Annotated in this window: 48 protein-coding genes (1 of these 48 running past the window's edge); 26 read left to right on the top strand and 22 right to left on the bottom strand. The window is 68.6% G+C overall.

Annotated features, from left to right (window positions below):
* The 3 genes from M1M07_RS13440 to M1M07_RS13450 all read right to left on the bottom strand — a co-directional run.
* On the bottom strand, nt 1-889 hold an 889-nt coding region (locus tag M1M07_RS13440; RefSeq protein WP_248674517.1), incomplete at its 3' end, for a DUF6777 domain-containing protein.
* A 48-nt stretch (nt 890-937) separates the two neighbouring features.
* Complete coding sequence (locus M1M07_RS13445) at nt 938-1939, bottom strand: alpha/beta fold hydrolase (RefSeq protein WP_248674518.1); 1002 nt, start codon at nt 1937-1939, stop codon at nt 938-940.
* Entirely contained in the window at nt 1939-2322 is a 384-nt protein-coding gene (locus tag M1M07_RS13450; protein ID WP_197251828.1) for a nuclear transport factor 2 family protein, read from the bottom strand. The genes M1M07_RS13445 and M1M07_RS13450 overlap by 1 nt, the downstream gene beginning before the upstream one ends.
* A gap of 156 nt (nt 2323-2478) precedes the next feature.
* On the opposite strand from M1M07_RS13450, the gene M1M07_RS13455 reads away from it, so the two are divergent.
* Nucleotides 2479-3294 carry an alpha/beta hydrolase gene (locus M1M07_RS13455; RefSeq protein WP_197251829.1) on the top strand — a complete coding sequence of 272 codons (816 nt, stop codon included), beginning with the start codon at nt 2479-2481 and terminating at the stop codon, nt 3292-3294.
* A gap of 33 nt (nt 3295-3327) precedes the next feature.
* Here M1M07_RS13455 and leuS read toward each other — a convergent pair whose 3' ends face one another.
* Nucleotides 3328-6177: a leucine--tRNA ligase gene (gene leuS, locus M1M07_RS13460; protein ID WP_248674520.1), complete on the bottom strand. Its 2850-nt coding sequence runs from the start codon at nt 6175-6177 to the stop codon at nt 3328-3330.
* A 104-nt stretch (nt 6178-6281) separates the two neighbouring features.
* On the opposite strand from leuS, the gene M1M07_RS13465 reads away from it, so the two are divergent.
* From M1M07_RS13465 to M1M07_RS13475, 3 genes are all read left to right on the top strand, one after another.
* Nucleotides 6282-6686 (top strand): SdpI family protein, encoded by a 405-nt coding sequence (locus M1M07_RS13465; RefSeq protein WP_248674522.1) that lies wholly within the window; start codon nt 6282-6284, stop codon nt 6684-6686.
* Nucleotides 6687-6758: 72 nt separating this feature from the next.
* Nucleotides 6759-7721, top strand: coding sequence for a DUF1648 domain-containing protein (locus M1M07_RS13470; protein ID WP_248674524.1), 963 nt, complete (start codon nt 6759-6761; stop codon nt 7719-7721).
* Nucleotides 7722-7843: 122 nt separating this feature from the next.
* Entirely contained in the window at nt 7844-9232 is a 1389-nt protein-coding gene (locus M1M07_RS13475) for a glutamate decarboxylase (protein ID WP_197251833.1), read from the top strand.
* Nucleotides 9233-9292: 60 nt separating this feature from the next.
* Here M1M07_RS13475 and M1M07_RS13480 read toward each other — a convergent pair whose 3' ends face one another.
* Complete coding sequence (locus M1M07_RS13480; RefSeq protein WP_248674526.1) at nt 9293-9901, bottom strand: YqgE/AlgH family protein; 609 nt, start codon at nt 9899-9901, stop codon at nt 9293-9295.
* A gap of 46 nt (nt 9902-9947) precedes the next feature.
* On the bottom strand, nt 9948-10664 hold the full coding sequence (locus M1M07_RS13485; protein ID WP_197251834.1) for a TetR/AcrR family transcriptional regulator: 717 nt from the start codon (nt 10662-10664) through the stop codon (nt 9948-9950).
* A 131-nt stretch (nt 10665-10795) separates the two neighbouring features.
* Here M1M07_RS13485 and M1M07_RS13490 point away from each other — a divergent pair, with 131 nt between their 5' ends.
* From M1M07_RS13490 to M1M07_RS13500, 3 genes are all read left to right on the top strand, one after another.
* Nucleotides 10796-11740, top strand: a complete 945-nt coding sequence (locus M1M07_RS13490) for an NAD-dependent epimerase/dehydratase family protein (RefSeq protein ID WP_248674528.1) — start codon at nt 10796-10798, stop codon at nt 11738-11740.
* 39 nt (nt 11741-11779) lie between these two features.
* Nucleotides 11780-13057: an MFS transporter gene (locus M1M07_RS13495; RefSeq protein ID WP_248674530.1), complete on the top strand. Its 1278-nt coding sequence runs from the start codon at nt 11780-11782 to the stop codon at nt 13055-13057.
* A 64-nt stretch (nt 13058-13121) separates the two neighbouring features.
* On the top strand, nt 13122-14627 hold the full coding sequence (locus tag M1M07_RS13500) for a DUF4185 domain-containing protein (RefSeq protein ID WP_248674531.1): 1506 nt from the start codon (nt 13122-13124) through the stop codon (nt 14625-14627).
* Between the two features lie 12 nt (nt 14628-14639).
* Here M1M07_RS13500 and M1M07_RS13505 read toward each other — a convergent pair whose 3' ends face one another.
* From M1M07_RS13505 to M1M07_RS13530, 6 genes are all read right to left on the bottom strand, one after another.
* Nucleotides 14640-15698 (bottom strand): ABC transporter ATP-binding protein, encoded by a 1059-nt coding sequence (locus M1M07_RS13505; RefSeq protein ID WP_248674532.1) that lies wholly within the window; start codon nt 15696-15698, stop codon nt 14640-14642.
* On the bottom strand, nt 15695-16495 hold the full coding sequence (locus M1M07_RS13510) for an ABC transporter permease (protein ID WP_197256260.1): 801 nt from the start codon (nt 16493-16495) through the stop codon (nt 15695-15697). The genes M1M07_RS13505 and M1M07_RS13510 overlap by 4 nt, the downstream gene beginning before the upstream one ends.
* On the bottom strand, nt 16492-17229 hold the full coding sequence (gene modA / locus M1M07_RS13515; RefSeq protein WP_248674578.1) for a molybdate ABC transporter substrate-binding protein: 738 nt from the start codon (nt 17227-17229) through the stop codon (nt 16492-16494). The genes M1M07_RS13510 and modA overlap by 4 nt, the downstream gene beginning before the upstream one ends.
* A 44-nt stretch (nt 17230-17273) precedes the next feature.
* Entirely contained in the window at nt 17274-17678 is a 405-nt protein-coding gene (locus M1M07_RS13520; RefSeq protein WP_248674534.1) for a TOBE domain-containing protein, read from the bottom strand.
* 103 nt (nt 17679-17781) lie between these two features.
* Nucleotides 17782-21870: a bifunctional nitrate reductase/sulfite reductase flavoprotein subunit alpha gene (locus M1M07_RS13525; RefSeq protein ID WP_248674535.1), complete on the bottom strand. Its 4089-nt coding sequence runs from the start codon at nt 21868-21870 to the stop codon at nt 17782-17784.
* A gap of 246 nt (nt 21871-22116) precedes the next feature.
* Complete coding sequence (locus M1M07_RS13530; RefSeq protein ID WP_197256266.1) at nt 22117-23571, bottom strand: CCA tRNA nucleotidyltransferase; 1455 nt, start codon at nt 23569-23571, stop codon at nt 22117-22119.
* A gap of 75 nt (nt 23572-23646) precedes the next feature.
* Here M1M07_RS13530 and M1M07_RS13535 point away from each other — a divergent pair, with 75 nt between their 5' ends.
* From M1M07_RS13535 to M1M07_RS13555, 5 genes are read left to right on the top strand one after another with little or no spacing between them, the layout of a single operon-like run.
* Nucleotides 23647-24261: an NUDIX hydrolase gene (locus M1M07_RS13535; protein ID WP_197256268.1), complete on the top strand. Its 615-nt coding sequence runs from the start codon at nt 23647-23649 to the stop codon at nt 24259-24261.
* Nucleotides 24258-26609, top strand: coding sequence for a DUF6049 family protein (locus tag M1M07_RS13540; RefSeq protein WP_197256270.1), 2352 nt, complete (start codon nt 24258-24260; stop codon nt 26607-26609). Before M1M07_RS13535 ends, M1M07_RS13540 begins: the two co-directional genes overlap by 4 nt.
* Complete coding sequence (gene murJ, locus M1M07_RS13545) at nt 26606-30574, top strand: murein biosynthesis integral membrane protein MurJ (protein WP_248674537.1); 3969 nt, start codon at nt 26606-26608, stop codon at nt 30572-30574. Before M1M07_RS13540 ends, murJ begins: the two co-directional genes overlap by 4 nt.
* A 49-nt stretch (nt 30575-30623) precedes the next feature.
* The gene (gene sigM, locus M1M07_RS13550) at nt 30624-31205 is read left to right on the top strand and encodes an RNA polymerase sigma factor SigM (protein ID WP_197256373.1); all 582 of its coding nucleotides are present in this window, start codon (nt 30624-30626) and stop codon (nt 31203-31205) included.
* 55 nt (nt 31206-31260) lie between these two features.
* Nucleotides 31261-31956, top strand: coding sequence for a hypothetical protein (locus M1M07_RS13555; RefSeq protein WP_248674538.1), 696 nt, complete (start codon nt 31261-31263; stop codon nt 31954-31956).
* A gap of 9 nt (nt 31957-31965) precedes the next feature.
* On the opposite strand, the gene M1M07_RS13560 is transcribed toward M1M07_RS13555, so the two are convergent.
* Nucleotides 31966-32520, bottom strand: a complete 555-nt coding sequence (locus M1M07_RS13560) for a TetR family transcriptional regulator (protein WP_197256371.1) — start codon at nt 32518-32520, stop codon at nt 31966-31968.
* A 97-nt stretch (nt 32521-32617) separates the two neighbouring features.
* Between M1M07_RS13560 and M1M07_RS13565 the strand changes: the two genes are divergently transcribed.
* The 4 genes from M1M07_RS13565 to M1M07_RS13580 all read left to right on the top strand — a co-directional run bounded on the left by M1M07_RS13565 (nt 32618) and on the right by M1M07_RS13580 (nt 36808).
* Nucleotides 32618-33817, top strand: a complete 1200-nt coding sequence (locus tag M1M07_RS13565) for an NADH:flavin oxidoreductase (RefSeq protein ID WP_197256369.1) — start codon at nt 32618-32620, stop codon at nt 33815-33817.
* A gap of 262 nt (nt 33818-34079) precedes the next feature.
* Nucleotides 34080-35048 (top strand): thioredoxin-disulfide reductase, encoded by a 969-nt coding sequence (gene trxB / locus M1M07_RS13570; RefSeq protein ID WP_197256367.1) that lies wholly within the window; start codon nt 34080-34082, stop codon nt 35046-35048.
* Nucleotides 35049-35158: 110 nt separating this feature from the next.
* Nucleotides 35159-35482 carry a thioredoxin gene (trxA, locus tag M1M07_RS13575; RefSeq protein ID WP_197256365.1) on the top strand — a complete coding sequence of 108 codons (324 nt, stop codon included), beginning with the start codon at nt 35159-35161 and terminating at the stop codon, nt 35480-35482.
* A 150-nt stretch (nt 35483-35632) separates the two neighbouring features.
* Entirely contained in the window at nt 35633-36808 is a 1176-nt protein-coding gene (locus M1M07_RS13580) for an N-acetylmuramoyl-L-alanine amidase (RefSeq protein ID WP_197256363.1), read from the top strand.
* A gap of 82 nt (nt 36809-36890) precedes the next feature.
* On the opposite strand, the gene M1M07_RS13585 is transcribed toward M1M07_RS13580, so the two are convergent.
* From M1M07_RS13585 to rpmH, 9 genes are all read right to left on the bottom strand, one after another.
* Nucleotides 36891-37586: a GNAT family N-acetyltransferase gene (locus M1M07_RS13585; protein ID WP_248674539.1), complete on the bottom strand. Its 696-nt coding sequence runs from the start codon at nt 37584-37586 to the stop codon at nt 36891-36893.
* A gap of 57 nt (nt 37587-37643) precedes the next feature.
* Entirely contained in the window at nt 37644-38801 is a 1158-nt protein-coding gene (locus M1M07_RS13590; protein WP_248674541.1) for a ParB/RepB/Spo0J family partition protein, read from the bottom strand.
* Nucleotides 38798-39769, bottom strand: coding sequence for a ParA family protein (locus M1M07_RS13595; protein WP_248674542.1), 972 nt, complete (start codon nt 39767-39769; stop codon nt 38798-38800). Before M1M07_RS13595 ends, M1M07_RS13590 begins: the two co-directional genes overlap by 4 nt.
* 678 nt (nt 39770-40447) lie before the next feature.
* The gene (gene rsmG / locus M1M07_RS13600; protein WP_248674544.1) at nt 40448-41128 is read right to left on the bottom strand and encodes a 16S rRNA (guanine(527)-N(7))-methyltransferase RsmG; all 681 of its coding nucleotides are present in this window, start codon (nt 41126-41128) and stop codon (nt 40448-40450) included.
* A gap of 112 nt (nt 41129-41240) precedes the next feature.
* Complete coding sequence (locus M1M07_RS13605) at nt 41241-41789, bottom strand: R3H domain-containing nucleic acid-binding protein (RefSeq protein ID WP_248674546.1); 549 nt, start codon at nt 41787-41789, stop codon at nt 41241-41243.
* A gap of 22 nt (nt 41790-41811) precedes the next feature.
* The gene (gene yidC, locus M1M07_RS13610; protein ID WP_248674548.1) at nt 41812-42897 is read right to left on the bottom strand and encodes a membrane protein insertase YidC; all 1086 of its coding nucleotides are present in this window, start codon (nt 42895-42897) and stop codon (nt 41812-41814) included.
* Nucleotides 42898-42954: 57 nt separating this feature from the next.
* Nucleotides 42955-43242 (bottom strand): membrane protein insertion efficiency factor YidD, encoded by a 288-nt coding sequence (gene yidD / locus M1M07_RS13615; protein WP_248674550.1) that lies wholly within the window; start codon nt 43240-43242, stop codon nt 42955-42957.
* A complete protein-coding gene (gene rnpA, locus M1M07_RS13620) occupies nt 43239-43616 on the bottom strand; it encodes a ribonuclease P protein component (RefSeq protein WP_197257101.1) in 378 nt (125 codons plus the stop codon). Before rnpA ends, yidD begins: the two co-directional genes overlap by 4 nt.
* 21 nt (nt 43617-43637) lie before the next feature.
* Nucleotides 43638-43781 (bottom strand): 50S ribosomal protein L34, encoded by a 144-nt coding sequence (rpmH, locus tag M1M07_RS13625; RefSeq protein ID WP_006550910.1) that lies wholly within the window; start codon nt 43779-43781, stop codon nt 43638-43640.
* 646 nt (nt 43782-44427) lie between these two features.
* On the opposite strand from rpmH, the gene dnaA reads away from it, so the two are divergent.
* From dnaA to M1M07_RS13675, 10 genes are all read left to right on the top strand, one after another.
* On the top strand, nt 44428-46032 hold the full coding sequence (gene dnaA / locus M1M07_RS13630; RefSeq protein ID WP_248674551.1) for a chromosomal replication initiator protein DnaA: 1605 nt from the start codon (nt 44428-44430) through the stop codon (nt 46030-46032).
* Between the two features lie 569 nt (nt 46033-46601).
* Entirely contained in the window at nt 46602-47786 is a 1185-nt protein-coding gene (gene dnaN / locus M1M07_RS13635) for a DNA polymerase III subunit beta (protein ID WP_197257103.1), read from the top strand.
* 25 nt (nt 47787-47811) lie between these two features.
* A complete protein-coding gene (gene recF / locus M1M07_RS13640) occupies nt 47812-49029 on the top strand; it encodes a DNA replication/repair protein RecF (RefSeq protein WP_248674553.1) in 1218 nt (405 codons plus the stop codon).
* The gene (locus tag M1M07_RS13645) at nt 49026-49592 is read left to right on the top strand and encodes a DUF721 family protein (RefSeq protein ID WP_197257105.1); all 567 of its coding nucleotides are present in this window, start codon (nt 49026-49028) and stop codon (nt 49590-49592) included. Before recF ends, M1M07_RS13645 begins: the two co-directional genes overlap by 4 nt.
* Before the next feature lie 143 nt (nt 49593-49735).
* Nucleotides 49736-50626 carry an alpha/beta fold hydrolase gene (locus M1M07_RS13650; protein ID WP_197257106.1) on the top strand — a complete coding sequence of 297 codons (891 nt, stop codon included), beginning with the start codon at nt 49736-49738 and terminating at the stop codon, nt 50624-50626.
* Between the two features lie 158 nt (nt 50627-50784).
* Nucleotides 50785-52821: a DNA topoisomerase (ATP-hydrolyzing) subunit B gene (gene gyrB, locus M1M07_RS13655; protein ID WP_197257168.1), complete on the top strand. Its 2037-nt coding sequence runs from the start codon at nt 50785-50787 to the stop codon at nt 52819-52821.
* A gap of 330 nt (nt 52822-53151) precedes the next feature.
* Nucleotides 53152-56811, top strand: coding sequence for an ATP-binding protein (locus tag M1M07_RS13660; RefSeq protein WP_248674555.1), 3660 nt, complete (start codon nt 53152-53154; stop codon nt 56809-56811).
* On the top strand, nt 56808-57224 hold the full coding sequence (locus M1M07_RS13665) for a roadblock/LC7 domain-containing protein (RefSeq protein ID WP_068159208.1): 417 nt from the start codon (nt 56808-56810) through the stop codon (nt 57222-57224). Before M1M07_RS13660 ends, M1M07_RS13665 begins: the two co-directional genes overlap by 4 nt.
* Before the next feature lie 13 nt (nt 57225-57237).
* Nucleotides 57238-57612: a DUF742 domain-containing protein gene (locus M1M07_RS13670; protein WP_072808921.1), complete on the top strand. Its 375-nt coding sequence runs from the start codon at nt 57238-57240 to the stop codon at nt 57610-57612.
* Between the two features lie 13 nt (nt 57613-57625).
* Nucleotides 57626-57671: the 5' portion of an ATP/GTP-binding protein gene (locus M1M07_RS13675; protein ID WP_068159210.1), read on the top strand. The gene runs 509 nt beyond the window's last position; only the first 46 of its 555 coding nucleotides appear in the window; it begins with the start codon at nt 57626-57628; its stop codon lies off the right edge, out of view.

Here is a 57671-nt window from a genome sequence, read left to right on the forward strand (position 1 = left end):
GTATAAGAGACAGAGGCGGTGGCGGCGCCGGTGCCTGGGACTGCGGGCGCGGCACCGGAGCGGCGGCCCCGGGTGTCCGGGTTTCGGCTTCCGTGCGCGGCGTGGGGCTCGCGACCGCGGACTCCGCCGGCGGCGCGGGTGCCGGCTGCCGCGGTCCCGCTCCGATCGGCACCGGCAGCAGGTCGCCGGTCGAGATGTCGACGACCGTCAGCTGCGGCACCGAGGTCGCGGCGGGCTGCACGACGAACAATCGCTTCGGATCCAGTCCCTCCCAGCCGTCGCCCGTCAGTTCCGGGGCCGGTGTCAGCACGGGGGCCGTCAACGGTGTGCCGCGTGCACACCGCACTTTCGGGGTGCCGCGATCGTCGACGAGCACGACCGTGCCCGCCTCGAGTACCGACTGCACGGGGACGACGGTGCCGCTGCGGTACTCGTGCACGGTGACGCGGGTGTCGGCCCGCAGCAGCACCGGTGTCAGCTTGCGGACGTATTCGCGGGCGTCGGTGACCTTCAGGACGCCGAGCCACGCCTCGATCTTCGCGGGATCCTGCTCGAGGCTGTCGACGAGTTCCTGCCGGTCGCACAGTTCGCGCTCGAGGCTGCCGCCGTAGAGCGCGGGGCGGTCCCCGGCGACCGCGGCGGTGCGGTCGTCGGTCACGGCCACCGGATCGCCGGTGCCCTCGACATCCTCGTCGTCGGGTTCCGGCACCACGACCGGGACCTGGGCCGGCAGCAGCAGTCCGGTCCAGGGGTACTGGTCCTGTGCGGTCGCGATCTCGAGTCGCACCGGTTCGGTTCGCTCGGAACCACCCGACGAACATCCACTCACCACGAGCGCGATCAGAACGAGCACCAATCCGAATCCGCGCGCAGCGGCATCGGTGGCCACCCGCACATCCTAGGACGGGTTACAAATGCGATCGGTGGATTTGCGGATTCACCGGAACGGGGTGTCGGGCGATATGTCCTGTGTGGAGAACACCTCCGCCACGAAGTCCACGAGCAGTTCGTCGACCCGGCGCGCGCGTTCCATCTGCACGAAGTGACCGGCGCCGTCGAGCAGGTGAACGCCCCTGAGGTCCGGCACCGTCTGCCGCATCCGCTCCAGCGCGTGCGGTCCGGACATGGTGATGACGGGGTCGTTCGCGCCGGCGACGAACAACGTCGGCACCTCGAGCAGAGCCGGTTCACTTCCCGCCACCGCCTCCCAGTTGGCGTCGTAGGCGCGATACCAGGACAGGCCGCCTCCGAATCCGGTTCTCGCGAACACCCTCGCGTAGTGGTCGAGTTCGTCCTCGCTCAGCCAGTCCCAGGGCAGGTCCGGCGCCTCGGGCAGCACGTCGAGGTAGCCGTTTCCGTCCGACGGGTGCTGCCAGATGTCCAGGTACCGGTATCGGCCGGACAGCGCGTGGAACAGCCGCTGCAGGAACTCGCGGGGCCGCGCGTCGAGTTCGTGTTCCGCGACCCCCGGGTCCTGGAAGTAGTGCAGGTGCAGGAAGTGCCGGCGGGCCATCGCCGCGTACAGCTCGGTGGGCCGCGCGGGCAGCGGGTCCGGCGCGTACGGCACGGCGAGCAGGACCAGCCCGGCGACGCGGCTGCGGTGGCGGAGCGCGGCGGTCCACGTCGCGGGTGCCCCGAAGTCGTGCCCGACCAGAACGGCCCGTTCGATGCCGAGTGCGTCGAGTAGGCCGACGAGACGATCCGCGACCACGGCGTTGGTGAACTCGTCGATCGAGGTCGGCCGGTCGGTTCCGCCGTAGCCGGGCATGTCCGGCGCGATGGCCCGGTAACCGGCGGCGGCGAGTGCGCTCACCTGGTGCCGATAGCTGTATCCGAGACCGGGGAATCCGTGGCACAGCACGACGGCGGGCCGACCGGCGTCACCGGCTTCGGCAATGTTCCACGTGAAACCATCGACCTCGACGACGACGTTGCGCATCAGGACGCGGGCACCGTGACCATGTCGTCCTGGTTCCAGTACGCCTTCATCGAGGTGATCTTCGCGTCGTCGTCGAAGGTCATGACGTCCACGACCTCCATCACGAGGTCCTGCTCGCCGAGGTGCGTGGTGAGGCGGAACAGGAACGCGGCGTTGTTCGCGGCGATCTTGAGGGTGAGCAGTTCACCGGTCTGCGCGAGCGGCTCGATGACGCCGTAGAACTCGCGCAGCGCCTCCTCGGTGGTGCGCGGTTCGGTGCCGACCGGGTCCTCGACGGTCGCGCCCGGCGCGTACAGGGCCAGGACATCGTCGGTCGTGCCCTTCGCGACCGAGCGGATGTAGTTCTCGACGGTCTCGCGGATCGCGTCGGTGGTCGGTGCCATGAAAGCCTCCTCGAATAGAACATGTTCTAGATCAGGAGACTAGTGTCACCGGAGCCCGCAGACCAGGTCCCGCAGCGAATCGGCTCCGCCCCGGCGCGCGGGATGCTTGGCTGACACGAACTGGATGACGCTGCAGGTGCGCCGAGAGGAGTCTTCATGAGCGAGACGGCCGCGTTCACCCTCGACGGTCACGGCGGAACCCTGGCCGGACGCCGCTGGCCGGCCGAGAACCCGCGCTATGTCGTGTTGCTGTGCCACGGCTACGGCGAGCACTCCGGACGGTACGAGTACGTCGCGACCCGGTTCGCCGCCGACGGCGCCACGGTCTACGCGATCGACCACGTCGGGCACGGACTCAGCGACGGCGAGCGGGTCCTCGTCGAGGACTTCGAGAAGGTCGTCGACGACTTCCACCTGCTCGATCTGACCGCGCGGCGCGAGAATCCCGGCCTGCCCGTCGTGCTCGTCGGGCATTCGATGGGCGGGATGATCGCCGCGCGCTACGCCCAGCGATACGGCGACAGCCTCGCCGCGGTCGTCCTGTCCGCGCCGGTGCTCGGCACCTGGGCCGCGGTCGACGCCCTGCTCGCCGCCGACGAGATTCCCGACACGCCCATCGACCCGGACACGCTCTCCCGCGACCCGGCGGTGGGCCGCGCCTACGTCGCCGACCCCCTCGTGTGGCACGGCCCGTTCAAACGGCCCACGGTGCAGGCACTGAAGAACTGCCTCGACACCATCTCCGCGGCCGGTCCCGTTGATTCGGTTCCGGTGCTGTGGCTGCACGGCTCCGACGACGGCCTGGTTCCGATCGAGGGCACCGTGCAGGGCTGGGGGACGTACTCCGGTGCGCAGGCACGGTCCGGCACGTACACCGGTGCGCGCCACGAGATCTTCAACGAGACCAACCGCGACGAGGTCCTCGGGGACGTGCTCGACTTCGTGAACAGCGTTCTGCCGGAACGGAACTGATCCGGCAGAACGCTGTCACCCGGAATCGGTGGGTCAGCGCACCACGTTGATCATCTTGCCGGGCACCACGATCACCTTGCGGGGCGCGGCACCGGCGAGCAGCTCGACGATCTTCTCGTCCGCCAGCGCCGCCGCCTCGATCGCGTCGGGCTTCGCATCGGCGGGCACCGTGATGCGGCTGCGCACCTTGCCGTTGACCTGGATCGGGTACTCGACGCTGTCCTCGACGAGCCACTTCTCGTCGGCGACGGGGAACGGACCGTGCGCGAGCGACTCGGTGTGCCCGAGCCGCGACCACAGTTCCTCCGCGAGGTGCGGCGCCACCGGCGCGAGCATCGACACGAGCGGCTCGACCGCGGTCCGCGGCGCGCCGTCCGGGTACGTCTTGGTGAGGTGGTTGGTGTACTCGATGAGCTTCGCGATCGCGGTGTTGTCCCGGAGGTTCGCGTAGTCGTCGGACACACCCGCGATGGTGCGGTTCAGCGCACGCAGCGTGTCCTCGGCCGGCTCGACGGCGGTGACGCGCACCGCGCCGGTCTCCTCGTCGATCGCGGCGCGCCACACGCGCTGCAGGAAGCGGTGGGCACCGACGACGTCCTTGGTCGCCCACGGGCGGGACTGGTCGAGCGGACCCATCGACATCTCGTACACGCGCAGCGTGTCGGCACCGTAGTCGTCGCAGATCTCGTCCGGCGCAACGGAATTCTTCAGGGACTTGCCCATCTTCCCGTACTCGCGGTTGACCCGCTCGCCGTTGTGGAAGTACTCGCCGTCGCGCTCGTCGACCTCGTCGGCGGGAACGTAGACGCCGCGCGAGTCGGTGTAGGCGTACGCCTGGATGTAGCCCTGGTTGAACAGGCGGCGATACGGCTCCGAGGACGTGACGTAGCCGAGGTCGAACAGCACCTTGTGCCAGAACCGCGCGTACAGCAGGTGCAGCACGGCGTGCTCGACACCGCCGACGTACAGATCCACACCGCCCGGGTCGTTCGGGCCGTGAATCTCCGGCCGCGGACCGGTCCAGTACGCCTCGTTCTCCTTGGCGCAGAACTCGTCCGGGTTCGTCGGGTCGATGTAGCGCAGCTGGTACCACGAGCTGCCCGCCCACTGCGGCATGACGTTCGTGTCGCGGGTGTAGCGCTGCAGGCCGTCGCCGAGATCGAGGTCCACCTCGACCCACTCGGTCGCCTTCGCGAGCGGCGGCGACGGCTCCGAGTCGGCGTCGTCCGGGTCGAACGACACCGGCGCGTAGTCCTTCACATCCGGAAGCTCAACGGGCAGCATCGATTCCGGCAGCGGGTGCGGGCGTCCGTCGGCGGAGTACACGATCGGGAAGGGCTCGCCCCAGTAGCGCTGACGCGCGAACAGCCAGTCGCGCAGCTTGTACTGGATGGTGCCGGTGCCGGCACCCGATTCCTCGAGCTTCGCGACGATCGTCTTCTTCGCGTCCGCGACGGCGAGACCGTCGAGGTAGTCGGAGTTCACCAGCACACCGTCGCCGGTGTACGCCTCGGCGGTGATGTCGCCGCCGGAGATGACCTCGCGGATCGGCAGGCCGAACGCGGTCGCGAACTCCCAGTCGCGCTGGTCGTGTCCGGGCACGGCCATGATCGCGCCGGTGCCGTAGCCGGTGAGCACATAGTCCGCGATGAACACCGGCAGCTTCTCGCCGTTGACCGGGTTCACGGCGTACGCGCCGAGGAAGACGCCCGTCTTCTCCTTGCTCTCCTGCCGCTCCAGATCGGACTTGGCGGCGATCGAGGCGCGGTAGCCGGCGACGGCCTCGGCCGGGGTGGCGGCGCCACCGGTCCAGCGCTCGTCGACGCCCTCGGGCCACGCGCCGCCGACGATCTCGTCGACCAGGGCATGCTCGGGCGCGAGCGTGACGTAGCTGGCGCCGAACAGGGTGTCGGGGCGGGTCGTGAAGACCTCGATCTCGGCGTCCTCGTGGCCGTCGACGGCGAACTTCACCTGGGCGCCGTGGCTGCGGCCGATCCAGTTGCGCTGCATCGTCTTGACCTTGTCCGGCCAGTCCAGGAACTCGAGATCGTCGATGAGACGGTCGGAGTACGCGGTGATGCGCATCATCCACTGCCGCAGGTTCTTCCGGAACACGGGGAAGTTGCCGCGCTCGGAGCGGCCCTCGGCGGTGACCTCCTCGTTCGCGAGTACGGTGCCCAGGCCGGGGCACCAGTTGACCAGCGAATCCGAGCGGTACACCAGGCGGTAGGCGTCGAGCGCGTCCTGCTTCTCGGCGTCCGACAGCGCGGCCCAGTCGCGGCCGTCGTCGAGGGTGCGGGCACCGGACTCGAGTTCGGACTCGAGTTCCGAGATGCGGCGGGCCTTTCCGGCCTCCGTGTCGTACCACGCGTTGTAGATGGTCAGGAAGATCCACTGCGTCCAGTGGTAGAAGTCCACGTCGGTGGTCGCGACGGCACGACGCTCGTCGTGGCCGAGGCCGAGACGGCGCAGCTGCCGCTTCATGTTCGCGATGTTCGCCTCGGTCGTGGTGCGCGGATGCGTGCCGGTCTGCACGGCGTACTGCTCGGCCGGCAGACCGAACGAGTCGTAACCGAGCGTGTGCAGGACGTTGTGGCCCAGCATGCGGTGGTAGCGCGCATAGACGTCGGTGGCGATGTAACCGAGCGGATGCCCGACGTGCAGGCCCGAACCGGACGGGTACGGGAACATGTCCTGCACGAACAGCTTGTCGGCGGGCACGTCGCCGGCCAGGGGGCCGACCGGGTTCGGCGCTTCGAACGTGCCGCGTTCGCGCCACAGCTCCTGCCAGCGCTGCTCGATCCGCCCGGCAAGCTCGGCGGTGTACCGATGCTGCGGGGTGGCGTCGGACGACGGAGTGGAAGTCTGATCAGGACGAGTCACGGCGGTCGCTATCTACTTGGCTGGCGTCTGTTACCTCCGACCAGGGTAGAACGTGGCCGAACCCGACCGGACCGGCGGCTGCGTCCGGCGGTATCCTGGTCGCCGTGTTGATCGTCGCCATCGTGCTGTTCGTACTCGCCCTCGCTGTCGGTGTCGTCGCCGTCGCCGGGCTCACCGGACGGCTCGGACGCAACCGTTGGGCAGGTGTCCGCACCGCGGACACGCTGCGCGACGACGAGACGTTCGCCCTGGCCAACAAGGTCGCGGCCCCCAGCATCCTCGGTTCCGCCGTGCTGCTCGTCGCCGGTGGTGTCGCCGCGCTGACGCTGCCGACCGTCGCCGGTGTCGTCGCCGTCGTCGTCACGATCGTGGCGGCGTTCGCCACGGCCGGGGCCGGCGGATCCATCGCGGCGCGGGTGGCCGCTGCCACCAAGCCCGAGGAGACCGAGGGCTGCGGCACCTCGTGCGGCGCGTGCAGCCTGCGCGGCGCGTGCGAGCCCACCGCCTGACGACGGTCGGCGCCTGACGACACACGTCTCGGGCACTCTCGCGGATCGTCCCGCAGTCCCTACTCTGGGCCGGTGACGACCCGCCGCATCATCGATCCCGCCGGTGCACTGTTCGGCATCGCCCTTCCGATCGCCGCCGCCGTGGCCGCGGTGCTGGTCACCGCTGCGTGGGAACCTCGCCTGCCCGCCGCGATCGCGACGCACTGGTCCGGTCCGGACCCGGACGGGTTCTCCTCGCCGATGTCGAACGCGTGGACGATCGCCCTGGTCATCGTGCTGGTCGGTGGCGGTTGCAGCGCGATCGCGGCGCTCGCGCAGGCCATGCTGATGATGCGGCGGTACATGCTCGTCGTCGGGCTGGGCGTCACCGGACTGCTGGTGACCATCCACGTGACCATGCTGGCGGCGCAGCTGGACCTTTCCGACGCGGCGCAGGCGCAGCTGCCGATGTGGTCGATCGGCCTCGGCGTTCTGCTCGGTGTCGCGGTCGGGCTCGTCGGTGCCGCGCTGCTCCGGGACTACCGGGAGCGGGTCCCGGCGACCGCTGCCCCTGACGCGAAGCTCCCTCGCGGTCGCGTCGAGTTGCCGATCGTCGACCAGGTCGGGACCGGCACCCGCACCACGGCCGTGCTGGCACTCGTGGTGCTGGGCCCGGCCGTGCTCGTGTGCTGGTCCGCCGGCTCCTGGTGGCCGCTCGCAATCTTCCTGCCGGTCGGGGTGCTGGTGCTGAGCCTGCTGCGGTTCCGGGTGACCGTCGACGAGGCCGGCGTGCGCGTGCGCAACCTCGGCATGACGGCGGTCGAATACGGCCTCGACGAGATGATCGGTGCGAAGGTCACCGAGACCCGGCCGTTCGAGGACTGGGGCGGCTGGGGGCTGCGCGCCAAGGGCCGCGGCCGGTACGGACTGGTCACCAACACGGGCCCGGCGCTGGTGTTCACCACCGCGGGCGGTCACGAGTTCACCGTGACCACGGAGCGGGCGCAGGAGATGGCCGGGGCGCTCAACAGCCTCGCCGACGCTCGCGTCCGCTGAACTCCGCGCCGGAATCCCGAACCGGCCGAGCTACGGGAAACGGGGACATCGTACGGACCGGTCCGGTTCAATGGAATGCGAATTTCCATGGAGCACAATCGACCGGATGCCCGGAGGTTCCAGTGAGTCATCGGAGACGATCACACCCCGACGGGATACTCGCTCCCGCCTACACGACCCGCCTCGACACCGACCCGGTGCCCGCGTCGAAACTGCCTCAGGGATCGATGGAACCGGACGCGGTGTACCGGTTCATCCACGACGAGCTGATGCTCGACGGCAGTTCCCGGCTCAATCTCGCGACCTTCGTCACCACATGGATGGAGCCGGAGGCGGGCCGTCTCATGGCGGAGACCTTCGACAAGAACCTCATCGACAAGGACGAGTATCCGTCGACCGCGGCGATCGAGGAACGCTGTGTCGCAATGGTCGCGGACCTGTTCAACGCGCCGGGACTCACGGAGTTCGATCCGGCGTCGGCGACGGGTGTGTCGACTATCGGCTCGAGTGAGGCGGTGATGCTCGCCGGGCTCGCCCTCAAGTGGCGGTGGCGGCAACGTCACGAAGCGGCCGGCGGCGATACCTCCCGTCCGAATCTTGTTCTGGGAAGCAATGTTCAGGTGGTGTGGGAGAAGTTCTGCCGCTACTTCGACGTGATACCCAAGTACCTTCCGATGGAACCCGGGCGCTACTCGATCACGCCGGATCAGGTGCGAGAAGCCGTGGACGAGAACACGATCGGCGTCGTCGCGATCCTCGGCACCACGTACACCGGTGAGCTGGAACCGGTATCGGAGATCTCCGCGGTTCTCGACGAGGTCGCCGCGTCGGGTGGGCCGGACGTGCCGCTGCACGTCGACGCCGCGAGCGGCGGATTCGTGGTGCCCTTCCTGCGTCCGGAACTCGAATGGGACTTCCGGGTACCGCGCGTGGCGTCGATCAACGTCAGCGGCCACAAGTACGGCCTGACCTATCCGGGAATCGGATTCGTGGTGTGGCGCGACCAGGACGCGCTGCCCGAGGACCTGGTGTTCCGGGTCAACTATCTCGGCGGCGACATGCCGACGTTCACCCTGAACTTCTCACGCCCCGGCAACCAGATCGTCGGCCAGTACTACAACTTCCTGCGCCTCGGCCGCTCCGGCTACCAGCGGATCATGGAAACGCTCCGCACGACGGCGGTCCGGTTGGCGCGGGGGATCTCCGAGATCGAGGGCATGAACGTCATCACGGACGGCAGCGCCATCCCGGTCATCTCCTTCGAACTGACCGACGATCCGGGCTTCACGGTCTTCGACATCTCACACGAACTGCGTGCCCGCGGATGGCAGGTGCCGGCATACACGATGCCCGCGGACGCCGAGGACGTCGCGGTGCTGCGGATCGTCGTCCGTGAGGGATTCAGCGCCGATCTGGCCCGGATGCTGCACACGGACCTCGTCGAGGTGTGCGACGAGCTGCGTAAGAGCGGAATCGGAAAGCATTCGACGGAAAAGCATTTCGCTCACTGAGCGGTGTGCCTTTGTGGCGGCTGGGACCGCCACAAAGGCACACCGGGGCCGAAGGCCCACCTAGTTGCGTTCGACCTCGATGGGGTGCGTCGCGAGCAGGGCGAGCGGCAGAGGCTGGCGGCGCAGGACGCGGGCCCACAGGTCCAGGCGGGCCGGGGCGAGAAGGTCCTGCGGCAGTGCCGACAGGACCATCCAGTCGCGGTTCCTCAATTCCCCCTCGAGCTGGCCGGCGCTCCAGCCGGCATAGCCCGCGAAGATCCGGACGCCTTCGACGACGGGTCCGACGACCTGCGGGTCGGTGTCGAGATCGATCATGACGACACGTCCGTCGACGCGGCGCACTCCGGGGATTCCGTCGGCGGAGGTGCCGATTCGGAGGGTGCCGAGGCACAGCGCGGAGTCGCGCCGGACCGGGCCGCCGACGAACAGGGCCTTCGGTTCGGCGGAGACCGGTACCCACTGGGGCAGGACCGCCCCGACGGCGGTGTCGCTCAGGCGGTTGAGTACGACACCGAAACTGCCCGATTCGTTGTGTTCGATGATGTAGACGACGGTGCGGCGGAAGGTGGGTTCGACGAGGTCGGTGGCCGACACCAGCAGGCTCCCGGCCCGCACGTTCGGCGTTGTTGCTGCCGTTCGGTCCTCGGGTTCGTCCTGGTGTTGCGCCACTCGGACATCATCCCACTGTCGCCACCCGGACGCCCGTAAGCCCCGCTCACGATTTTGGCGGTGCGGCCGTGAGACCGACCGTCTCGGCGAGGACCGTGAGATGGTGCTCGAAGAGGTCGTCGGGGGCGGCGAAGGTGTTCTCGCCGTATTGCCCGAACACCTCGAAACTCACCGCCCCGAACAGCGAGGACCACAGCAGAATGCCGCGGGCCAGGGCCGCGTCGGGGAGATCGGTGCCCGTTTCGCTGCGGATCCGGTCGAGGTCGGCGTGCAGGCTGCCGGGAATCCCGTCCGGCTCGGGCAGTCGCAGCGTGCCGTCCGCGTAGGCGCTGGTGAGAATCTCGACGAGCCGGGTCACGACGCGGGTGCCGGGTTCGGTGGTGCGCTCGGCCGGCGCGCGGTAACCGGGCACGGGACTGCCGAACAGCAGGGCGTAGCGGGCGGGCTCGCGCAGCGCCCACCGGCGGACCGCGCGGGCGAGGGCGCGGAAGCGTTCGGGCGCGTCGTGCGGGTCGACGACCACGACGGCGTTGTCGACGGCGTTGCCGAGTTCCTCGTAGGCGTCCACGACGAGCAGGGTGAGCAGTTCGTCGCGGTTGGCGACGTAGCGGTAGACGGCGGACGACACCACGCCGAGGTCGCGTGCGACGGCACGCAGCGACAGCGCGGCGGCGCCGTGCACGGCGAGGTGTTCGCGTCCGATGCGCAGGATGTCGGCCATCGTCTGCGCCCGGGCCCGGGCGCGGGGAGTCGTTGCTGCCATGCCGTCGAGCCTGCCCTCATCCGTGAGCACTGTCAACAAAAGTGAGCACTGCTCTTGACAGTGCCCGTTCGGAAGCGCATGCTCGATGCAAACGAGAGCAGTGCTCACATTTCGATGCAGAGGAGAACACCATGTCGAATCTCCAGGTCGTGTGCGGCGCCGGACCCATCGGCTGGACCGTGGCCCGGCAACTCGCCGACAGCGGCCGGCGCGTCCGCGTCCTCACCCGCTCCGGCAGCGGACCGGACCATCCGCTCGTCGAACGCGTCCGCACCGACGTCTCCGATCCGGACGCGCTCGCCGCCGCGTTCGGCGACGACACCGTCACCGCCGTCCACATGTGCATCCACGGCTCCGCCTACAGCGCCGAGGCGTGGGAACGCGAACTCCCGGCCGCCGAACGCACCGTCCTCGACGCGGCAGGGAAGGCCGGGGCCGTCGTGGTCTTCCCGGAGAGCCTCTACTCCTACAGCGAGCCCGGCCGGGTCATGCGCGAGGACTCCCCGCGCAACGCCACGACCGGCAAGCGCGGCGTTCGTACCCGTCTGCTCGCCGCACGCGCCGCGCACAGCACCCCCACGGTCAGCGTCGTCGCGTCCGACTACTTCGGCCCGCGCGCCCTGAACGCCCATGCCGGCGAACGCATGGTCCCCACAATCCTCGCGGGACGCACCCCTCGGGTGCTCGGCTCGGCCGACGTCCCGCACTCGTTCACCTACGTGCCGGACCTGGCCGCCGCGATGATCGCCGCCGCCGACACCCCCGCCGTGTGGAACACCGTGGTGCACGCACCCACCGCACCGGCCGTCACGCAGCGCGAAATGGTTGCCGCGTTCGCGACCGCCGCGGGCGTGCCGGTACCGAAGGTCGGCACCATCCCCGCGTGGGTGCTGCGCGGCGGCGCCCTGGTCAACCGCGACGCACGCGAGCTCGCGGAGATGCTCTACCAGTTCACCGATCCGTTCGTCATGGACTCGAACCGCAGCGAGGAGGCACTCGGCGTGACGGCCACACCGCTGCCGGTGGCCGCCGCCGAAACCGTGCGGTGGTGGCGCGAGCACCGGGCGGCGGCCTGACGTTCCCACCGCCTCTCCGGCGGGGGATAGTGTCGGGTCGTGCAGGAGTCGAAGCGGCAGGCATGGCGATCCACAGCGACGGCTCTCCGTCACTCACCGGACCTCGCCCGGCTCACCACCGTCCGCTTCGCGAGCCAGTTCGGTGACGGACTGTTCCAGGCCGCGCTCGGCGGGGCGATCCTGTTCAACCCCGAACGGCACGCCGATCCGGCCGCCATCGCCGCCGGGTTCGCGGTTCTGCTGCTGCCGTACTCGGTCGTCGGACCGTTCGCCGGTGCGCTGCTCGACCGCTGGGACCGGCGCCTCGTGCTGCTGTGGGCCAACATGCTGCGCGGCGCATTCATCCTCTCCGCGGCCGCGGTGCTGCTCACCGGCGGGGGAGAGACCGCTCTCCTCCTGCTGGCGCTCGCCGCCGTCGGCGTGAGCCGGTTCGTGCTCGCCGGGGTATCCGCGTCGCTACCGCACACCGTGGCCCAATCCTGGCTCGTACCGGTCAATTCCGTGCTCGCGACCGTCGGATCGGGGGTGTCGGCCGCGGGTGCCGCGGTCGCGGTGAGCACCATCGGGATCGTCGGCGCGGGCGACACGGGATCGGGAATCGCGGTCGCGCTGGGAGCGTCCGGATCGGTGATCGCGGCGGTCGCCGCCGGCGGCTTCCCGCGGCACGGTCTCGGTCCGGACGAGATCCTGCCGCGCAGCGCCGTGCGATCCGTCCTCGACGGACTGCACACCGGCGCCGTCGCAGTCTGGCAGGCACCCGGCGTCACCGTCGCGATGATCGGAATCGGCACCCACCGCATCGTTTTCGGCATCGACACCCTGATCATGGTTCTGGTGTTGCGCGAGGGCGGGAACGGCTCCGCGGCCGAAGGGCTCACCGGGTTCGGGGTCGCGGTCGCCGCGACCGCGACGGGCATGCTCGTGGCCGCGATCGTCACCCCGATCCTCCTGCCCCGGGCGGGACGGCCGCGCACGATCACCGGCGCACTGCTGACGGCCGCGATCGTGCAACTGCTGTTCGTCACGCTCCTCACCCAGACGGCGCTGCTCGTCGCCGCGTTCCTCCTCGGTCTCGCCGGGCAGGTCGTCAAGCTCTCGGGTGACGCCGCGATGCAGATCGAGATCGACGACGCCCGGCGCGGCCAGGTCTTCGCGCTCCAGGACACCGTGTTCAACATCGCCTTCCTCGCCGCGATCGCCGCGGCCGCCGTCTTCGTCGCACCCGACGGACGCTCGCCCGCCCTCGCCGTCGCGGGTGTCGGGATCTATCTGGCCGGACTCGCCGGGGTCCTCGCCGTGCGCCGCCTCCGGATGTGAACGGGTCCGATTTGTTAGGTTCTCCTGGTTCAGCACTCGAGTGCAGTTCCGTCAGGAGGCGCCCATGTCCCGTCGCGCGGTGCTCACGTCGCTGGCACTCGTCTCGCTGACGCTGCCGCTTCTCGCGGTGCCCGCGAGCGCCGAGGGCGCAGCTCCGGTGAACTCGTGCGGGGAGACCGGTTTCGATCCGGCCGCCGAGAAGCCCGGATCCGGCGCGCCGCCGATCGAGATTCCGCGCGTCCTGGAACTGCCGGTGCCGTACCCGGAGTTCGTGCAGGTCGAGGTGCCGGGGGCCGCCCCGGACACCACGCGGGTACCGCAGGCACCGCTGCCGGCGGATCCGTGCGCGGACCCGTGCCCGGAGACCCTGCCGGAACCGGACAGCCCGATCGGCGGCTCGAGCGGCTCCAGCGGCTCGAGCGGATCCAGCAGCGGGTCCTCCTTCCTCCCGCGCATCGAGATCGATCCGCAGCCCGAGACGATCCCCATCCCGGTTCCCGGTGGCGAGGCGCCGCCGCCGCAGCCGGCGCCGGATCCGGTCGCCCCGCCGGTCGAGCCCGGGGCGGCCGTCGCACGCCTGAACGCACCCGAAGTGGGCGAGGTTTCCCTGGTGTCGCAGTTGACCGGTCACGGCTCCGAGAACCGCACCGACTCGCGCTGGCAGGTCGACGGCACCGATCTCGGGATCTTCTGGGAATCGGCGCCCGGTGAGGTGGCCGTCGCGTTCGGCGACACCTTCGGCCACGAATGGGAGCCCCCGGGTGGTGCGGGCGGTGACTGGCGCAGCAACGTCCTCGCCTTCAGCACCGACACCGACCTGTCCGACGGCATGACCATCGATTCGATGGTCCAGGACAGCCCCTGCCACGCCGCCGAGATCCTCGATTCGCGGCACGTGCACAACTACGAGACCACCGTCATCCCCACGTCGGGATTCGCCATCGGTGACCGGCAGTACCTCAGCTACATGTCCGTGCGGCGGTGGAGCAAGATCCCCGGCATGTGGTACACGAACCTGGGCGGCATCGCCTGGTCCGACGACCACGGGCAGACGTGGACGAAGGACCAGCACGCCCGGTGGGACAACTTCTTCGGCGTCGGCCGGTTCCAGGTCGCGACGATGGTGCCGCAGGGCGATCACGTCTACATGTTCGGTACCCCCAACGGGCGCATCGGCACCGTCGGGCTCGCCCGGGTTCCCACCGCCGAGGTCCTGAACCCGACCGCGTACCAGTACTGGGTCGCCGGCGAATGGATGCCTGCTGCAGAACATGTCGCGACGCCGCTGTTCGCGGGCGTCGCGTCCGAACTGTCGGTGCGTTACGACGACGAGCACGACCGCTGGCAGATGAGCTACCTCGACCCGGTCGCGGGAAGCATCGTGCTGCGCCAGGCCACCGTCGCGCAGGGGGAGTGGTCCGACCCGTCCGTGTTGGTCCGCACCTCCGACTACCCGAAGGCCTACGGCGGATTCATCCACCCGTGGTCGAGCGGTGACGACCTGTACTTCACGATGTCGGAGTGGGACAGCTACAACGTCTACCTCATGCGCGCCCACGTCGGCGGGTGACGGGAAGCGTCGTCACGCGGAGCGGTGAATGCCGATCTCGGTGGCTTTGACGACGAACCACACCTGAGCACCGGGTTCGAGGGCCAGGTCCGCGACCGCGGCGGCGGTGATCTCGGCGGCGAGACCGGTGCCGGCGGCACGGACCAGCACCGTGGCTCCGCGCGCCTCGAGATCACCGACGGTGACCCGGAAACTGTTGCGGGGACTTCCGTGCGGTTCCTCGGCATACACCGCCACCGCGACGGGTGAGAACACCGCGACCGCGCGGTCGCCGGGCCGGCACCCCTCGTCGACGGTGCCGTGGACGGGACCGAACTCGGTGTCGAGACCGTCGGCTGCGACGGTGCCCGCGACCAGGTTGACACCGGCGATGCGCGCCGCGAACGCGCTCCGGGGTCGGGTGAGAACCTCACGCACCGAACCTGTTTCGACGACGCGGCCATCGTCGATCACTGCGACCCGGTCGGCCAGCGCCAGCACGTCGAGCGGGTCGTGGGTGACCACGAGTGCGGTGCGGTCCTGGTCGCGCAGGATGCGCCGCAACAACGAGCGGATCGCGGGAGCGGCGGTGACGTCGAGCGCCGACATCGGTTCGTCGAGCATCAGCAGGTGCGGCTGTGCAGCGAGTGCACGGGCGATCGCGACGCGCTGGGCCTGACCGCCCGACAACTCGCGCGGCCGGCGATCCGCGAACTCCGTGGCATCGACGGCCCCGAGCCAGCGCATCGCCTCGCGGTGGGCCCGCCGCCGGCGCGTGCCGGTGCTGCGCGGCGCGAAGGCCACGTTCGCGATCGCCGTGAGATGGGGGAACAGCAACGGTTCCTGCGCCAACATGGCCACGGACCTGCGGTGCGGCGGCACGTCGACGCCGGCTTCGGTGTCGGTGAGGACGCGGTCGCCGAGGGTGATGCGCCCGGTGTCAGGGCGCAACAACCCGGCAACCAGGTTCAGCAGCGTCGATTTCCCGGCACCGTTGGGTCCGAGAACCGCGAGTACACAACCGGATTCGACGTCGACGCTCAGGCCGACGTTGCGCGCCGCGATCCGGGCCTCGAGGTGCAGGGCGCTCACAGTGCACCTGCGATGCGTCGTCCCCGCGCGGCGACCACGATCGCGACCGCGACGAGCACGAGCAGCAGCGAGAGGGCCACCGCCGCATCGGGATCGGTCTCGCGCTGCAGGTAGATCTCCAGCGGCAGGGTGCGGGTGACACCCTGCAGGCTGCCCGCGAACGTGATGGTCGCACCGAACTCGCCGAGCGCGCGAGCGAACGCGAGGACCGCGCCGGACACGAGGCCCGGGAGCACGAGTGGCAGGGTGACGCGCCGGAACACGGTGGTGGGTCGCGCACCCAGGGTCGCGGCGACGGCCTCGTAGCGACGGCCCGCGGTACGCAGGGCACCTTCGAGGCTCATTACGAGGAACGGGAGAGCGACGAACGTCTGGGCGAGCACGACGGCGGTGGTGGAGAACGCGATCCGGAGACCGAACGCCTCGAAGTATTCGCCGAGCAGCCCACGACGGCCGAACGTGTAGAGCAGGGCGATACCGCCGACCACCGGCGGCAGCACGAGCGGCAGCAACACCAGCGACCGCAGGACCGGGATGATCCGAAACGTGCTGCGCGCCAGGACCGCTGCCATCGGAACCCCGAACAGCACACACAGAACGGTGCTGGCGGTCGCGGTGCGCAGACTGAGCGCCAGCGCCTGTAGCGACGCCTCGGAGGTGACGAGTTCGGGGAACCGCGACCAGTCGACGGTCAGCACCATCGACACCAGTGGCAGGATGACGAACACGCCCCCGACGGCCGCCGGCAGATAGATCCACCCCGGCAGGCCCGCCCGGCTTTCCGGCCTCGAGGTCACGGCGCTCCGAAACCGGCTTCCGCGAAGACCGTCCGCGCGTCGTCGCCGGTGACGAACTCGAGGAACTTCGACGCCAGCTGCGGATTCTGCGATTCCTCGAGCAGCGCGATCGGGTAGGTGTTCACGGCGTCGGCGGATTCCGGAAACGGCACCGCGGTGACCTTGTCGCCCGCGTTCGTGGCGTCGGTGACGTAGACGAGTCCGGCGTCGGCCTGACCGGAGGTCACCTTGCCGAGCACGTCGGTCACCGACGATTCCTCGCTGACCGGTTGGATGTCGACCCCTGTCTGGGTTTCGATCCTGCTCGTCGCAGTGCCGCACGGTACCTGCGGTGCACACACGACGACCTTCAGGCCCGGGCGGGTCAGATCCGCGAACGACGTGATGCCCTGGGGGTTTCCGGGTTCGGTGACGATGGTGAGGGTGTTGGTCGCGAAGTTCACCGGGTCCCCCGAGACCACACCGACTTCGGCCGCCTTGTCCATGTTCGCGGTGTCGGCGGAGGCGAACACGTCGGCGGGTGCGCCCTGGGTGATCTGCGCGACCAGGTCGGACGATCCCGCGAAGTTGAATTCGACGGTGCTGCCCGGGTGGGCGCTTTCGAACTGTGTGCCGAGTTGGGTGAATGTCGCCTTCAGCGAGGCCGCGGCGAACACCGTGATCGTCTCGGCGCTCTCCGGGGTGGATGCGGTCGTCTCCGACGCCGAGTCGTCACTCGTGCCGCACGCAGCCAGTGTCAGCACGGTACCGATCAGGGCGGCAACGATTCTCGCGCGCCTCACGACATCCCTCCGGGGGTTTCGACGATGACGGTGGTCGCCTTGACGACGGCCACCCCGATGCTGCCCGGTTCGAGGCCGAGTTCGTTCACCGCTTCGGTGCTCATGAGCGAGACGACGCGGTGCGGGCCGCACTGCATCTCGACCTGGGCCATGACCGTGTCCGCGACGACGCGGGTGACGATGCCGACGAACCGGTTGCGGGCCGAACTGCCGACGCCGAGCAGATCCGGGGCGGCGTCCGCCTGATGCCGCACGAATTCGGCCAGGACCTTGCCGTCGACGACCTTGCGCCCGGATTCGTCCCTGCTCGCCTCGAGCACACCCTGGTCGATCCAGCGGCGGACGGTGTCGTCGCTGACCCCGAGCAGCGCCGCGGCATCGCGGATCCGGAGGACCGTCACCGTCGACTCCGATCCGCACCTGCCCGAAACACGAGCTCATTGATCCGCATATACGTCACGGATCAGAGGATATACCCGTGGATGCGACCACGGTGGATTCCGCTCAGTACACGTCGCGGACGTAGCGCTTCTCGGAGGCCAGCTTGTCGACGAACGCGTCGGCGGCATCGGCGTCGAGACGGCCGTGGGTCTGCACGACCTCGCGCAGCGTCGCGTCCACGTCCTTGGCCATGCGGCTCGCGTCACCGCACACGTAGAAGTGCGCGCCGTCCTGCAGCCACTTCCACAACCGGGCACCGTGCTCCCGCATGCGGTCCTGCACGTACACCTTCTGCCGCTGATCGCGGGAGAAGGCCAGATCGAGGTTCGTCAGGAAACCGTCGGAGTGCATCGATTCGATCTCGTCGCGGTACAGGTAGTCGGTGTCCGAGCGCTGATCGCCGAAGAACAGCCAGTTCGCGCCGGTGTGCCCGAGTTCGCGCCGGTCGTGCAGGAACGCGCGGAACGGGGCGATGCCGGTTCCCGGCCCGACCATGATCATCGGGGTGTCCGAGGCGGGGGGCGGACGGAAATGCGGGCTGCGCTGCACGAAGATCGGGATGTCGACGCCCTTGCTGTGGTCGGCGAGGAAACTCGAGCACACACCGGCGCGTTCGTGCCCTTCGTATGCGTACCGCACCACCGAGACGGTCAGTTGGACCTCGCGAGGATCGGTCCTGGGACTCGACGAGATCGAGTACATGCGCGGCTGCAGCCGGGTGAGGATGGGCATCCACTCCTCGATCGGGGCCTTGAAGGGGAACTCCGAGATCACGTCCATCGCCTGCTTGCCGTACAGCCACTGCTGCAGTTCGATCTTGTTGCCGGGACGGAGCAGCTTGCCCAGTTCCGCACTGTCGCTCTGCTTCTGGACGAAACGCAGAAGGTCCTTCGTCACGCGGGTGATGTCGAGGAATCGGGTGGCGGCCTCGCGCAACGGGATCGTCGGCATGTCGCCGAGTTCGATCGGCGATTCCGGGTCGAGCGCGGTCACCTGAAGCCACTCGTCGACCGTGCCCGGGCCGTTCGTCGGCATCACGCCGAGGGCGTCACCGGCCTCGTATTCGAATGCCGGGTCGTAGAGTTCGAATCCGAACTGCCGCACGTCCTTCGACGATCCCGGACCGCTGAGCGGCACGTTGCGGATCAGCCGGGTCACGAGCGGGGACTTGCGGGTGAACACGGGTTCGCGCACCGCGACCGGCGCGCCGCCCGAGATGCTTCCCGACGTCCCTGTTCCCCGGAACATCTCCTCGACGCCGTTGAGCCACGCGAAAGCGGCGTCCTGGTAGTCGGGTTCGCAGTCCACGCGCTCGGTCAGCCGGGTCGCGTCGAGTTCGGCGAGCCGCTCGTCGATCCGGCGACCGTGCCCGCAGAAGTCGTCGTAGTTGGAATCACCGAAAGCGAGCACCGCATAACGTGTTCCGGGAAGCTTCGGCGCGTCCTCCCGGCTCAGCGCCTTCCAGAACGCGCTTCCGTTGTCCGGCGCGTCACCGTCGCCGAACGTGCTGGTGATGACGAGCAGATCCTCGATCTCTGCGAGCGAGGCGACGTCCATGTCGTTCATCCCCATCAGGGTCACGGCCCGGCCGGCCGCCCGGAGACGGTCCACGCACAGCTGCGCGAACTCCTCGGCATTGCCCGTCTGCGAGGCCCAGGCGACGACGATCGCGGAGGACGAATCTTCCTCCAGCACCGTGGAATTCGAGTACCGCACCGCGACGGGAGCGTGCGAGAACAGGCCCGCGAGCAGCCCGTCGAGCCACACCCGCTTGGCGGCCGGGAACGGCGCGGACTCCGGAAGCACCGGCACCACCTCGGCCGGCGCGTTGCGCAGTCCGGCGAGCAGCCCGGCCAGATAGAGCTGCTCGTTGCCGTCGAAGACCGGTACGGCCTGTTCGTCGATTCCGAGGGCCGCGGCGAGACGATCCACGGCCGGTGCCGTCTGCACCTCGGGCTTCTCCGGTTCGGGAGCCGAGGCGACCTTCGTCAGCGACACCGCGCACACCTTGAACTCGGGTTGCTGCGAGGCCTGGTCGATCGCGTCGTTGGTCACCGCGTTGATCGCGAGGTATTCGCCGTAGATGTCGTTCCAGTGGAACGGCGCGAACACCGTACCGGGCAGCACCCGGTCGGTGACCACGGCGGGCAGTACGGCCCGGCCGCGACGCGACGCGATCTCCACCCGATCGCCGTCGACGATCGAATACTGCTGCGCATCAACGGGATTGATCTCGACGAACGGATTCGGATTCAGCTTCTCGAGCTTGGCGACCTTCCCGGTCTTGGTCAAGGTGTGCCATTGGTGCTGCACACGCCCGGTGTTCAGGACGACGGGGTAGTCGTCGTCGGGCATCTCGGCGGGCAGCATGTGCGGGCGCGGGAAGAACACCGCCCGCCCGTTGTCGGTCGCGAACGCCAGGCGCGGCACCGAGCCGTCCTCCCGGACGACCAGCGATCGGCTGTTCCCGTCGTTGAGATAGCGGATGGGGTTGCGGTCGCTGTCGGCGTTCGGCGGGCAGGGCCACTGCACGGGCGTGTTGCGCAGCTGCTCGTAGGTGACGCCGCGCAGGTCGTACCCGGTGCGCGGATTCCAGAAGGCCTTGAGTTCCTCGAAGATCTCCTCGGCACTCGAGTACGTGAAAGCCTCGGCGTAACCCATCTCGCACGCGACCCGCGCGATGATCTCCCAGTCCGGCATGGCCTCGCCGACCGGATCGACGGCCTGCTGCAGGAGGGTCAGGTTCCGTTCCGAGTTCACCGCGACGTACTCGGATTCGGCCCACAGGGCACCGGGAAGCAGGAGGTCGGCATACGCGTTGGTCTCGGTTTCGAGGAACACGTCCTGTGTGACGACCAGTTCGGCTTTCTCGAGACCCTCGAGAACGGTTTTCCGGTTCGCGACGCTGGCAACGGGATTGGTGCAGATGATCCAGCACGCCTTGATCTCACCGGCCGCCATCTTCTCGAACATGTCCACGGTGCCGCCACCGACGGTGGTGCTCAGCGTGCCGCGCGGAACGTTCCAGACATCCTCGACGAACTCCCGATCGGCCTCCGCGAGCACGGTTCGCTGCCCCGGAAGACCCGGCCCCATGTAGCCCATCTCGCGTCCGCCCATGGCATTCGGCTGGCCGGTCAGCGAGAACGGGCCGCTGCCGGTCCGGCAGATCGCGCCCGTCGCGAGGTGCAGGTTGCAGATGGCGTTGGTGTTCCAGGTGCCGTGAGTGCTCTGGTTCAGCCCCATGGTCCAGCAACTCATCCAGTTGCCGGCCTCTCCGATCCACTGCGCGGCGGTGCGCAGATCCGCCTCGGGGATCCCGGTGATCTGCGAGACCGTCGCGGGCGGGTAGTCGGCGAGGAAATCGGGCATCGCGTCCCAGCCGTCGGTGAACTCGGCGACGAACTGCTCGTCGACGTGCCCGTTCTCGACGATCAGGTGCAGCAACCCGTTGAGGAGAGCCAGGTCGGTGCCCGGCTTGATCTGCAGGAACAGATCCGCCTTCTCCGCGGTCGCACTGCGCCGCGGATCGACGACGATGAGCTTCGCGCCGGCCTTGGCGCGGTCCATCATGCGCAGGAAGAGGATGGGATGGCAGTCGGCCATGTTCGAGCCGGTCACGAAGAACACGTCGGCGTGGTCGAAGTCCTCGTACGAACCGGGCGGACCGTCCGAGCCGAGGGACTGCTTGTAGCCGGTGCCGGCACTGGCCATGCACAGCCGCGAGTTCGATTCGATGCGGTTGGTGCCGATGAACCCCTTGGCGAGCTTGTTCGCCAGGTACTGCGCCTCGAGGGACATCTGGCCGGACACGTACAGCGACACCGCGTCGGGGCCGTGCGTGTCGACGATGCTCCGCAGACGCCGCGCGGTCTCGGTGATCGCCGCCGCGACCGGAACGGGCACGGGGTCGGCGCCGCGTTCGCCGCGGCGGTATGCGGTCTCGAGCCGGCCACCGGCGGCCAGCATCTCGGCGCTGGTGGCGCCCTTCGTGCACAGCCGGCCGAAGTTGGTGGGGTGGTCCTTGTCGCCGTACGCCTTCAGGACACGGCGTGTGCCCGTCACGGCGTCGGTCTCGACGTCGAGCACCATGCCGCAGCCGACACCGCAGTAGGAGCAGGCAGTCTTGACCGTCGTGATGTCGCCCCGCATTGCACCGCCCTCGAGTGAACAGGCCGTCCGATTCCGGCCGCGTTCCATGCTGCTGATGCGGTGTTGCGGGGGCATTAACAGGGATGAGTCCCCCGTGACATCTGGCTCACGAAATCAGGGGGGACCGGGTGAGGTACCCGAAACAGTCCCGAACTGTCACGATTGTCCGGCTCGGCCGGAGTCACGATTGTCCGGCTCGGCCGGAGTCACGATTGTCCGGCTCGGCCGGAGTCGCGACCGCCCGGCTCAGCCGGCGGTCTGCTCCGCCCACCACCGCCGCAACTCGGCCTCCGCCTCGTCGGGCCCGAGCGGACCGCGGTCCAGGCGCAGTTCCTTGAGGTAGTTCCAGGCCTTGCCGACCTGCGGACCGGACGGAATCCCGAGGATCTCCATGATCGCGTTCCCGTCGAGGTCGGGACGGACTCTGGCCATGTCCTCCTTCTCCGCCAGCGCGACGATCCGCTTCTCGAGGTCGTCGTAGGTCGCCTGCAACGCGGCCGCGCGACGCTTGTTGCGTGTCGTGCAGTCCGCGCGCACCAGCTTGTGCAGCCGCGGCAGCAGATGCCCGGCGTCGTGCACGTACCGGCGCACCGCCGAGTCCGTCCACTGCCCCTTGCCGTAGCCGTGGAACCGCAGGTGCAGGTAGACGAGCTGCCCGACGTCCTCGACCATCTGCTTCGAATACTTCAGGGCCTTCATGCGCTTGCGCACGAGCTTCGCGCCGACCACCTCGTGGTGGTGGAAGCTGACCCCGCCTCCCGGCTCGTTGCGCTTGGTGCCGGGCTTGCCGATGTCGTGGAGCAGCGCCGCCCAGCGCAGCACCGGGTCCGGGTCGCCGTCCTCGAGGTCGATGGCCTGCCGCAGCACCGTCAGCGAATGCCAGTAGACGTCCTTGTGCTGGTGGTGCTCGTCGATCTCGAGTTTCATCGCGGGGATCTCCGGAAGCACCCGGTCCGCGAGTCCGGTCTCCACCATGCACTCGATGCCGTCGACCGGGTAGTCGCCGAGAATCAGCTTGTCGAGTTCGGCCTGCACCCGCTCGGGGCTGATACGCAGGATCTCGTCGGCCATCTGCTCGATCGCCGTGTGCACCCGTTCGGTGAGGGTGAAGCCGAGTTGCGAGACGAACCGGGCCGCGCGCAGCATCCTCAGCGGATCGTCGTGGAACGAGTCCTGCGGCAACGCCGGCGTGTCCAGGACCCCGGCGAGCAGCGACTCCATTCCGCCGAGGGGGTCGACGAATTCCCCGACGCCGTCGGGTCCGATGCGCACCGCCATCGCGTTGACGGTGAAGTCCCGGCGGACGAGGTCGTCCTCGAGTCGCGTGCCGTACTCGACGATGGGATGCCGGGAGACGCGGTCGTACGCGTCGGTCCGGAACGTGGTGATCTCGATCTGCTCGACACCCTTGACGGCGCTGACCGTCCCGAAATCGATGCCGGTGTCCCACTGGTGATCGACGAATCCGTGGAGCAGTTCCTGGACCCGGGTGGGATGCGCATCGGTGGTGAAGTCGAGGTCGGTACCGAGACGGCCGAGCAGGGCGTCGCGGACGCTGCCACCCACCAGGTACAGCTCGTGGCCGGCGGCGGCGAAACGCTCACCGAGCGGCGCCAGCACGTCGGACAGGGCACGCAGCGTGACATCGGCGCCGGCCAGCAACCGGGTGCGCCGATCGGCATCTGCGGAGGGAGAGTTCACGTCTTCGAACCTTACCGAGGCGGGCAAACGCGTGGTTCGGCCGGCAGCCACCTCACGCCAACTACTATCGACAAGGTGTCGCCCGCCGAACGTGCCAACCGGAACCGCCGCAGCTCGCGGCGGCGTGGCGGCAGCGGCGGATCAGCCGTCCGCTCGGGGGCGAACCCCGTCAAATCCACGGCGAATCCCGCCAAACCCCAGTTGAGGACGGTGCGCGAGACGTCGGCCGGGGGACTGGTCGTCGACGGGCTCGGTGGACCCCCCGAGCAGCTGTGCGCTGCGCTGATCGGCCGGACCGACCGGCGCGGCCGGCTGCTGTGGTCGCTGCCGAAGGGGCACATCGAGAAGGGTGAGACCGCCGAGGAAACGGCCATGCGCGAGGTCCACGAGGAGACGGGCATCCGCGGCAAGGTCCTCGCCGAGCTCGGCAGTATCGACTACTGGTTCGTCACCGAAGGCCGCCGCGTGCACAAGACCGTGCATCACTATCTGCTCCGCTACCTCGGTGGCGAACTGTCCGACGCGGACATCGAGGTCACCGAGGTCGCGTGGGTGCCCCTGACCGAGCTGCGGTCGCGGCTCGCCTATGCCGACGAACGCAAACTCGCCGACGTCGCGGATCAACTGATCGCCGAGATGACCTCCGCATGGCGGTTCGGCACCGGCGGACCGGAGGCCCGTCTCGGATGACCCTGATGATGCACCGGGCCGGTGCTGCGGTGCTTGTCGTGCTCGCACTCGTGTTCGCGACGATCGGCGGCACCGTGATCCTCGGGACGCTCGGCGGAGCGACCGCCCGCGCCGATACCGAGTCCTCCCGATTCCTGGAACTGCTCATCGACGAAGTCACCCCGTCCGTCGTGACCGACGGCAGCGAACCGGTGGTGAAGGTGTCCGGGACCGTGCGCAACATCGGCGACCGGGACGTCTCGGACATCGCCGTGCGGTTGCAGCGCGCACCGATGGTCGCCGATACGACCGAACTGCGCACCTCCCTCACCCTCGACCAGAGCGGCTACGACACGGTCGGCGAATTCGAAGCGGTCGACGACCTGCTCGAACAGGGCGAGGAAGAACACTTCAGCCTGGAGATGCCGCTGCGCTCGGCGGCCGAACCGTCGCTCGGCATCGACACGCCCGGCGTGTATCCGCTGTTGGTGAACGTCAACGGCACCCCCGAGTACGGCGGGGAGGCGCGGCTCGACGACGCCCGGTTCCTGCTCCCGGTCCTCGCGGTGCCCGAGGACGGCGAGGACCTTCCGCCGGTGTCTCCGACGCAGGGCGATCCCGCCGTCGTGACGATGCTGTGGCCGCTGGCCGACGAGCCGCGGCTCGCGGCGGGGGTGGCGGGATCCGTCACCGACCCGGTGCGGTTGGTCGACGACGAACTGGCCACGTCCCTCGCGTCCGGCGGCCGCCTCGACGGTCTGCTGAGAGCCGCGGAATCGGTCGCAGGCGCCGACCAGGGCCGGCTCCGTGGGGCCCTGTGCCTGGCGATCGACCCGGACCTGCTGGTGACCGTGACGAACATGACACGGGGCTACCTCGTCGTCGACGACCCGGCCGATCCGCTGGGTGACGCGAGCGACGGCGCAGGCACCGAGGCGGCGATCGACTGGCTGGGCCGGCTGCGCGCCCTCGCATCGTCGACGTGCACCGTCGCGGTGCCGTTCGCCCAGGTCGATCCGGTCGCGCTGGCCGATGTCGCCGCGGCGTCGCCCGCGGGTGACACGCTCGCCGCGGCGGGGCTCACCGCGCCCGCCGACATCGTCGACACCATCCTCGGCGTCACGTCGATGCGGGGCGTCGTGTGGCCGGATTCCGGTGTCCTCACCGAGAAGGCCGGGCTGCTGCTGGCCCAGGACGGCCCGGTGACCACCCTCCTCGCCGACAGCGGGATCGACACCTCCTCGGCCGCACCGCCCGTCACGCGCGTCTCGGGCGTGGACGGACTCACCGCCGCACTCTTCGACAGCTCGGCCGCCGCGGCGCTCGCCGCCGTCGGGGACCGCCCGTCGACGCCGTCCTTCGTGCCCGAGTCCGCGCGCTACGAACTCGGGGAGGATTCGGGGACCGCTCGCCTGCAGGACGCGCTGGGCGCGCTGGCGTGGCCGGCGCTGAACGGATCGGACGCGAACGGGTGGGAGGACGGCACGGCGAACCGTTCCGTGCTGTTCGCGCCGCCGCAGACGTGGACCCCGACCGAGGACGAGGCCACCGACATGCTGTCGCTGCTCGAGACCCTCATCCGGGCGGGGCTCGCGGTGCCGCGTCCGTTCGAGCAGGTCGTCGGGGCCGCGGCGGCGACCGTGAACGCCCCGGATACCGTGCTGCTGTCGTACCCGGAGCAGGCGATCGTCGACGGTGCATCGAACGTGGTGGTGGGGCACGCCGCCGAACAGGCCGGGCGACTCGACGCGCTGCAACTCGCGCTGGTCGAGGACCCGCAGGCCCAGCTCACCCCGCAGATGTTCATGGCTCCGCTGCGCGAGGACCTGCTGCGGTCGATGAGCCTGGCCGGTCGCCGGGGACCTGATCCGGGAGCGGCCGAACACGCCGCCTACACGCGGTCGAGGGCCGTCAGCGACGCCGTGGACGGGATGTTCGCGGGCGTGACGGTCCTCTCACCCGGCGGTGTCTACACGCTGACCTCGGAGCAGAGTCCCCTAGTCTTGGTCGCGCGCAACGATCTGCCCGTGGGCATCACCGTGCGGTTGCACGTGGACGCGCCCCCGGAGATGGAGATCACCGACATCGGGCCGACCCAGCTGCCGCCGCGCGGGAGCCGCACTCTCACGGTGCCCACGCAGATCAGCGACTCGCGGAAGCTCGGTGTGGAGTTCGCGCTCACCACCGAGTCCGGTTTGTCTCTCGGCACGCCGACGAGTGTGACGGTACGTTCCAATGCGTACGGCCAGATCCTCGCCATCGTCACCGGCTGTGCGGGGGCGCTCCTGCTGTTCCTTGCAGGGCGGCGACTCCTGCACCGGTTCCGCGGTGAACCGGATCCAGCCGACGAAGGGTACGAGAAGCGATGACCGGGAACCCGACCCGCGACGGTCGCGCGGCGCCCATGCCCGGCGGCGCGTCGGCCGAGGCAGAGGCCGTGTCGACCCGAGCTGTGTCGACCCGAGCTGTGTCGACCGAGGCCGTGCCGGCAGGGTCCGTGTCGGCCGAGGCCGAGGATTCCGGCGCCGCCTCCGAGTCCGCCGTTTCCGAGTCACGGAAGACCTCCGGCCTGCTCGCCGCATCCGGCTCCATCGCGATCGCGACACTGATGAGCCGCATCACCGGGTTCTTCAAGCAGGTCCTGCTGCTGACTCTGCTCGGTGCGGGTGTCGCGAGTTCGTTCACGGTCGCGAACCAGATCCCCAACATGATCTCGGAGCTGGTGCTGGGCGCCGTGCTCACCTCGATCGTCGTGCCGGTGCTGGTCCGCGCGGAACGGGAGGACCCGGACGGGGGTGCGGCCTTCGTCCGTCGTCTGTTCACGATGTCGCTGACGGTCCTGGCCGTCGCCGCGTTGTTCGCGACCGCCTCGGCCTCGTTCCTGGTGACCCGGTTCTTCCTCGACGCGGACGGCGAGGTCTCGACCACGCTGACGACGGCACTGACCTATCTGCTGTTGCCGGCGATCCTGTTCTACGGCCTTTCCGCGCTGCTCACGGCGATCCTGAACACGCGGCAGGTGTTCAAACCGGGCGCCTGGGCGCCGGTGCTCAACAACCTAGTCGTGCTCGTGGTGCTGGTCCTGTACTTCGTGCTGCCCGGCGAGATCACGCTCGATCCGGTGCGGATGAGCGATCCGAAGCTGCTTCTGCTCGGCATCGGTGTCACGCTCGGTGTCGTCACCCAGGCACTGTCGCTGGTGCCGGCGCTGCGGCGCGAGAAGATCAGCCTGAAGCCGCTGTGGGGCCTGGACGACCGGCTGCGGCAGTTCGGCGGCATGGCCGCCGCGATCGTGCTGTACGTGCTGATCAGCCAGGCGGGAACGGTCTTCGCCACCCACATCTCCTCCGGTGCCGACGAGGCCGGTCCGGCGATCTACAACAACGCGTGGGCCCTGCTGCAGCTGCCGTACGGCGTGCTCGGCGTGACGCTGCTGACCGCGATCATGCCGCGGCTCAGCCGCAACGCCGCCGACGACAACACCCCGGCCGTCGTCGACGACCTGTCCGTCGCGACGCGTCTGACGATGATCGCGCTGATCCCGATCGTCACGTTCTTCACGATCGCCGGACCTCAGATCGGCACCGCCCTGTACGGGTACGGCAGCTTCGGCTCCGGGAACGCCGACCTGCTCGGGCAGGCGGTGAGCTGGTCGGCGTTCACGCTGATCCCGTATTCGCTGGTCCTGATCCACCTGCGGGTGTTCTACGCGCGCCAGCAGGCGTGGACGCCGACGTGGATCATCCTGGGGATCACGGCCGTCAAGGTCGTCCTGTCGGCTCTCGCACCGGCCCTGGCCAGCGACAACGAGCACGTGGTGCTGCTGCTCGGTGTCGCCACCGGCATCGCGTTCACGGCCGGCGCGTGCATCGGCGGCTTCCTGCTGCATCGGACGCTCGGCAATCTGCAGATGTCGAACGTCGGCCGCACCGTCTGGAACGTGGTGATCGCGTCCGCCGCGGCCGCTGCGGCGATCCTGCTCGCGGACCGGTTGCTGCAGCTCGACGCGTTGAGCGAGCGTTTCGGCGGCATCGGATCGATCGTCCGGGTGGGAATCACCGGGGTGCTGATGATCCTCGTCGCGCTGACGGTGATGTGGGTGCTCAAGGTGCCCGAGGTGCTCGCGATCGTCGCCGCGGTCCGGCGCAAGGTCGAGGCGCTGCGCGGTCGCGGCGCCCCCGAGGTCCCCGAGATCCCCGAGGCGGACCCGACCCGGGCGCTGCCGACGAATCCCCCGGCCGCGCCCCGCCGCCGCTACCCGGAGAGCGATGCCGAGAAGACCGTCGTACTGCCGCGCCTCGATTACCTCTCGTACGGCGGTTCCCCGTACGACGCGATCACAGAAGTCATCCCTGTCATCCGGGACCGACCTGGGGAACTCGATGCTCAGCAGCACCTCCCGTACCCTGGTCACCAGCAGGTTCGGCCCACGCGGTACGGGTTGCAGCGGTTCCCGGGCCCGAGCGGTGCCCGTTTCCGCGCGCCAGGTGGACGAGTCGAAGAAGAAGGAGTCAGGGTGAGCGACGACCACGCTGCCGGCAAGTCCACGATCGATGCTGCCGTCCCCCCGGAGGCGAACGCTGCACCGGCGGACGAGTCCGTCGCGGCGAAGAACGCGCAGGCCACGCCGGCGGAGGGTGTCGCGAAGCCGAACCCGTCGACCGACCGGGTCCAGCCCCCCGCGCCGAAGAGCGCCGCCCGTCCGAAACGCGACCCCAACTACGACACCGGGGTCATCCCGATCGGGTCGCCGCAGCTTCCCCCGCTGCGGGTCTCCGGTTCGGCACCGCGGGCGCCGATGCGTGGACCAGAGCTCATTCCGGGTGCCTCGGTCGCCGGTGGCCGCTATCGACTGCTCGCCCCGCACGGCGGTGCCCGTGGGCTGCGGTTCTGGCAGGCCCAGGATGTCAAGCTCGACCGCGAGGTGGCGCTGACGTTCGTCGACGCCGAGCAGCAGTCCGCGAACGTCACGGGCCCCGACGGACCGCAGGCCATCCTGTCCCGCACGCTGCGTCTCGGCCGGATCAGCTCGCCGGGTCTGGCCCGCGTCCTCGACGTGGTCCGCGGCAGCTCGGGCGGCATCGTCGTCTCCGAGTGGACGCCGGGCCGGTCGCTGCGGGAGATGTCCGGGACCGAGCCGTCCCCGATCGGCGCCGCCCGTGCCGTGCGCGCACTCGCCGCGGCCGCGGAGGCCGCCCACCGCGCCGGCAGCGCCCTGTCGATCGACCATCCCGACCGCATCCGCATCAGCGTCGCCGGCGACGCGGTCCTCGCGTTCCCCGCCACGTTCGCCGACTCCGACGCGGTGTCCGACGTGCGCGGCCTCGGCGCCGGCCTGTACGGGCTGATCACCGGCAGGTGGCCGCTGCCCGACGTGGCGGCGCCGGGAGCCTCCGCACCGGCGGGCGGGACCATCGGCGGCATGGCGCCGGCCGACCACGGTGCCGACGGCGCGCTCGTCGAACCGCGCGCGTTGCGGCCCGAGGTGCCCTTCGAGATCTCCGCGGTCGCGGTGCGGGCGCTGCAGAACGACGGCGGGATCCGGACCGCGGCGACCGTGCAGCACATCCTCGACCAGGCTTCGGTCGTCGACCAGAAGACGGACATGATCCCGGCGTTGCGACTGGGGCAGCGGGCGGCCGCCGAGGCACACGCACTCTCCGATCCGGAAGCGCTCGCCGAGAAGAAGAAGCGCTCCGAGCGGATGCTCATGGCGCTCGTCGGACTGGGCATCACGACCGTGGTGCTGCTCGCGCTGATCGGCTGGTGGATCGCGAATCTGCTGGCCGGCGGCAGCTCCGACGAACCGCTCACGAGTCAGGAGTTCGGGCTCACTCCGACCGCGGAGACGCCCGCCCCCGAAGCGGCGGCACCGGCGGAGGAACCGGCCCCGGCCGGCCCGGTCTCGGCGACCTCGGTCGAGGTGTTCTCGCCGCAGGGCACTCCGGACTCGCCTGCGACGGCGTCCCTTGCCATCGACGGTGATCCCGGCACACAGTGGAGCACCGACGCGTACTTCGATCCGTTCCCGTCGCTCAAGAACGGCGTCGGCCTGATGTTCGGTCTCGCCGATCCGGTAGCGCTGCAATCGGTCTCGGTCACCACGGACGATCCTGGCACCGTCGTCCAAATTCGCAGTGCGCCTTCGGATCAGGCGTCGCTGGATCAGACGCAGGTGATCGGTTCGGCCACTCTGGGTTCCGGTACCACGGAAATCCCGATCAGCGCGGAGGGCAGGACGTCGAACGTGCTGCTGTGGATCACCGACCTCGCCACCAGCGGCGGCAGCAACAAGAGCACGATCGCCGAGGTCACCTTCACCGCAAGCGAATAACCGCTTCGCTCACCGCAGATTCCGCGGGCGGATCGGATACCATCCGCGCGTGCGAATTTTCGGGGGGATCGCAAAAATCGCCGTGTCCGATGCCGAGTTACTGGCAGCGCATGCGGCCGGGGACGACCAGGCGTTCGCAACACTGCTGCGCCGACACTACGACCATCTGTGGAAAGTCGCCCGGCGAACGAGTTATTCGCCGGAGGACGCGGCGGATGCACTGCAGGAGGCACTGTTGTCGGCGCACCGCACCGCCTCGTCGTTCCGGGCGGACGCGGCGGTCCGGAGCTGGCTGCACACGATCGTCGTGAATGCGTGTCTCGATCGCATCCGCCGGAACCGGGCCCGGCCCACGGTTCCTCTCTATCTCGAGGACGGGGACGAACCGAGAACCGAACGCAACCACATTGCCGAGGTCGAGACCGCACTCGATGTGGAGGCCGCTCTCGAGGCTCTTCCCGACGATCAGCGGGTCGCGGTGGTCACGGTCGACATCGAGGGGTACTCGATTCGGGAGGCGGCCCGGCGCCTCGGTGTCCCGGAGGGCACCGTGAAGAGCCGCTGCGCACGCGGACGCTACAAATTGGCAGTGCTTCTGGGCGATCTGCGGGACCCGGGGAACCGAACCTGAGTCCGGACCGTCTAATTGTCTCGAGAGGGCACCGAGCCGCCGAGGAGGACTTCGCATGAACGAGGACGAACTGCTGCGTCCGCCGTACCCTGCGGACCTGCTCGCCGACCTTCACGCAGGCGCGCTCGACGAGGAGGTTGCCGAGCGTCTGTGGCCGCTGGTGCGCGAGGACTCCGACGCCATGGCCGTTCTCGACGCCCTCGACGCCGTGCAGGAGCGCCTGCGCGGGCTCGCGGATCCGGACGCGCCCGGCGAGCCGATGCCGGCCGAGGTGGCGATGCGGCTGGACGACGCGGTCCTCGGCGCCGTCCGGGCCCACCGGCGTCGTCGTCGCATGTTCGCGGGTGCGGTGGTCGGTGCTGCCGCGGCCGTCGTCGCGGTGGTCGCGGTCGTGGTCGTCGGGGGAGTGGGTTTCCCGGGCCCGGATTCCTCGACCGAGGGACCGGTCACGCCGATCGCCGAGGGCCCGGACGACGCCGCGGCACTCGAACCGGACACCCTGCGCAGCCTGGTCGGTTCCACCGATCTCGGGCCGCTGTCCGACGACCGCGCGCTCGCCGATTGCCTGGCCGCGAACGGCATCGACCCCGCGGGTCCGGTGCTCGGGTCCAGGACGATCGAGTACGGCGACCGGGACGCGGTCGTGCTGCTGGTGCCGGGCGGGGTCCCGCCGCAGCTCACCGCCGTGGTCGTCGGAACAGGTTGCGACGCAACACATCCCGAAACGCTGTACGTGACCTCGATCGGGTGAGGTCGGGGGTCAGCGATCCGCCACGGGCAGCAGCAGTTCCAGGATCCGGGCCCGCAGCGCGGGCGTGTCGTCCTCCGCGGCGATGAGGCTGCTGAACAACGCGGAGCCCGCGGCCATCACGAGAACGGCGAGCGCATCGAGGGGGTCCCGGTCGGTACCGTCGGAGAACAACGCGGTACTCGGGCCACTGAAGGTGCGCCACAACGTATTCCGCAGATCTTCGTGGTCGCGGAGTGCGGTGAGCAGTCCGGGGAGCGCGGCCCGCACGTCCGGGCGGGAGAACAGTTCGGCGCTGCCGGTGACCACCCATTCGATCCATCCGCGCCGATCGATGCCGTCGTACGGTTCGAGATCCGGCGCGGAACCGAGCAGTGCGTCGAGCACGAGATGTTCCTTGCTCGGCCAGCGGCGGGTCAGGGCGGCGCGGCCGACGCCGGCGCGGGCGGCGATGCCCCGCATGCTCAGACGTTCCCAGCCGACCTCGACCAGCATTTCTCGGGTCACGGCCAGGACTTCGGCGTCGATTCGGGGTTCGCGGGGGCGTCCGGGTGCGGCCAGCGACATACAGGTTGTATCTTTCCGTATGCGATGTGATCCAGACCATCGCGCAGGGCTATAGTTGAACGGCAATTACGATACCACTGGCATCGAAAGTAGGGCCATGTCTCCGTCGCGACCCCAAGTGTTCGAACCGGCTCGACTCGGACCACTCACGCTCCGTAACCGCATCGTCAAGGCGGCCACCTTCGAAGGGGTCATGCCGCTCGGCGCGATCACCGACGAACTCGTCGAATTCCACGCCGAGGTGGCTCGCGGGGGCACGGCGCTGACCACCGTCGCCTACTGCTCGGTCTCCCCGGGAGGTCGCGTCCATCGCGACACCGTCGTCCTCGACCGCGAGAGCATCCCCGGACTGCGCCGCCTCACCGACGCCGTGCACGCCGAAGGCGGCCTCGCCTCCGCCCAGGTCGGCCACGCGGGCCTCGTCGCCAACCAGATCTCCAACGGCACCAAATCGCTTGCCCCGTCCACCCGCATCAGCGCGCCCGGAATGGGCCTGGTCCGCGGGGCCTCCCTCGAACAGCTCGACCGTGTCGTCGAGGACTACGAGAACGCCGCCCGCAACGCCGTCGAGGCCGGCTTCGACGCCGTCGAGGTGCACCTCGGGCACAACTATCTGCTCAGCTCGTTCATGAGCCCCAACCTCAACAAGCGCACCGACCGTTACGGGGGATCCCTCGAGAAGCGCAGCGCGTACCCGCGCCGCGTGCTCGAAGCCGTGCGCAAGGCCGTCGGGGACAAGGTCGCGGTCATCGCGAAGTTCAACATGACCGACGGCGTCCCCCAGGGCCTGTGGCTCGACGAGTCGCTGCCCATCGCCAAGATGATCGAAGCCGACGGCCACATCGACGCGATGGAACTGACCGGCGGCAGCTCGCTGCTCAACGGCATGTACTTCTTCCGCGGCGAGGTCCCGCTGAAGGAGTTCGTGGCCTCGCAGCCGAAGATCGTGGGCTGGGGTCTCAAGTTCTACGGTCCCAAGATCTTCCCGACCTACCCCTTCGAGGAAGGCTTCTTCCTGAAGGAAGCGCGCCAGTTCCGCTCCGAACTGAAACTGCCGATCATCCTGCTCGGCGGCATCAACCGGCTCGACACCATCGAGAACGCCCTCGAGGAGGGATTCGACTTCGTCGCGATGGGCCGGGCACTGCTGCGCGACCCCGACGTCGTCAACAAGTTCCGGGACAAGAAGGCCGACGAAGGTCTGTGCATCCACTGCAACAAGTGCATGCCGACCATCTACTCCGGCACCCACTGCGTGATCCGCGAAGCGCTCCGCGAGGCACCCCAGACGGTCTGATCCGTTTCCGCGACACCGCTGCCACTGCCCGCCTGCGGACGGAGGCAGCGGTGTCACTGCACGGTGGCAGCGGTGTCTCTGCACGGTGGGGGAGGGGAGTGGTTCCGCCCCGGCAGCGGACGACGAACGGGCCCGAACGGACAGAGTGTGGTGTGACGCACGGCGCGGGCGGAACAACACCCTTTACCCTGGTGTTGTTTCTTTCGTTGCTGCACACCGACGCGCATCGCACCACCAGTCACAGACGAACCGGAAGGCCCGAATGACCACTCCGCCCACGATTCACGACCTCATCATCGTCGGTTCGGGACCGGCCGGATATACGGCCGCGGTGTACGCAGCCCGCGCCGAACTCGCGCCCCTCGTCTTCGAAGGCACCCAGTTCGGTGGCTCCCTCATGACCACGACCGAGGTCGAGAACTTCCCCGGTTTCAAGGACGGCATCATGGGCCCCGAGCTCATGGAGCAGATGCGTGAGCAGGCGCTGCGCTTCGGCGCCGACATCCGCACCGAGGACGTCGACGAACTGGACGTCACGGGTCCGGTCAAGACGGTCGTCGCGAACGGTGAGACCTACCAGGCCCGCGCGATCATCCTGGCGATGGGCGCGGAGCCGCGCTACCTCGGCGTCCCGGGCGAGGAGCGGCTGCTCGGCCGCGGCGTCAGTGCGTGCGCAACCTGCGACGGCTTCTTCTTCCGCGACCAGGACATCGCCGTGGTCGGCGGCGGGGACTCCGCCATGGAGGAGGCCACCTTCCTCACCCGCTTCGCGCGCAGCGTCACGCTGATCCACCGCCGCGACGAGTTCCGCGCGTCGAAGATCATGCTCGAGCGTGCCCGCGCCAACGAGAAGATCCGCTTCGTCACCAACGCGCAGGTCGTCGAGGTGCAGGGCGAGAACAGCGTCACCAACCTCGTCCTCGAGGACACCGTGACCGGCGAGCGCAGCGACCTGGCCGTCACGGGCCTGTTCGTCGCGGTCGGACACGACCCGCGCAGCTCCCTCGTCGCCGGTCAGGTCGACCGCGACGCCGCCGGCTACGTGCTCGTGCAGTCGCCGACCACGGCCACGTCCGTCCCGGGCGTGTTCGCCGCCGGCGACCTCGTCGACCGCACCTACCGGCAGGCCATCACCGCGGCCGGCACCGGCTGCTCCGCGTCCATCGACGCCGAGCGCTGGCTCGCCGAGCATGCGGCCGCCGACCTGTCCACAGCCTCGGCAGAGGCCTGATCGACAGCCTCGGCAGAGGCCTGATCGACAGCCTCGGCAGAGGCCTGATCGACAGCCTCGGCAGAGGCCTGACACCCCCGCTTCGCCCATCCGAATTTCTAGGAGACATCGTGGCCAACACCATCACCATCACCGATTCCTCGTTCGTCGAGGACGTTCTGCAGTCCGAGAAGCCGGTCCTCGTCGATTTCTGGGCCACCTGGTGCGGTCCGTGCAAGATGGTCGCCCCGGTCCTCGAGGAGATCGCCGGTGAGCACAGCGACAAGCTGACCGTCGCGAAGCTCGACATCGACGCGAACCCCACCTCGGCCCAGGACTACAAGGTGATGTCGATTCCCACGATGATCCTGTTCTCCGGTGGCAAGCCGGTGAAGACGATCGTCGGCGCCAAGGGCAAGGCGGCGCTTCTGCGCGACCTGGGTGACGTTCTGTAGTAGCGTCCCACCGATCGACGCCCGGCGAAGGACACAACACCTTCGCCACGGATGCGCCCGGATTTCTCCTGTTCCGGGCGCATCTGCGACAATCGAGCGATGCGGCCTGCCCTGCGGGCACCATCAGGTCAGCACGGAAAGGCCCGAGACATGCACCGACTGCGTCACGGCGACCACGGCCCCGCTGTCGCCGAGATCCGCAGCACTCTTGCCGGTTTGGGCTTCCTCCACGACGCCACCGCTTCGCGGGACTGGGTCGGCTCCGACGTCGTCTTCGACCGTGAACTCGACGGTGCCGTGCGCGCCTTCCAGCAGCAGCGGGGGCTGCTCGTCGACGGGATCGTCGGCCCCGCGACCTATCGGTCGCTGAAGGAGGCGTCGTACCGGCTCGGCGCCCGCACACTCATCTACCAACTGTCGGCTCCGCTGTACGGGGACGACGTTGCCGCGCTGCAGACCCGTCTGCAGGACCTCGGGTTCTACGTGGACCGGGTAGACGGCTACTTCGGGCCCCGCACCCACGAGGCGCTCAGTTCCTTCCAGCGGGAGATCGGCCTCGCCTCGGACGGCATCTGCGGCCCGGAGACACTGCGCGCGCTGGAACTGCTCGGCACCCGCGTCTCCGGTGGTTCACCGCACGCGATCAGCGAAGAGGAAATCGTCCGCCGCTCCGGCCCGCAACTCAGCGGCAAGCGGATCGTGATCGATCCCGGTCTCGGCGGCAAGGATCACGGCGTGATCGTGCGCAGCCGCCACGGTGTGATCTCCGAGGCGGACATCCTGTGGGACCTCGCCCGCAGGTTGGAAGGGCGGATGGCCGCCACCGGCATGGAGACGTTCCTGTCGCGGCCGTACCACGCGAACCCGACGGACATCGAACGCGCCGGCACCTCGAATGCGTTCGGCGCGGACCTGATGATCTCGCTGCGGTGCGATTCGAGCCCCAACCCGGCGGCGCGCGGCATCGCCAGCTTCCACTACGGCAACGCGCACGGCTCGGAGTCGATGATCGGTCAGGTCCTCACCGGCTACATCCAGCGTGAGATCGTCGCCCGCACCTCGCTGCAGGACTGCCGCAGCCACGGCCGCACGTGGGACCTGCTGCGACTGACCAACATGCCCACGGTGCAGATCGACCTCGGTTACCTCACCAACTCGCAGGACGCGGCGCTGCTTTCGGATCCCCGATCGCGCGACGTCATCGCCGAGGCGATCCTCATCGCCGTCAAGCGTCTGTATCTGCTCGGACAGGACGACCAGCCGACGGGCACCTACACGTTCGCCGAGTTGCTCGCCGAGGAACTGTCGATCACCGAGACCCGCTGAGCGCGGTCCGCCCCGAACACGAAACACCCCGCCGGCCTCGGGCCGGCGGGGTGTTTGTTTCACGTGAAACAGTGCGTTCGCGTCAGCGCGCTCCGACCGGGGTGCGGGACCCGTCGAGTTCCGCGATGGTGATCGACGCGGCCTCGATCAGCCGGTCGAGCGCGGCCTCGACCTCTTCCTTCCACCCGTGATCCCGATTCAGTTCGAGGCGAAGCCGGGGGAAGCGCGGGTGCGGGGCAACCACCTCGAAGCCCATGTCCTCCAGAAAATCGGCGGGGATCATGCACTCGAGGGGGGAGCAGTCGAGTGCCGCCGTCGCCGTCGGCACCCCGCTGTTCTGCTCGGCATCGTCGGTGGCCCGGATCCCGAACGCTTCCAGGGCGCGCACATTGCGCCGGACCAGATCGTCGACGACCGCGCGGATCAGTTGACTGCCCAGATCCAGGTCGTCGGCGTACGGCTCGATCCGCATGCTCGTCAGCAGGATCGCGTCGGCGCTGACCGGCGAGGTCGGGAACAGCTGCGCGCGCGGAACCATGTTGGGCGGAGCATAGAACGCGCAGCCGGCCGGTTTGTCGTCGACCGTCGCGAGCTGCGCGCACGAACCCCACTGCAGCATGACCATCGACAGCCACGCTTCCTTTTCGAACTCCGGATCGCAGAAATCGCGCGCACCGCGGACCGCCCCCGGATCCATCTCCCAGAACACACAGCGCCGCGCGTGCGTCGGCAACTGGTCGATTCCACTCAGCGTGAGTGATGTGACTCGAGTCGACACCGGTCTACTTCGCCTCCACGTCCGTATTCTCGACTGTCGTCCTGCATGGGCGGCCCGTCAAGAAGGATCGACCTGGGACTCCATCATCGTCACGATGCGCTGCAGATCGTCGACCGATCCGAACTCGACGACGATCTTGCCTTTGCGCTTGCCGAGGCTCACGGTGACGCGGGTGTCGAAGGAGTTCGACAGCCGCTCCGCGACATCCTGCAGACCGGGCATCTGGATCGGCTTGCGACGCTGCGGCGCGGCGGTGGGACCGTCACCGCGGTTCGCGAGCATCACCGCCTCCTCGGTGGCACGCACCGACATGCCCTCCGCGACGATGCGGGCCGCCAGGGCCTCCTGAGCGTCGGCACCGGCCTCCAGAGACAACAGCGCCCGCGCGTGCCCGGCGGACAGGACTCCGGCGGCGACCCGGCGCTGCACCGCGACCGGAAGCTTGAGGAGACGGATCATGTTGGTCACGACGGGCCGCGACCGTCCGATGCGCGACGCCAGTTCCTCGTGGGTCACCTCGAACTCTTCGAGCAGCTGCTGGTACGCGGCGGCTTCCTCGAGCGGGTTGAGCTGGACGCGGTGGATGTTCTCGAGCAGCGCGTCGCGCAGCAGCGCGTCGTCGTCGGTGTCGCGGACGATGGCCGGGACCGTTTCCAGGCCGACCTCCTGGCAGGCCCGCCAGCGGCGCTCGCCCATGACGAGCTGGAAGCGGTCGCCCTCCGTGCGGCGGACCACGATGGGCTGCATGAGCCCGAATTCGCGGATCGAATGGACCAGCTCGGCGAGGGCCTCCTCGTCGAACACCTGACGCGGCTGCTTCGGGTTGGCCTCGATCCGGTCGATCGGCACCTCGACGTACACCGCTCCGGTGGGGGAGGGGAGGGGCTGCTCCGTCGAAGCAGTCGCCGGGGACGCAGCGGGGGTGGTTCCGTCGCCGATGATCACGTCGGCGGCGGCGGATCCGAGGCCGCTCGACGGGATCGTCATGCCGGACACACCGCTCGCCTTACGCGCCGCAGCGGTCTTGCCGGTGGTGTTGTTCTTGCTCGGCGCGTTCCCGGCGGGAGCCGGCGCAGAGGGAGCGGGTACCGTCGGTGCCGTCGCGGTCCCGGTTCCGGCAGGAGCCGTCGCGGGTACCGGAGGTGCTTCGACCGGCCCGGTCGGGATGAGCGCCGCCAGACCCCGTCCGAGACCTCCCTTGCGTGTCGCGCTCATTCGTTCCCCTGATTCTTGTCGTGACCTCGCGCCGCCAGTTCGCGCCCGGCGTCGAGATAGCTCATCGCACCGCGCGAACCTGGATCGTAGTCGAGCACGGTCATTCCGTACCCGGGAGCTTCGGAAACCTTCACGCTGCGGGGAATGACGGACCGCAGGACCGCGTCCCCGAAGTGGGCTCGCACTTCGGCCGCGACCTGATCCGCGAGCTTGGTGCGACCGTCGTACATGGTCAGCAGCACGGTCGAGACGTGCAGTTCCGGGTTGAGATGCGACTGGACGAGTTCGATGTTGCGGAGCAACTGACCGACGCCCTCGAGGGCGTAGTACTCGCACTGGATGGGGATGAGCACTTCCTTCGCCGCGACGAGCGCGTTGACGGTCAGCAGACCCAGCGACGGCGGGCAGTCGATGATGATGTAGTCGTAGTCGCGATCGCCGAGAGCAGCGGCGGTCAGCGCGTTCTTCAGCCGGTTCTCGCGGGCGACCATCGAGACCAGTTCGATCTCCGCACCGGCCAGGTCGATGGTCGCGGGAATGCAGAACAGCCTCTCGCTGTGCGGGCTCTGCTGGACCGCCTCGGACGCCTTCACCTCACCGAGCAGCACCTCGTAGCTCGACGCGACCCCCGAGTAGTGGGGGACACCGAGCGCGGTGCTGGCGTTGCCCTGCGGATCGAGATCGACGACGAGCACCGTCAGCCCCTGGACCGCGAGCGCGGCGGCGAGGTTCACGGTCGACGTGGTCTTGCCGACGCCGCCCTTCTGATTCGCGACGGTGAAGATCCGTCGTTCGGTCGGCTTCGGCAGAGAGTCTGCGGCGCTCGGGTGGAGGACCTGGCTCGCGCGATGGGCTGCGGCCCCGATCGGAGTGTCCGCCGCGGAGATTCCGTCGAACGGCACCGGGAAGAATTCGTCGTCGATAGCTTCGGTTTCACGTGAAACAGCAGACTCGGATCCACCCGACATTGAACGCTCCTTTATCGTCGACCCGCACCCGGGACGGTCGGCGTTGACGTGGTTGAGGCACGAGATTGCACATCTCGATGCGACGCCCGAGGTCCGTCGAACCACCGCCGTCGCATTGGTCCCCTCTTTTCGTTCAGTATTCCATCCCGCATTCTAGGGCCACACGGTGACACTGCCGACTTTTCTGTTTCACGTGAAACATGGCGGGGCCACACCTGTGTTTCACGTGAAACACGACACTCCGAGAGTTGTCGCCGAGGTGCCCGTCACCGCTTCACTGCGGGCGGATAGGACCATCCAGCGAAAGTCTCTTTGCGGGAACAACTTTCGACAGATATCTAGCCAAATCTATTGGCTTTCAAAGATTTCTGTATACGACCATGTCGATCGGGCTTCGGGGGCCCCGACATTGCCGTCACAGTGACGAAATGGAATCGATCTCCGAGTACCACCCCGCACGCGGCCGATTTCGTCTCATTCGGCGTTCCGAAGTCGTCCCGGAAGATCTCGAGAGAATTACTCGAGCTCGAGATGCTCGAGGGACTCGAGGTTTTCTCGTATGTGTCGAACCTCGAGTTCGGTAGCAACACGAACCACAGGAATTCGTGGCACGAAAAGACCCCTCCGCCACCCGGTGGGGTAGGGGAGGGGTCGATGTTTCACGTGGAACGTGCGCGTCTATTTCTTCTTGCGCCGCCGCGGTTGGCGTGCCATCCGTTCGGCCTTCACCACGATGGTGGGTGTCTCCAGCAATCCGACGCCGCACTCGAGCACCTCGAGATGGCCGGCACCGAGTCGTTCGAGTTCGTCCCGATCGCGTTCGATTTCATCGGCAGCGGAGCTTCCCTTGAGCGCGAGCATCCGGCCTCCCACCCGGATCAGGGGCAGCGACCACTTGGCGAGTTTCGCGAGGGGGGCGACCGCACGGGACGTGACGACGTCCGCGCCACCCGCCTCCTGCAGAACCCCGGGCTGTTCGGCGCGCCCGCGCACGACCAGAACGTTCTCGAGTCCGTGTGTTTCGACGAACTCCGCGAGGTAGACGGAGCGACGCAGCAGCGGTTCCACGAGCGTGATGCGCAGATCCGGACGCGCGATCGCAAGCGGAATGCCGGGGAGTCCGGCCCCGCTGCCGACATCGACGACGCTCTCGTCCTTCTCGATGAGCTCACCGAGCACCGCGCAGTTGAGCAGGTGCCGGTCCCACAACCGCGGGACTTCACGGGGTCCGATGAGACCCCGTTCGACGCCGTCGGTCGACAAGGACCGGTGGTATTCCTGGGCGAGAGCGAACCGCTCGCCGAATACCTGATGCGCGACCTCGAGGACGCGTTCCTCGTCATGTTCCACGTGAAACATCCTCTCCCTACCGCCCATTGCCCCGGAACACCGGGGTCACACACGAACGGAGGGGCCCGACGTGACCGTCGGTGCCCCTCCGCTGTCGATTCTCACCGAATGCCGGTGGCGCTCAGTCCTTGATGACGACGACGCGACGCTGCGGCTCGGCGCCTTCGCTCTCGCTGGACACCCCGGGGATCTTGGCCACGGCGTCGTGCACGATCTTGCGTTCGAACGGCGTCATCGGTGCGAGCGACTCGCGCTCACCGGTCTCGAGGACGCGCTTCGCGGCGGCCGTGCCGAGCTCGGTCAGCTCCGCACGCTTGCCCGCACGCCAACCGGCGATGTCGAGCATCAGCTTGCTGCGTTCACCGGTGGCCTGCTGCACCGCCAGCCGGGTCAGTTCCTGCAGCGCGTCGAGCACCTCGCCCTGCCGGCCGACGAGCTTCGTCAGGTCGGCGCCGCCGTCGATGCTCACGACCGCGCGATCGCCCTCGACATCGAGGTCGATGTCACCGTCGAAGTCGAGCACGTCGAGAAGCTGTTCGAGGTAGTCGCCGGCGATTTCGCCTTCCTCGACCAGGTAGTCGTCGTCCTCGGTGTCGAGGTCCGCGTCGAGCTTCGCGGAATCGGCCGTCACGTCGATGTCCTCCTGTGCCTTGTCCAGGTCACTGGCCATGGTTCGCCCTCTTCTACTTCGGTCAGCGCCGCTTGCGCTTGGAGTTCTTGGAGCCGCCCTGCTTCTTCGCCGTCGGGGACCCGGATCCGCCCGCGGGCTTCTCCGGTTCGTCGCTCACAGGCTTCTCGAGAGACAGTTCGTTCTCGTCGCTTCCAGGATTGTCGGCGATGGCGGGGTTCGCGCCCTTTTTCTTCGCACGATCCGGCCGAGCGCCCGGTTTCGGCGCGTTCTCGTTGCGACGCGCGACCGCAGCCGCCTTCTTCTCGGCTTCCTCCTGGTCGATCTTGCGGAAGACGAGGTGCTGCTGGCAGTAGGTCCAGATGTTGTTGCTCACCCAGTAGATTAGGATTGCGATCGGCAGGAACGGGCCACCGACGAGTACACCGAGCGGGAAGACGTACAGCGCCAGCTTGTTCATGATCGCGGCCTGCGGGTTCGCAGCAGCCTGGGCGCTCTGCCGCGCAACCGACGCGCGGGAGTTGAAGTGCGTGGCGATACCGGCGATGACCATGAGCGGGATCGCGACCGCAGCGATCTGCCAACGGGTGGGGATACCACCGAACGGTGCGAACGCTTCGAGCGAGGCCATCGGCTGGGTGATCCACGCGGAGATGGGGGCGCCGAACAGGCGAGCGCTCAAGAAGGACTGCACGTCCTCCGGGCTGAACGCGTAGTTACCGATCTGCGCGTTGGTCACCGGGTCCAGACCGAGCTGCCCCACACCGGTACCCGTGCGGTTGAAGGACCGCAGCACGTGGAACAGACCGATGAACACCGGCACCTGCAGCAGGACCGGCAGGCAGCCCATCAGCGGGTTGAAGCCGTGCTCCTTCTGGAGCTTCTGCATCTCGAGCGCCTGCCGCTGGCGATCGTTGGCGTACTTCTTCTGCAGCGCCTTGATCTGCGGCTGCAGCTCCTGCATCTGCCGCGTCGTGCGGACCTGCTTGACGAACGGCTTGTACAGGATCGCCCGCAGCGTGAACACGAGGAACGCCACGGACAAGGCCCATGCGACACCACTGTCCGGACCGAGGAAGGGGATGGCGCCGAAAATTTTGTGCCAGAACCACAGGATCCAGGACACGGGATAGTAGATGAAGTCGAGCACGGCTCTGTGTACTCCTCTGGTCGTCCATGATCGCCACCCACGGCGTCGGTCTCAGGTCTACGCTCGCCCGTCCAGAACTCGGCCGGGCGAGCGGGGCCGACGTTCGGGCACCGGATCCCACCCACCAGGGTGCCAGGGCGCACACTTGAGCAGTCGCACGATCGCCAGACAAGATCCGACGACGACTCCTCGCGTGCGCAACGCCTCGACGGCGTATTCGCTGCACGTGGGAGTGAATCTGCAGGTCGGCATCCGTGTCGGCGACACGTACGTGCGGTACAGCTCGATGCAGAAGATCAGTGCCCGGGCCGGCGCCGAGCGGATCTTCGACCAGGCGGCAGTCATGCCGACTGCCCCGAGTCCGCGAACAGGCCGAGCTTGGTGAGACCCGAACGGACCTGACGCTCGAGATCGCGGGAGGTCGCGGTGGCCGCACCGGGCAGAGCACGAAGGACGATGTCGGCGTCGGACGGAACATCGTTCACGATGCCGGCGCAGATATGACGAAGCCGGCGGGCGACTCGATGTCGAATCACCGCCGGCCCGACAGCCTTGCTCACGACCAGCCCGAAACGCGGGCCGTCGCTGTTCACCACGAACTCGGACCGATCCCTCTCGATCGCATGTACGACGAGATCGCGCCGACCTTGCCGGCGCCCGTGGCGGACTGTCTCGGAGAAGTCCGCGCGACGGCGCAGGCGGTGCGGCTCAGGCAGCACCCCGAGCTCCCGTTACCGGGATCAGGCGGTGAGGGAGGCGCGGCCCTTGCGGCGACGCGCCGACACGATCGCGCGACCCGCACGGGTGCGCATCCGGAGACGGAAGCCGTGAACGCGCGCGCGGCGGCGATTGTTCGGCTGGAACGTCCGCTTGCCCTTGGCCACGGTCGACACTCCTCGAAGTTCTGTGACGCCCGCAGGCGTCAGCGGTCTAACATTTTCGGAAATCGCATGACCCGTACCGAACGCGGCTGTGCAGCGACGCAGCACGGATCCGTCACTGCCGTATGAGTGACTGTTCGAGGCTACTCGGAGCGGGGTGCGAAATCAAACCGCGCCACCTCGGCGGACGCAACCCGACACGCCGCCTGCCTGCGGTTCCCCATGTCACGCAATGCATGTGACGACGGTCACCTGCGGTGTAGGCTCCCCTCATGGCTTCGCAGGGGACGAAGGTTCACGCGCACCACCGACTGTTGTCGCTGCCGGGTCACCGGCGATGTGCGCTGCCGGGTCACCGGCGATGTGTGCTGCCGTGCCACCGGCGATGTGCCCGCCCGCCGGTTTCGTGCCTCACTCGAGAACGACCCTGACCGAAGCGGTAAGCCGCGGTCCCACGGGGTTCATCGACAGGGGTGACTCGACCCCGGCGCCGATCGGGCGTCATCCGGACCCGCCGGTTCACTCGAACAGATCGTTCACCAGCGCCCTGCGACCTCCGCGACCCGCAGCAGGGCGTGACACGATGCTTGTCCACACCTGTGGATAATTGTGTGGAAACTCGAACCCAGGAACTGTGGAGGACAGCTACGTGACCGACGAGCCGAACGCGCTGGCCGATGTGTGGTCGGACGTCGTCGCCGAACTCACCGCCGACGGCGGTGCGCTGACCAAAGGCCAGAAAGCATGGCTTGCGCTGGTCAAACCGCTGACCCTCGCACAGGGATTCGCCCTGCTCTCGGTCCCGTCGTCGTTCGCGCAGGAGGCCATCGAGCGGGATCTGCGCGAGCCGATCCTGCGCTCGCTCAACCGTAATCTGGGCCATCGTGTGGAAGGCCTCGGCGTGCGGATCGAAGCGACCGAGGAGACCGGCGACCCCGGCGAGGACCCGTACGCGGTCCCGCGCGACACCCTGCCCCTGGAGGGGCTGCCGCTCGATGCCCGGCCGGCCGAGCCCCGCACCCGCAAGCCCAGCCCACGCGACATGGCTCAGCCCTTCCGGCACCGTCGTCTGTCGTCCCTCGACCACGAGGTGCTCGAGGTGGAGGCCGGCGAACTCGAGGAGGTCGACGACGATCGGGAGGCCATCACCGCCGTCCGCGAGTCGTGGCCGTCGTATTTCACCCAGCCGCCCGCCCCGAGCGCACCGGCGCCGTCGGGCGGTAGCAGCAGCCTCAACGCCAAGTACACCTTCGACACGTTCGTCATCGGCGCGTCGAACCGGTTCGCCCACGCCGCGGCGGTCGCGATCGCGGAGGCACCAGCCCGCGCCTACAACCCCTTGTTCATCTGGGGTGCGTCGGGCCTGGGGAAGACCCACCTGCTGCACGCCGCCGGCCACTACGCGCAGCGGCTGTTCCCGGGCATGCGGGTCAAGTACGTCTCCACCGAAGAGTTCACGAACGACTTCATCAACAGCCTTCGTGACGACCGCAAGGTGGCATTCAAGAAGCGCTACCGCGAGACCGACATTCTGCTGGTCGACGACATCCAGTTCATCGAGGGCAAGGAAGGTATCCAGGAGGAGTTCTTCCACACCTTCAACACCCTCCACAACGCGAACAAGCAGATCGTCGTGTCCTCGGACCGTCCGCCGAAGCAGCTCGCGACCCTCGAGGAGCGGCTGCGCACGCGGTTCGAATGGGGCCTGATCACCGACGTGCAGCCGCCGGAACTCGAGACCCGCATCGCGATTCTCAGCAAGAAGGCCCGGATGGACCGGCTGGATGTCCCGCACGACGTACTCGAGCTGATCGCCAGCCGGATCGAACGCAACATCCGGGAACTCGAGGGTGCCCTCATCCGTGTGACGGCGTTCGCGTCGCTGAACCGGCAGCCGCTGGATCTCACCCTCGCCGAGGTCGTGTTGCGCGATCTCATCCCGGACTCGACGGCTCTCGAGATCAACTCGGCCACGATCATGGCCGTGACCGCGGAGTACTTCGGTACGTCGATCGACGACCTGTGCGGCCCCGGCAAGGCACGGCCACTGGCACAGGCACGGCAGATCGCCATGTATCTGTGCCGGGAGCTGACGGACCTGTCGTTGCCCAAGATCGGGCAGACGTTCGGCCGCGACCACACGACAGTCATGTACGCGGACAAGAAGATTCGCAAGGAGATGACCGAGCGGCGCAAGGTCTACGACCAGGTGCAGGAGCTCACGGCACGCATCAAGCAGCGGTCCAAGCGCTGACGGAGACACTCACATCGAACGGGTCCGGACTCTCGAGTCCGGGCCCGTTTTCGTTCGTCCACAGTCCGTGCACAGGCTCTGCACACCTGTGAGGTATCCCGAATCTCGAGATCGGAAAACATCCTCACACCTGTGGACTAGCATGTGCAGAACGCGGAATCTCTGTGGACGAACGGTGCACCGATCGTGGATAGTCTCGAGATGTTCACATTCATCCTCGAGTAGTCCTCGAGTTCATCCTCGAGTCATCCACCCCGTCGGACCGCGCGTCACCAGCGTAGACGGTCGTTACTCCACAGATTCCACACCCCCTATTACTGCTTTTGAGTTTCTTTCAAGAAAAACTCTTTGAAAACAGGGGGTGTGGAGCACTCGAGTCCACAGGCCTCTCGAGAGCGCCGACTCGCTCGAGCCCTCGGCTTTCCAAGCCGCAGTCGAAGGCATACCGTGGAGCGACGTCCCCGATGCCACCTTTCGGTGTCGGGGCCCTGTGTCAGACTTCTAAGGACTTGGCAGCCCCCCGACGTGCACTGGAGCACGTCAGCTCGGACGAGAGGATCCACCGGCAGATGGAGCTTGGAACCATGAAGTTTCGTGTTGCTCGCGAGGACTTCGCCGACTCTGTCGCTTGGGTGGCTCGCAGCCTCCCGTCGCGTCCTCCGGTCCCGGTCCTCGGCGGGGTACTGCTCGCGGCCGACGAGCAGGGCCTGACCGTCTCCGGTTTCGACTACGAGGTCTCCGCGCAGGTGCACGTCTCGGCCGAGGTGATCACGCCCGGTCAGGTGCTGGTGTCCGGCAAGCTGCTCGCGGACATCACCCGCGCGCTGCCGAACAAGCCCGTCGACGTCGTGCTCGACGGCACCCGCGTGCTCATCAACTGCGGCAGCGCGAAGTTCTCGCTGCCGACGATGCCCGTCGAGGACTACCCGCAGCTGCCGGAGCTGCCGCAGCAGACCGGGTCGCTGCCCGTCGACGTGTTCTCCGAAGCGATCAGTCAGGTCGCGGTCGCGGCCGGCAAGGACGACACGCTGCCGATGCTCACCGGCATCCGCGTCGAGATCGACGGCACCGACATGGTCCTCGCGGCCACGGACCGGTTCCGTCTCGCGGTGCGCAAGGTCGAGTGGATGCCCACCGCGGAATCCACCAGCTCGGCGGTGCTGGTTCCCGCCAAGACTCTCTCCGAGGCGGCAAAAACCGTTGGTGGTTCCGGTAATTCGCCCGTCCAGCTCGCGCTGGGCAGCGGATCCGCGGTCGGTGCGGACGGGCTCCTGGGCATCGTCGCCGACGGCCGCCGCACCACCACGCGCCTGCTCGACGCCGAATTCCCCAAGTTCCGTCAGCTGCTGCCGACCGAGCACACCGCGATGGCGACCGTCGAGATCGCGCCGCTCGTCGACGCGATCAAGCGTGTCGCGCTGGTCGCCGAGCGCGGTGCCCAGGTGCGACTCGAGTTCGCCGACGGTGGCCTGCTGCTGTCGGCCGGTGGCGACGACGCCGGCCGGGCCGAGGAATCGCTGCCGGCCGAGTTCTACGGCGAGCCGCTCGTGATCGCGTTCAACCCCGGCTACCTGCTCGACGGGCTCGGTTCGCTGCACACCGAGAAGGTCTCGTTCGGCTTCACCACGTCGAGCCGTCCGGCGGTGCTGCGCCCGGCTCTCGACGAGGAGCCGGAGCCGGACGCGTCGGGCACCTTCGCCGCGCCGGAGAGCGACTACACGTACCTGCTGATGCCCGTGCGTCTGCCGGGCTGACCGGCACGGACGAGGTGAGCGGCCCGTGTACGTTCGCACCTTCTCACTGCGCGACTTCCGGTCCTGGGACGCCGTCTCGGTGGACCTGGTTCCGGGGCCGACGGTGCTGCTCGGGCGCAACGGCCACGGCAAGACCAACATGCTCGAGGCGCTGGGTTACCTCTCGACCCTGACCTCGCATCGCGTGTCCGGCGATGCGCCGCTGCTCCGCGCCGGCACGTCACGGGCGCTGGTGAGCGCACACGTCGTCAACGCCGGCCGCGAACTGGCCCTGGACGTCGAGATCAACGACGGCAAGAGCAACCGCGCCCGGATCAACCAGTCGCCGACGCGGCGGCCCCGGGAGATCCTCGGAATCCTCCGGACCGTGCTGTTCGCCCCGGAGGACCTGTCGCTGGTCCGCGGCGATCCCGGCGATCGCCGGCGCTTCCTCGACGAACTACTCACAACCCGTACCCCCAGGCTGGGGGGCGTTCGTGCCGACTACGACAAGGTGCTGCGGCAGCGGTCGGCGCTGTTGAAGACCGCCGGCGGTGCCCTGCGCCGGGGTGCCCGCTCGGCGGACGGTGCCGGGGCCCTGGCGACGCTGGACGTGTGGGACGGGCACCTGGCGTCGCACGGTGCCGAACTACTTGCGGCGCGTATCGCGCTGCTGCACGATCTGGCGCCGCACGTGGTCGCCGCGTACCGCTCGATCGCCCCGGAGTCGCGACCGGCGCTGCTGCGCTATCGCAGCAGTCTCGGCGACGCCCTTCCCCCGGAGTTCGCGGACCCGGCGCGCCGCCCCGAACCCGGGGACCGCGCGACGATCGAGGCGGCGGTCGTCGCGGCGCTGGCCGCCGCCCGGACCCGGGAGATCGAGCGGGGCGTCTGCCTGGTGGGTCCGCACCGCGACGAACTCGAGTTGGTGCTGGGTGATCAGCCGGCGAAAGGCTATGCCAGCCATGGGGAATCGTGGTCGTATGCGCTGGCGTTGCGGCTCGGTGCGTTCGAGTTGCTGCGGTCCGACGGCACCGATCCGGTGCTCATGCTCGACGACGTGTTCGCGGAGCTGGACCGGCGGCGGCGTACCGCGCTCGCGGCGGTCGCGGCGTCGGCCGAGCAGGTGCTGATCACCGCGGCGGTCCCGGAGGACGTGCCGTCCGAGCTTGCGGGGACCCGGTTCTCGGTGCGCGCCGAGGACACCGAGCGGGGCCGGTTGTCGGTGCTGACCCGAACCGAGGTCGAGGAGGTGCGGCCGTGAACGACGAGAACGGAAGCGTTTCTCCACATCATCCACAGGATGATCCACAGGAACCGTTGCGGGGCATCGATCTTGCGCGTCGTGCTCTCGAGGAGGCTCGAGCGGCCGCTAAGGCCAGCGGCAAGTCCGTCGGGCAGGGGCGTGCGTCGCGGGGACCGGTGCGGCCGCGTCGTCGTCGGCGTGGATGGTCCGGGCCCGGCCCCGACGAGCGCGATCCGCAGCCGTTCGGTGCGCTCGTGAACGCCCTGGCGAAGCAGCGCGGATGGTCCGGTCACGTGTCGGAGGGCACGGTGCTGGGCAGCTGGGCGCGTGTGGTGGGCGACGACATCGCCGCGCACGCATCCCCGACGACGTTGCGCGAGGGCGTGCTGCACGTGTCCGCGGAGTCGACGGCGTGGGCGACGCAGCTGCGGATGATGCAGGCGCAGATCCTCGCGAAGATCGCCGCGGCGGTCGGGCACGGGGTGGTCAAGGAACTGCGGATCACCGGTCCGACGGCGCCGAGCTGGCGCAAGGGCGAGCGGCACATCCGCGGTCGCGGACCGCGCGACACGTACGGCTGAGCCGCAACCGTAGATTTATCTATAACCGAGTGTTACGTTAAATTCGCCCCGGCCGGAAAGGGTCTCGCACGGCCATCGGCGGATCGCTGGAAAGTGTTGTTGTTCAACGGTTTTCGTCGCTTCCTGTCACTCGGGAGGTTTCTGTGTCCACACTCACCGTCACCCGCGACTCGATCCGTCTCGAGGTCGTCGTCGAGGGGAATCCGCACGGCCCGACGCTCGTGCTCGTGCACGGCTGGCCCGACACGCACGCGCTGTGGGACCGCGTCGTGCCGCTGCTCACCGACGAATTCCGCGTCGTGCGCTACGACAACCGCGGTGCCGGAGCCTCGAGTATTCCGCCGCGGGTGCGGGACTACCGGCTCAGGGAACTGGTCCGGGATCTGAACGCGGTCGTCGACGCGGTCGGCGGGGGACCGGTGCACCTGCTCGGCCACGACTGGGGTGCGGTGGTGTGCTGGGAGGCGGTGTGCGAGCCCGGCGCGGCCGGCCGCATCGCCTCCTACACCTCGGTGTCCGGACCGAACCTGGACCATCTGGGGTTGTGGATGCGCAGGAGCCTGCGCTCGGGCCGATTCGCCGGCCCGCTCGCCCAGGCCGTCGCGTCCGCGTACACGCTGGCGTTCCAGCTCCCCGGGGTGCCGGTCCCCGTCCTGCGGTGGGTGCTCGCCCCGAACTGGGCGCGTTTCGTCGGCCTGTTCGACCGCGCCGATCCGTCCGTCGTGTCGCCGGCGCCCACCCTCGCCGACGACATGGTGCACGGCCTGAAGCTCTACCGCGCCAACATCCGGCGTCGGCTGGACTCGCCGCGGGAGCGCGTCACCGACGTGCCCGTTCAGCTCGTGCTGGCCGGCCGCGACCGGGCGGTGCGGCCCGTGGGATACGAGGACACCGAACGGTGGGTGTCGAACCTGCACCGGGAACGGCTCGATGCGGGACACTGGTCGCCGCGGACCCACCCCGGCGAGCTGGCCCGCCTGACCGGGAACTTCGTCCGGCAGACGGCCGAGCGGGAGTCTCCGCGGCAAATTTGATGCGACGGGCCGCGTGATCGCCGCTGCGTGGCAATGAGCGGGGCGGTAAGCCCGTCCTGTGTCGTCCCCGGCGCTTGTCGTCGCTGCAAGTAGGATGGGTGGACATGCGTGGCGCGAACGCGCGCGAGGCCGAGGCGGAGAAGGAGAGCTACCCACCCGTGGCTGCCCAGAAGTCGAACAAGAGCAAGAGTGACTACGGTGCTTCGTCCATCACCGTTCTCGAGGGACTCGAGGCGGTGCGCAAGCGCCCCGGCATGTACATCGGCTCGACCGGGGAACGCGGTCTGCACCACCTGATCTGGGAGGTTGTGGACAACTCCGTCGACGAGGCGATGGCCGGATACGCGACCAAGGTCGACGTGACCCTCCTCGAGGACGGCGGCGTCCAGGTCGTCGACGACGGCCGCGGCATCCCCGTCGGAATGCACGCCTCCGGTGCCCCCACCGTCGAGGTCGTCCTGACACAGCTCCACGCAGGCGGCAAGTTCGATTCGGACGCCTACGCCGTCTCCGGTGGTCTGCACGGCGTCGGTATCTCCGTCGTCAACGCGCTGTCCACGAAACTCGAGGTCGAGATCGACGTCGACGGCTACCACTGGGAGCAGACGTACACCGCGTCCAAGCCCGGTGAGCTGATCCGGGGTGAGGAGAGGAAGACCACCGGCACCACCGTGCGATTCTGGGCGGATCCGGAGATCTTCGAAACCACGACCTACAACTTCGAGACCGTCGCGCGCCGCCTCCAGGAGATGGCGTTCCTCAACAAGGGCCTCACGATCACGCTCACCGACGAGCGCGTCGCCCCCGAGGAAGTCACCGAAGAGGTCGTCAGCGAACTCGCCGAGGCGCCGAAGACCGCCGAGGAGCAGGAGACCGAGCAGTCTCCGGAGGCGCCGCACAAGGTCAAGTCCCGCGTCTACCACTACCCGGGTGGTCTCGAGGACTACGTGCGCCACATCAACCGCACCAAGCAGCCGATCCACAACTCGGTCGTGGGCTTCACCGCGCGCGGTACCGGCCACGAACTCGAGATCGCGATGCAGTGGAACTCGGGCTACTCCGAGTCCGTCCACACCTTCGCCAACACCATCAACACCCACGAGGGCGGCACGCACGAGGAAGGCTTCCGTGCGGCGCTGACCAGCGTGGTCAACAAGTACGCGAAGGACAAGAAGCTCCTCAAGGACAAGGACCCGAACCTCACCGGTGACGACATCCGCGAGGGCCTCGCGGCGATCATCTCGGTGAAGGTCTCGGAACCGCAGTTCGAGGGCCAGACCAAGACCAAGCTCGGTAACACCGAGGTCAAGTCGTTCGTGCAGAAGGCGTGCAACGAGCACCTGACGCACTGGCTCGAGTCGAACCCTGCGGACGCGAAGACGATCGTGACCAAGGCCGTGTCGTCGGCGCAGGCCCGCGTCGCGGCCCGCAAGGCCCGCGAGCTGGTGCGCCGCAAGAGCGCCACCGACCTCGGCGGCCTGCCCGGCAAGCTCGCCGACTGCCGGTCCAACGACCCGAGCAAGTGCGAGATCTACATCGTGGAGGGCGACTCCGCAGGTGGTTCCGCCAAGTCCGGTCGCGATTCGATGTACCAGGCGATCCTGCCGCTCCGCGGCAAGATCATCAACGTCGAGAAGGCCCGCATCGACCGTGTCCTCAAGAACACCGAGGTCCAGTCGATCATCACGGCGTTCGGCACCGGCATCCACGACGAGTTCGACATCTCGAAGCTGCGCTATCACAAGATCGTGCTCATGGCCGACGCCGACGTCGACGGCCAGCACATCGCGACGCTGCTGCTGACGCTGTTGTTCCGGTTCATGCGCCCGCTCGTCGAGAACGGCCACGTCTATCTCGCTCAGCCGCCGCTGTACAAGCTCAAGTGGCAGCGTTCCGAGCCGGAGTTCGCCTACTCGGACCGCGAGCGCGACGGACTGCTCAAGGCGGGTCTCGAGGCCGGCAAGAAGATCAACAAGGACGACGGCATCCAGCGCTACAAGGGTCTCGGTGAGATGAATGCCACCGAGCTGTGGGAAACCACGATGGACCCGAGTGTGCGGGTCCTGCGTCAGGTCAGCCTCGACGACGCCGCCGCGGCAGACGAGCTGTTCAGCGTGCTGATGGGCGAGGACGTCGAGGCTCGCCGGAGCTTCATCACCCGGAACGCGAAGGACGTCAGGTTCCTCGACGTGTGATGCCGGTGTGACGGCAGGGCACGAGTTGTGTTGCAAATCACAGCTTTTGCCCTGCCGTTTTCGCGTGTCGGTGGCGCACGCAATAGCGCGGGCACATTACCGGTGAGTACTATCTGCTGCGATCGTGTGTTCGCGATTGTCGATCGGGGGACGGCGGTGCCGGGGGAAATGGAAAGTTCTTCCGTATTCCCTGTATGTCCCGCTAAGGTGCCCTCACCCAGGAACGCCTCATTCGACTGCTTCCACGCGGTGCTTCGCGCCCGGTCGTCGGATCGGGTCGGGTGGAGTGCAGTGCAGAGTCGTGATCGGGGTGGAAGGAGAGCTTGATCCATGAGTGACGATTCGCCGCCCCGGCAGCGGTGGTGGAACATCGAGGGGTGGGGTCTTCGCTGGAAGGTCACTGCAGTACTCGCCATTCCGGTAACGGTGGCGATGGTGCTCGGTGGTCTGCGTATCCAGGAAGAGCTCACCAACGCTGTTCACTTCTCGCAGGCTGCCGATCAGGTCGCGCACGTCCCTGATCTCGTCGACTTCGGTACCGCGCTCGGTACCCTCGCGGGTACCACCGCGGCGGGTCTGAGCACGCCGGAAGAAGTCGCTCGACTCGACGAAACACTCGAGCAGGTCCGCACCGTCGCGCTGAATCCGGAGCTCGATCCGGTCGTCGCGGCGGACCTCACCCGCGTGCTGGCGAGCGCCGAAGCACTCCGTGACCAGATGAAGGCCGGCCAGGTTCCGATCGCCGACCTGAATCAGCGCACCACCGAAGTGCGAAGCGACATGTCGAACATCGTGAGCGCGATCGTCGACCCGATCGAGGACGAAGAGGTGCTGCTCGAGGGCACCCGCCTCGTCGACGCGTGGGCCACCCAGCGTTACCTGTTCGACCAGGTGATGGGCATCGTCTCGATCCTGCGGGATCCCGATCAGCCCGGCACGCAGCTGGTTTCCGCGTCCGGTGCCGAGCTCGCCATGCTCGAGACGCTCGCGCGTTCCTACCCGCTGGCCGACGGCCAGATCGAGGAACTGCGCACCGCGGTGAAGACCCGCTCCGACATGGTCGACGCTGCCGGCGACGGTCCGCTGCCACTGTTGAACCTGCGCACCTCGATGATGCGAAGCCTCGAGATCTACGGGTCGCTGATCGAGCAGGCCACCGAGGGCATCACCAGCACCGTCGAAGAGCGTGCCGCGGAAACCCGCTCGGCCGCACTGCGCGACACCGCGATCGTTCTCGCGACGCTGCTCGCCGCTCTCGTGCTCGCGCTGCTCGTGTCGCGGTCCCTCGTCGGACCGATCCGCCGGCTGCGTTACGGCGCACTCAAGGTCGCGCGTCAGGAACTGCCCGAAGCCGTCGACCGCATCAAGCTCGGCGACAACATCGAGGACATCGAGTTCACCCGCGTTCCGGTGCACACCACCGAGGAGATCGGCCAGCTCGCCCGCGCCGTCGACGACATGCACGGGCAGGCACTGCGTCTCGCCGGTGAGCAGGCGCACCTCCGCCTCCAGATCAACGAGATGTTCGAGACGCTGGCCCGGCGAAGCAAGTCGCTCGTCGAGCAGCAGCTCGGCCTCATCGAACGACTCGAGTTCGAGGAGAAGGACCCGAGCCGACTCGAGAGCCTCTTCCGTCTGGACCACCTCGCGGCCCGCATGCGCCGCAACGGCGACAACCTTCTGATTCTCTCCGGTACGCGGGTGCGTCGCGGTCACTCCGCGCCCGTCCAGCTCGGCGACATCCTCCGCGCGGCCATGTCCGAAGTCGAGGACTACCAGCGCGTTCAGATCGGTTCGACGCCGGACGGTGCCCTCAGCGGCGCCGTCGCGACCGACATCGTCCACCTGCTCGCCGAGCTCGTCGACAACTCGCTGCGCGCGTCGCCGCCGGACAGCAACGTCACGTTCAGCTTCGCTCGCGCCGTCGACGGTGGCCTGCTCGTCGAGATCGCCGACCGCGGTATCGGTATCCCCGCCGAGGAACTCGAAGCGATCAACCACCGCCTGTCGCAGGGCGGCGAGGTCGGTCCCGACTCGGCCCGCCACATGGGTCTGTTCGTGGTGTCGCGGCTCGCGGACCGGCACGGTCTCACCGTGCGGTTGCGTCCGACCTTCGACACCGCACGCAACCCCGGTATCACTGCCAGCGTGCACATCCCGGACGTTCTGCTCGTCTCGCCGCTCGCGCTGTCCCACACCGGTCCGCAGCCCTGGCGCGGCACCGACATGCCGAACGATGCCCAGGAGCAGCCGGCATTGCCGCGCGTGGAGCGTGAGGTGGCGCAGCTTCCGGCCGCGACACAGCAGGATCGGCCGGGTTACCAGTCGGGCGAGATCCCGGAGGTGCCGCGTCAGGCCCGTCCCGAGATCTCGGGCGAGCTTCCGGTCACACCGGTCCAGCCCGTGTCCCAGCCTCAGTCGCTGCAGAAGCCGGAGCAGAACGGTCATCAGCTGCCGGAACGCAACGGCCACCACCGGGCGCCGAACGGCCGGCCGGTGGACGGTCTGCCGCAGCGTGAGCCGGGCGCGACTCCGGGTCTGCCGCAGCGTGAGCCGGGTGCGATCCCGGGTCTTCCGCGTCGCCAGCCCGGCGCGACCCCCGGTCTGCCGGTCCCGCAGTCGCCGGCTACGCCTCCGGCCGCGTCGACGCCGACGCCCCGGGTGCAGCCCGACGCTGCCGCGGCTCTGGCCTCCGCGCTTCCGTCGCGTCAGCGGCCTGCGGTCGAGTCGGATTCCGAACGCACGGTGGTCACGCCGAGCGTCGACTCCGGTCCGGTGCAGCGTCCGCAGGACGCAGGTACGGCACAGCGTCCGCAGGACGCAGGTACGGCACAGCGTCCGCAGGACGCAGGTACGGCACAGCGTCCGCAGGACGCAGGTACGGCACAGCGTCCGCAGGAGGGTGGTCTGCCGCAGCGTCAGCCGGGTGCCACTCCGGGCCTGCCGCAGCGTCACGCCCAGCAGCCCGCGCCCCAGCCCTCGACGTCACAGCCCTCGACGTCACAGCCCTCGACGTCACAGCCGGGTGCCTCGCAGTCGCCTGCTCCGCAGCGTCAGTCGCCCCCGCCGGGCCTGCCGCAGCGTCAGCCCGGTGCCACGCCCGGTCTGACTCCCGCTCCGGCAGGTTCCGGTGTGAGTGCTCCGGCGCCTTCCGAGCCGATCGCGCCGGTTGCACCGCTCGCGCCGGTCGGTGGACCCGTCACGGGTCTTCCGCAGCGTCAGCCGGGCTCGACTCCGGGTCTGCCGCAGCGTCACGCCCAGCAGCCGGCGCGGCGGCCCGAACCGGTCGCCGAAGCTCCGGTCGAGACGGCAACCCCGGCGCAGGTCAACGGCCTGCCGCAGCGTCAGCCGGCCTCGACTCCCGGTCTGCCGCAGCGTCAGCCGGGTGCCACCCCGGGCCTGCCGCAGCGGCCCGCGCAGTCGGATGCACCGCAGCCGGCCGCGACCGTCGGAGCCGCAGCTTCCGCTGCGCCCGTGCAGACTGCGCCGAGCATCGCCAACGGCGACTCGGTTTCGCCGCACAGTGAGGCCAGCCAGGCCGCACGGCACCGGTACCGGACGAACTCGGCGAAGACCGCCTCGTTCTTCCAGCCTCGGGGCGAAACCGGAGCCCTCCGCCGCCAGGCCGCAGCACCGCCGATCTTCAACGACGTGATGTCCGACTGGCTCGTCGACCCGACCAGCCTGCCGGAGGATCGGCGCAAGCGGGAATGGACGTCGGCGGCCGATGCAGGATGGGAAGCAGCGCAGCGCGCGGCCGAGGTTCCTGTGGAGGACCACACCACTGCAGGTCTGCCTCGTCGCGCCCCCGGTCACCGTCTGGTGCCGGGTGCGGTCGAACCCGTGGCACCCGTGGAACGGCCGACGATCCGACGGCGCGATCCGGAAGCCATCCGGGCGAACCTCAGCCGTCACCAGCAGGGTGTCCGCAACGGCCGGTCTACGGTGAACGCGACCACACGTGAGAACAACGAACAGGGAGTTCGATGAATATTGACCACGGATCCGATGTAACTCGTCCTTTGGACTGGTTGGTATCGAACTTCGCGCGCGAGGTTCCCGGTGTTTCCCACGCCGTGCTCGTGTCCGCCGACGGCTTGCTCATGGCCGCCAGCGCACACCTTCCGGTCGACCGCGCCGAGCAGCTCGCTGCGGTGACGTCCGGTCTCGCCAGCCTGTCCAACGGTGTTTCGCAGCTCTTCGACGGCGGCGGCGTGCTGCAGTCCGTCGTGGAGATGCAGCACGGTTACCTGCTGCTCATGAGCGTCGGCGACGGCTCTCACCTGGCCGCCCTGACCGCCTCGGAATGCGACATCGGACAGGTCGGTTACGAGATGGCACTCCTGGTCGACCGCGTGGGAGCGTCGGTCGAGGCGACCCCGCGGGTCGGCCAGGGGTCCTGACGTCGAGGTGGCCATGGAATCGCGCAAACCTGAGTCGGTGCCGGACCAACCCAGTCTGGTCCGCCCGTACTCGCTGACTTCGGGGCGAACGAACCCCGCAGTCGAACTGGCGTTGGAGGCGTTGATCCAGGCGATCCCGGGCACCGACGATCGGGCCCGGGACCTGGACAACATCAACGCCACCATTTTGGAGTTGTGCAAGGAGTCCCCGTCGGTAGCCGAGATCGCTGCTCGGGTGGGTGTGCCAATCGGGGTGGCACGCGTCCTCGTCGCGGATCTCGTCGAGGCCGGACACGTCCAGATCTTGGCCACGCTCAAAGACGATTCGAGCGACGCGGAGCGTCGTGAGCTGATTGAAAGGGTCCTCAGTGGACTTCGCGAACTCTAACGACCCCAAGCGGGTGACCTCGACCAAAATCGTGATCGCCGGCGGCTTCGGTGTCGGAA

The organism is Rhodococcus sp. HM1, from assembly GCF_023218075.1.
GTDB lineage: Bacteria > Actinomycetota > Actinomycetes > Mycobacteriales > Mycobacteriaceae > Rhodococcus.

Coding starts and splice junctions, on each gene's coding strand:
- M1M07_RS13445 (WP_248674518.1), bottom strand. CDS start 1,939: ATGCGCAACGTCGTCGTCGAGGTCGATGGTTTCACGTGGAACATTGCC.
- M1M07_RS13450 (WP_197251828.1), bottom strand. CDS start 2,322: ATGGCACCGACCACCGACGCGATCCGCGAGACCGTCGAGAACTACATC.
- M1M07_RS13455 (WP_197251829.1), top strand. CDS start 2,479: ATGAGCGAGACGGCCGCGTTCACCCTCGACGGTCACGGCGGAACCCTG.
- M1M07_RS13485 (WP_197251834.1), bottom strand. CDS start 10,664: ATGGCAGCAACGACTCCCCGCGCCCGGGCCCGGGCGCAGACGATGGCC.
- M1M07_RS13490 (WP_248674528.1), top strand. CDS start 10,796: ATGTCGAATCTCCAGGTCGTGTGCGGCGCCGGACCCATCGGCTGGACC.
- M1M07_RS13500 (WP_248674531.1), top strand. CDS start 13,122: ATGTCCCGTCGCGCGGTGCTCACGTCGCTGGCACTCGTCTCGCTGACG.
- M1M07_RS13525 (WP_248674535.1), bottom strand. CDS start 21,870: ATGCGGGGCGACATCACGACGGTCAAGACTGCCTGCTCCTACTGCGGT.
- M1M07_RS13540 (WP_197256270.1), top strand. CDS start 24,258: ATGACCCTGATGATGCACCGGGCCGGTGCTGCGGTGCTTGTCGTGCTC.
- murJ (WP_248674537.1), top strand. CDS start 26,606: ATGACCGGGAACCCGACCCGCGACGGTCGCGCGGCGCCCATGCCCGGC.
- M1M07_RS13555 (WP_248674538.1), top strand. CDS start 31,261: ATGAACGAGGACGAACTGCTGCGTCCGCCGTACCCTGCGGACCTGCTC.
- M1M07_RS13560 (WP_197256371.1), bottom strand. CDS start 32,520: ATGTCGCTGGCCGCACCCGGACGCCCCCGCGAACCCCGAATCGACGCC.
- M1M07_RS13565 (WP_197256369.1), top strand. CDS start 32,618: ATGTCTCCGTCGCGACCCCAAGTGTTCGAACCGGCTCGACTCGGACCA.
- trxB (WP_197256367.1), top strand. CDS start 34,080: ATGACCACTCCGCCCACGATTCACGACCTCATCATCGTCGGTTCGGGA.
- M1M07_RS13580 (WP_197256363.1), top strand. CDS start 35,633: ATGCACCGACTGCGTCACGGCGACCACGGCCCCGCTGTCGCCGAGATC.
- M1M07_RS13590 (WP_248674541.1), bottom strand. CDS start 38,801: ATGAGCGCGACACGCAAGGGAGGTCTCGGACGGGGTCTGGCGGCGCTC.
- M1M07_RS13595 (WP_248674542.1), bottom strand. CDS start 39,769: ATGTCGGGTGGATCCGAGTCTGCTGTTTCACGTGAAACCGAAGCTATC.
- rsmG (WP_248674544.1), bottom strand. CDS start 41,128: ATGTTTCACGTGGAACATGACGAGGAACGCGTCCTCGAGGTCGCGCAT.
- M1M07_RS13605 (WP_248674546.1), bottom strand. CDS start 41,789: ATGGCCAGTGACCTGGACAAGGCACAGGAGGACATCGACGTGACGGCC.
- yidD (WP_248674550.1), bottom strand. CDS start 43,242: ATGACTGCCGCCTGGTCGAAGATCCGCTCGGCGCCGGCCCGGGCACTG.
- dnaN (WP_197257103.1), top strand. CDS start 46,602: ATGGAGCTTGGAACCATGAAGTTTCGTGTTGCTCGCGAGGACTTCGCC.
- M1M07_RS13660 (WP_248674555.1), top strand. CDS start 53,152: ATGAGTGACGATTCGCCGCCCCGGCAGCGGTGGTGGAACATCGAGGGG.
- M1M07_RS13665 (WP_068159208.1), top strand. CDS start 56,808: ATGAATATTGACCACGGATCCGATGTAACTCGTCCTTTGGACTGGTTG.
- M1M07_RS13670 (WP_072808921.1), top strand. CDS start 57,238: ATGGAATCGCGCAAACCTGAGTCGGTGCCGGACCAACCCAGTCTGGTC.